General features: G+C 74.2%; 47 protein-coding genes and 1 pseudogene (1 of these 48 cut by a window edge). 14 read left to right on the forward strand and 34 right to left on the reverse strand.

Annotated features, from left to right (window positions below):
* Window positions 1-122: 122 nt before the first annotated feature.
* The 3 genes from ACGF7U_RS09455 to nrdR form a co-directional block, all read right to left on the reverse strand.
* Window positions 123-1,058, reverse strand: a complete 936-nt coding sequence (locus ACGF7U_RS09455; RefSeq protein ID WP_393104721.1) for a DUF2332 domain-containing protein — start codon at window positions 1,056-1,058, stop codon at window positions 123-125.
* Window positions 1,059-1,302: 244 nt separating this feature from the next.
* Complete coding sequence (locus ACGF7U_RS09460; protein ID WP_393104723.1) at window positions 1,303-4,182, reverse strand: vitamin B12-dependent ribonucleotide reductase; 2,880 nt, start codon at window positions 4,180-4,182, stop codon at window positions 1,303-1,305.
* A 67-nt stretch (window positions 4,183-4,249) separates the two neighbouring features.
* On the reverse strand, window positions 4,250-4,750 hold the full coding sequence (gene nrdR, locus ACGF7U_RS09465) for a transcriptional regulator NrdR (protein WP_393104725.1): 501 nt from the start codon (window positions 4,748-4,750) through the stop codon (window positions 4,250-4,252).
* Between the two features lie 588 nt (window positions 4,751-5,338).
* Between nrdR and lexA the strand changes: the two genes are divergently transcribed.
* Window positions 5,339-6,121 (forward strand): transcriptional repressor LexA, encoded by a 783-nt coding sequence (lexA, locus tag ACGF7U_RS09470; protein ID WP_393104727.1) that lies wholly within the window; start codon window positions 5,339-5,341, stop codon window positions 6,119-6,121.
* A 60-nt stretch (window positions 6,122-6,181) separates the two neighbouring features.
* Here lexA and ACGF7U_RS09475 read toward each other — a convergent pair whose 3' ends face one another.
* Window positions 6,182-7,912 (reverse strand): hypothetical protein, encoded by a 1,731-nt coding sequence (locus ACGF7U_RS09475; RefSeq protein ID WP_393104729.1) that lies wholly within the window; start codon window positions 7,910-7,912, stop codon window positions 6,182-6,184.
* 51 nt (window positions 7,913-7,963) lie between these two features.
* Entirely contained in the window at window positions 7,964-9,415 is a 1,452-nt protein-coding gene (gene hflX / locus ACGF7U_RS09480; RefSeq protein ID WP_393104731.1) for a GTPase HflX, read from the reverse strand.
* A 174-nt stretch (window positions 9,416-9,589) separates the two neighbouring features.
* On the opposite strand from hflX, the gene ACGF7U_RS09485 reads away from it, so the two are divergent.
* Entirely contained in the window at window positions 9,590-11,056 is a 1,467-nt protein-coding gene (locus ACGF7U_RS09485; protein WP_393104733.1) for an NAD-dependent malic enzyme, read from the forward strand.
* Between the two features lie 148 nt (window positions 11,057-11,204).
* Here ACGF7U_RS09485 and dapF read toward each other — a convergent pair whose 3' ends face one another.
* Genes dapF through ACGF7U_RS09505 form a run of 4 tightly spaced genes read right to left on the reverse strand, consistent with a single transcriptional unit; the run spans window position 11,205 to window position 14,205 of the window.
* Entirely contained in the window at window positions 11,205-12,056 is an 852-nt protein-coding gene (gene dapF, locus ACGF7U_RS09490; RefSeq protein WP_393104735.1) for a diaminopimelate epimerase, read from the reverse strand.
* A 7-nt stretch (window positions 12,057-12,063) separates the two neighbouring features.
* Entirely contained in the window at window positions 12,064-13,104 is a 1,041-nt protein-coding gene (miaA, locus tag ACGF7U_RS09495; protein WP_393105290.1) for a tRNA (adenosine(37)-N6)-dimethylallyltransferase MiaA, read from the reverse strand.
* Window positions 12,987-13,706 carry a class III extradiol dioxygenase subunit B-like domain-containing protein gene (locus ACGF7U_RS09500; RefSeq protein WP_393104737.1) on the reverse strand — a complete coding sequence of 240 codons (720 nt, stop codon included), beginning with the start codon at window positions 13,704-13,706 and terminating at the stop codon, window positions 12,987-12,989. Before ACGF7U_RS09500 ends, miaA begins: the two co-directional genes overlap by 118 nt.
* Before the next feature lie 49 nt (window positions 13,707-13,755).
* Window positions 13,756-14,205, reverse strand: coding sequence for a hypothetical protein (locus ACGF7U_RS09505; RefSeq protein WP_393104739.1), 450 nt, complete (start codon window positions 14,203-14,205; stop codon window positions 13,756-13,758).
* A gap of 247 nt (window positions 14,206-14,452) precedes the next feature.
* On the opposite strand from ACGF7U_RS09505, the gene ACGF7U_RS09510 reads away from it, so the two are divergent.
* Together ACGF7U_RS09510 and ACGF7U_RS09515 are read left to right on the forward strand one after the other, a co-directional pair.
* Window positions 14,453-15,661 carry a DUF349 domain-containing protein gene (locus tag ACGF7U_RS09510; protein WP_393104741.1) on the forward strand — a complete coding sequence of 403 codons (1,209 nt, stop codon included), beginning with the start codon at window positions 14,453-14,455 and terminating at the stop codon, window positions 15,659-15,661.
* 333 nt (window positions 15,662-15,994) lie between these two features.
* Window positions 15,995-17,596 carry a cellulase family glycosylhydrolase gene (locus ACGF7U_RS09515; protein WP_393104743.1) on the forward strand — a complete coding sequence of 534 codons (1,602 nt, stop codon included), beginning with the start codon at window positions 15,995-15,997 and terminating at the stop codon, window positions 17,594-17,596.
* A 46-nt stretch (window positions 17,597-17,642) separates the two neighbouring features.
* Here the strand turns inward: ACGF7U_RS09515 and miaB are convergent, their stop codons facing one another.
* On the reverse strand, window positions 17,643-19,142 hold the full coding sequence (miaB, locus tag ACGF7U_RS09520) for a tRNA (N6-isopentenyl adenosine(37)-C2)-methylthiotransferase MiaB (RefSeq protein ID WP_393104745.1): 1,500 nt from the start codon (window positions 19,140-19,142) through the stop codon (window positions 17,643-17,645).
* Between the two features lie 51 nt (window positions 19,143-19,193).
* Here miaB and ACGF7U_RS09525 point away from each other — a divergent pair, with 51 nt between their 5' ends.
* Window positions 19,194-19,424, forward strand: a complete 231-nt coding sequence (locus ACGF7U_RS09525) for a DUF2277 family protein (RefSeq protein ID WP_393104747.1) — start codon at window positions 19,194-19,196, stop codon at window positions 19,422-19,424.
* A gap of 79 nt (window positions 19,425-19,503) precedes the next feature.
* Here the strand turns inward: ACGF7U_RS09525 and ACGF7U_RS09530 are convergent, their stop codons facing one another.
* Both ACGF7U_RS09530 and selD read right to left on the reverse strand, forming a co-directional pair.
* The gene (locus ACGF7U_RS09530) at window positions 19,504-19,983 is read right to left on the reverse strand and encodes a hypothetical protein (RefSeq protein WP_393104749.1); all 480 of its coding nucleotides are present in this window, start codon (window positions 19,981-19,983) and stop codon (window positions 19,504-19,506) included.
* A 272-nt stretch (window positions 19,984-20,255) separates the two neighbouring features.
* Window positions 20,256-21,245, reverse strand: a complete 990-nt coding sequence (selD, locus tag ACGF7U_RS09535) for a selenide, water dikinase SelD (RefSeq protein ID WP_393104751.1) — start codon at window positions 21,243-21,245, stop codon at window positions 20,256-20,258.
* Between the two features lie 189 nt (window positions 21,246-21,434).
* On the opposite strand from selD, the gene ACGF7U_RS09540 reads away from it, so the two are divergent.
* From ACGF7U_RS09540 to ACGF7U_RS09555, 4 genes are all read left to right on the forward strand, one after another.
* Window positions 21,435-22,190, forward strand: a complete 756-nt coding sequence (locus ACGF7U_RS09540) for an amino acid ABC transporter ATP-binding protein (RefSeq protein ID WP_393105292.1) — start codon at window positions 21,435-21,437, stop codon at window positions 22,188-22,190.
* Between the two features lie 60 nt (window positions 22,191-22,250).
* The gene (locus tag ACGF7U_RS09545; RefSeq protein ID WP_393104753.1) at window positions 22,251-23,117 is read left to right on the forward strand and encodes a glutamate ABC transporter substrate-binding protein; all 867 of its coding nucleotides are present in this window, start codon (window positions 22,251-22,253) and stop codon (window positions 23,115-23,117) included.
* A gap of 78 nt (window positions 23,118-23,195) precedes the next feature.
* Window positions 23,196-23,870: an amino acid ABC transporter permease gene (locus tag ACGF7U_RS09550; RefSeq protein ID WP_393104755.1), complete on the forward strand. Its 675-nt coding sequence runs from the start codon at window positions 23,196-23,198 to the stop codon at window positions 23,868-23,870.
* Entirely contained in the window at window positions 23,870-24,754 is an 885-nt protein-coding gene (locus ACGF7U_RS09555; protein WP_393104757.1) for an amino acid ABC transporter permease, read from the forward strand. Before ACGF7U_RS09550 ends, ACGF7U_RS09555 begins: the two co-directional genes overlap by 1 nt.
* Window positions 24,755-24,919: 165 nt before the next feature.
* Here ACGF7U_RS09555 and rny read toward each other — a convergent pair whose 3' ends face one another.
* The 9 genes from rny to ACGF7U_RS09600 form a co-directional block, all read right to left on the reverse strand.
* On the reverse strand, window positions 24,920-26,686 hold the full coding sequence (rny, locus tag ACGF7U_RS09560; protein ID WP_393104759.1) for a ribonuclease Y: 1,767 nt from the start codon (window positions 26,684-26,686) through the stop codon (window positions 24,920-24,922).
* A gap of 607 nt (window positions 26,687-27,293) precedes the next feature.
* Window positions 27,294-28,007, reverse strand: coding sequence for a 3-keto-5-aminohexanoate cleavage protein (locus ACGF7U_RS09565; protein WP_393104761.1), 714 nt, complete (start codon window positions 28,005-28,007; stop codon window positions 27,294-27,296).
* Between the two features lie 22 nt (window positions 28,008-28,029).
* Entirely contained in the window at window positions 28,030-28,728 is a 699-nt protein-coding gene (locus tag ACGF7U_RS09570; RefSeq protein ID WP_393104763.1) for a regulatory protein RecX, read from the reverse strand.
* Window positions 28,729-28,742: 14 nt separating this feature from the next.
* Window positions 28,743-29,789, reverse strand: coding sequence for a recombinase RecA (gene recA / locus ACGF7U_RS09575; protein WP_088978017.1), 1,047 nt, complete (start codon window positions 29,787-29,789; stop codon window positions 28,743-28,745).
* A 185-nt stretch (window positions 29,790-29,974) separates the two neighbouring features.
* The gene (locus ACGF7U_RS09580; RefSeq protein WP_393104765.1) at window positions 29,975-30,175 is read right to left on the reverse strand and encodes a DUF3046 domain-containing protein; all 201 of its coding nucleotides are present in this window, start codon (window positions 30,173-30,175) and stop codon (window positions 29,975-29,977) included.
* 4 nt (window positions 30,176-30,179) lie between these two features.
* Window positions 30,180-31,529: an MFS transporter gene (locus tag ACGF7U_RS09585; protein ID WP_393104767.1), complete on the reverse strand. Its 1,350-nt coding sequence runs from the start codon at window positions 31,527-31,529 to the stop codon at window positions 30,180-30,182.
* A 79-nt stretch (window positions 31,530-31,608) separates the two neighbouring features.
* Window positions 31,609-32,751 (reverse strand): acyl-CoA dehydrogenase family protein, encoded by a 1,143-nt coding sequence (locus tag ACGF7U_RS09590; RefSeq protein ID WP_393104769.1) that lies wholly within the window; start codon window positions 32,749-32,751, stop codon window positions 31,609-31,611.
* Window positions 32,752-32,794: 43 nt separating this feature from the next.
* The gene (locus ACGF7U_RS09595) at window positions 32,795-33,499 is read right to left on the reverse strand and encodes a UdgX family uracil-DNA binding protein (protein ID WP_393104771.1); all 705 of its coding nucleotides are present in this window, start codon (window positions 33,497-33,499) and stop codon (window positions 32,795-32,797) included.
* A gap of 108 nt (window positions 33,500-33,607) precedes the next feature.
* Window positions 33,608-34,945: an aminotransferase class I/II-fold pyridoxal phosphate-dependent enzyme gene (locus ACGF7U_RS09600; protein WP_393104773.1), complete on the reverse strand. Its 1,338-nt coding sequence runs from the start codon at window positions 34,943-34,945 to the stop codon at window positions 33,608-33,610.
* A gap of 34 nt (window positions 34,946-34,979) precedes the next feature.
* On the opposite strand from ACGF7U_RS09600, the gene ACGF7U_RS09605 reads away from it, so the two are divergent.
* On the forward strand, window positions 34,980-36,224 hold the full coding sequence (locus ACGF7U_RS09605; RefSeq protein WP_393104775.1) for a bifunctional pyridoxamine 5'-phosphate oxidase family protein/GNAT family N-acetyltransferase: 1,245 nt from the start codon (window positions 34,980-34,982) through the stop codon (window positions 36,222-36,224).
* The gene (gene leuE, locus ACGF7U_RS09610; RefSeq protein ID WP_393104777.1) at window positions 36,221-36,889 is read left to right on the forward strand and encodes a leucine efflux protein LeuE; all 669 of its coding nucleotides are present in this window, start codon (window positions 36,221-36,223) and stop codon (window positions 36,887-36,889) included. The genes ACGF7U_RS09605 and leuE overlap by 4 nt, the downstream gene beginning before the upstream one ends.
* Window positions 36,890-37,003: 114 nt before the next feature.
* Here the strand turns inward: leuE and ACGF7U_RS09615 are convergent, their stop codons facing one another.
* The 11 genes and pseudogenes from ACGF7U_RS09615 to ACGF7U_RS09665 form a co-directional block, all read right to left on the reverse strand.
* Window positions 37,004-37,930 carry a sporulation protein gene (locus ACGF7U_RS09615; protein WP_393104779.1) on the reverse strand — a complete coding sequence of 309 codons (927 nt, stop codon included), beginning with the start codon at window positions 37,928-37,930 and terminating at the stop codon, window positions 37,004-37,006.
* A gap of 182 nt (window positions 37,931-38,112) precedes the next feature.
* Entirely contained in the window at window positions 38,113-39,177 is a 1,065-nt protein-coding gene (locus ACGF7U_RS09620; RefSeq protein WP_393104781.1) for a hemolysin family protein, read from the reverse strand.
* Entirely contained in the window at window positions 39,174-40,523 is a 1,350-nt protein-coding gene (locus ACGF7U_RS09625) for a hemolysin family protein (protein WP_393104783.1), read from the reverse strand. Before ACGF7U_RS09625 ends, ACGF7U_RS09620 begins: the two co-directional genes overlap by 4 nt.
* Window positions 40,524-40,715: 192 nt before the next feature.
* A complete protein-coding gene (locus ACGF7U_RS09630) occupies window positions 40,716-42,278 on the reverse strand; it encodes a M28 family metallopeptidase (protein ID WP_393104785.1) in 1,563 nt (520 codons plus the stop codon).
* A 323-nt stretch (window positions 42,279-42,601) separates the two neighbouring features.
* Entirely contained in the window at window positions 42,602-42,934 is a 333-nt protein-coding gene (gene mnhG, locus ACGF7U_RS09635; protein WP_393104787.1) for a monovalent cation/H(+) antiporter subunit G, read from the reverse strand.
* Entirely contained in the window at window positions 42,934-43,203 is a 270-nt protein-coding gene (locus ACGF7U_RS09640) for a monovalent cation/H+ antiporter complex subunit F (protein WP_393104789.1), read from the reverse strand. The genes mnhG and ACGF7U_RS09640 overlap by 1 nt, the downstream gene beginning before the upstream one ends.
* Window positions 43,200-43,784 (reverse strand): Na+/H+ antiporter subunit E, encoded by a 585-nt coding sequence (locus ACGF7U_RS09645; RefSeq protein ID WP_393104791.1) that lies wholly within the window; start codon window positions 43,782-43,784, stop codon window positions 43,200-43,202. The genes ACGF7U_RS09640 and ACGF7U_RS09645 overlap by 4 nt, the downstream gene beginning before the upstream one ends.
* Window positions 43,781-45,286, reverse strand: coding sequence for a Na+/H+ antiporter subunit D (locus tag ACGF7U_RS09650; RefSeq protein WP_393104793.1), 1,506 nt, complete (start codon window positions 45,284-45,286; stop codon window positions 43,781-43,783). The genes ACGF7U_RS09645 and ACGF7U_RS09650 overlap by 4 nt, the downstream gene beginning before the upstream one ends.
* 25 nt (window positions 45,287-45,311) lie before the next feature.
* Complete coding sequence (locus ACGF7U_RS09655) at window positions 45,312-45,794, reverse strand: Na(+)/H(+) antiporter subunit C (protein WP_393104795.1); 483 nt, start codon at window positions 45,792-45,794, stop codon at window positions 45,312-45,314.
* Entirely contained in the window at window positions 45,791-48,625 is a 2,835-nt protein-coding gene (locus ACGF7U_RS09660; RefSeq protein WP_393104796.1) for a Na+/H+ antiporter subunit A, read from the reverse strand. The genes ACGF7U_RS09655 and ACGF7U_RS09660 overlap by 4 nt, the downstream gene beginning before the upstream one ends.
* Before the next feature lie 176 nt (window positions 48,626-48,801).
* Window positions 48,802-49,213: pseudogene (locus tag ACGF7U_RS09665) on the reverse strand (hypothetical protein).
* A 170-nt stretch (window positions 49,214-49,383) separates the two neighbouring features.
* Here ACGF7U_RS09665 and ACGF7U_RS09670 point away from each other — a divergent pair.
* Window positions 49,384-54,027 (forward strand): ATP-dependent helicase, encoded by a 4,644-nt coding sequence (locus tag ACGF7U_RS09670; protein ID WP_393104798.1) that lies wholly within the window; start codon window positions 49,384-49,386, stop codon window positions 54,025-54,027.
* A 191-nt stretch (window positions 54,028-54,218) separates the two neighbouring features.
* Here the strand turns inward: ACGF7U_RS09670 and ACGF7U_RS09675 are convergent, their stop codons facing one another.
* Complete coding sequence (locus ACGF7U_RS09675) at window positions 54,219-54,803, reverse strand: hypothetical protein (protein ID WP_393104800.1); 585 nt, start codon at window positions 54,801-54,803, stop codon at window positions 54,219-54,221.
* A 156-nt stretch (window positions 54,804-54,959) separates the two neighbouring features.
* On the opposite strand from ACGF7U_RS09675, the gene ACGF7U_RS09680 reads away from it, so the two are divergent.
* Window positions 54,960-55,457, forward strand: a complete 498-nt coding sequence (locus ACGF7U_RS09680) for a GNAT family N-acetyltransferase (RefSeq protein WP_393104802.1) — start codon at window positions 54,960-54,962, stop codon at window positions 55,455-55,457.
* 10 nt (window positions 55,458-55,467) lie between these two features.
* Window positions 55,468-56,274, forward strand: coding sequence for an S-adenosyl-l-methionine hydroxide adenosyltransferase family protein (locus tag ACGF7U_RS09685; protein WP_393104804.1), 807 nt, complete (start codon window positions 55,468-55,470; stop codon window positions 56,272-56,274).
* Window positions 56,275-56,317: 43 nt separating this feature from the next.
* Here the strand turns inward: ACGF7U_RS09685 and ACGF7U_RS09690 are convergent, their stop codons facing one another.
* Window positions 56,318-57,119 carry the 3' portion of a hypothetical protein gene (locus ACGF7U_RS09690; RefSeq protein WP_393104806.1) on the reverse strand. 416 nt of this gene lie beyond the right edge of the window, so 802 of the gene's 1,218 nt are visible here — the last part of the coding sequence; its start codon lies beyond the right edge, outside the window — the gene reads right to left on this strand; its stop codon occupies window positions 56,318-56,320.

The raw sequence follows: 57,119 nt of genomic DNA on the forward strand, positions 1-57,119 counted from the left end.
GGCCGAGCCCCGGGGACGGCGTGGTGGTGCGGCCGCCCGCCGGGTTGGGGGGGCCCGGCCAGAACACGCAGCCCTGACCGGGGGGGGCGGCGGTGCCGGGCCCGGCACGGCAGCCCGTCGGGTCACCCAAACCAGGTCATCGCCTGGCCGTGCGAGCGGGTCCAGGCGAGTGGCTTCCCGTCGAACGCCAGCACGTTGTACAGCGCGTCGTCCGGCGGCTCGGGCAGCGCGTCGTGGGGCAGCACGTCGGGTGTCTCGTTCGAGATCCAGTGGCCGGGCAGTCCGCGTACCGCCTCGGCGAACGTCGCCCGGCGCGGCGCCGGCACCTGGTAGAGCACACTGGTGTGGAACACCACCAGCGTCGCGCCGACCGGCGCCTGCGCGGCCAGCGCGGGCAGGTCGTCCACCATGTCGCCACGCGCGAGCAGCGGCGGGTCGGCGGCGGCGACGGCCGCCGCGGCCCGCAGCCGGGCGCGGCGGTGCGCGTGCTCCGGCCAGACGAGGGCGTCGAGCCAGGCGACGTCCGCCGGATCGGTCACCCGCAGCGGGTTGAGGTCCAGACCGGCCCGCCACACCACCTCGGGTCGCCGGTCCGGCGGCGCGGTGCCGGTGAGTGCGCAGTCGAGGACCGGCTCACCCGTGCCGAGCAGGTGGTCGCCGTAGCGGTAGGCGTACCGGTCGGGGTAGAGGCAGAGCCCGGCGGACGCGCCGACCTCCAGCAGCGCCAGCGGCTGCGGCAGCGCGGCGAGCACCGGCAGCAGTACGGCACACCGCCCGGGCTCGTTCGTCTGGACCGCCCGGGTGCGCAGTTCCGCCTCGATCGCCGGCCAGTTCGCCAGCGTGAAATCGCGGAACGCGGTCGGGTCGTTGACGGGCCCCCCGAGCAGCCGTACGACACCGAACAGCAGATTCGGCTGCCGCTTGGCCGGCGGGAGCGTTTCGACGAGCGCGAGCAGTTCGTCGTCACGCGAGACCGCGAAGGACAGGCGCTCGTACGTCGGTGACACACCCCGCGCCTCCCGCGTGCCGAACTCGACGTAGTTCTCGGCGATCGTCATGTCCCGATGATGGCGGTCAAGACCTCACGTTGTCTCTTTCCGGGACGCGCCGGTGTGCAGCGCCCGTCGACGACTCCAGGCGAGCGCTACCGGCTGCCCGTACACCCGCGCGACGCACGCCGCGCCACGAAGCGGATGCCTCCCACCCAGGTCGGGTGGGAGGCATCCGTTCTAGCTGCTCACGCGATCCGTCGACTGCCTGCGTCTCACGGGATTGAGGGAGACGAGCGTCGACTCGTCGATGTCAGCTGCAGCCGCTGGTGGAGCCGCAGCCCTCGCAGACGTAGCAGCTACCGGCCGGGCGCATCTTCGTACCGCAGGTGAAGCAGAGCGGCGCGTCGGCGGCCTTGCCGATCACGGCCTCCAGCAGTTCGGTGCTGGAGCCCACGGACGGCGCCGGCTTGGCGGCGGCCACGTCGGCGACCTCCTGCGCCGGCTGGGCGACCGGGCCGGTCTTCGGCTCGGCCGGCGTCTCGACCGGGGCGGAGGCGGCCATCGCGGTGAGGTCCGCACCGTTCGCCTCCGCCTCCGCCTCGGCCCGGAGCTGGGCGGCCCGCTCCTTGGCGGTGAAGATGCCCAGCTCCGCGCGGCGCTCGTACGGCAGGAAGTCCAGGGCCAGGCGACGGAAGATGTAGTCCATCACCGACGCCGCCATCCGCACGTCCGGGTCGTCGGTCATGCCGGCCGGCTCGAAGCGCATGTTGGTGAACTTGCTGACGTACGTCTCCAGCGGGACGCCGTACTGGAGACCGATGGAGATGGCCACCGAGAAGGCGTCCATCACGCCGGCCAGGGTCGAGCCCTGCTTCGACATCTTGAGGAAGACCTCGCCGAGGCCGTCGTCCGGGTAGGACGACGCGGTGAGGTAGCCCTCGGCGCCGCCGACGGAGAAGCTGACCGTCTGGGACGGGCGCTTCTTCGGCAGCCGCTTGCGCACCGGGCGGTACTCGACGACCTTCTCGACCACCTTCTCCACCTCGGCCGGAGCCTCGGTGGACGCGACGGCCTTGTTCGGCTTGGCGGCCGACAGCGGCTGGCCGACCTTGCAGTTGTCGCGGTAGATCGCCAGCGCCTTCAGGCCGAGCTTCCAGCCCTCGAAGTAGATCTTCTCGACGTCCTCGACGGTCGCCTGCTCGGGCATGTTGACCGTCTTGGAGATGGCGCCGGAGATGAACGGCTGAACGGCCGCCATCATCCGCACGTGGCCCATCGGGGCGATGGACCGCTCGCCCATGGCGCAGTCGAAGACCGGGTAGTGCTCCGGCTTGAGGCCCGGGGCGTCCACCACGTGGCCGTGGTCGGCGATGTGCTCGACGATCGCCTCGACCTGCTCCTCCGGGTAGCCGAGGCTGCGCAGGGCGCGCGGCACGGTCTGGTTGACGATCTGCATGGAGCCGCCGCCGACCAGCTTCTTGAACTTGACCAGCGCCAGGTCCGGCTCGACGCCCGTGGTGTCGCAGTCCATCATCAGGCCGATGGTGCCGGTCGGGGCGAGCACGCTTGCCTGCGAGTTGCGCCAGCCGAACTTGTCACCGATCTTGTTGCCCTGGGTCCACTGCTTCGTCGCCTCGCGGACGATCGCGGTGGCCACCGTGCCGGCCGGCTTGATCTCGTCGTTGGCGGCGGCGTGCTTGCGCATGACCCGCTTGTGCGGCTCGGCGTTGCGGGCGTAGCCGTCGTACGGGCCGACGATGCCGGCCAGCTCGGCGGAGCGGCGGTAGGCGGTGCCGGTCATCAGCGAGGTGATCGCCGCGGCGACCGAGCGGCCCTGCTCCGAGTCGTACGGCAGGCCCGAGGCCATCAGCAGCGCGCCGAGGTTGGCGTAGCCGATGCCGAGCTGCCGGTAGGCGCGGGTGGTCTCGCCGATCTTCTCGGTCGGGAAGTCGGCGAAGCAGATCGAGATGTCCATCGCGGTGATGACCAGCTCGACCGACTTGACGAACTTCTCCACCTCGAAGTCCCCGTCGGCGCGGAGGAACTTCATCAGGTTCAGCGAGGCCAGGTTGCACGAGGAGTTGTCCAGGTGCAGGTACTCCGAGCACGGGTTCGACGCGGTGATCCGCCCGGTCTCGGGGCAGGTGTGCCAGTCGTTGATGGTGTCGTCGTACTGCAGGCCGGGGTCGGCGCACTCCCAGGCGGCCTGGGCGATGGTGCGGAACAGGTTCTTGGCGTCGATGGTCTCGATCACCGCGCCGTCGAGGCGGCCGCGCAGGTCGAAGCCGCCGCCGTTCTCCACGGCGGTCATGAACTCGTCGGAGACCCGGACCGAGTTGTTGGCGTTCTGGTACTGCACGCTGACGATGTCGGCGCCGCCGAGGTCCATGTCGAACCCGGCGTCGCGCAGCGCGCGGATCTTGTCCTCCTCGCGCGCCTTGGTGACCACGAACTCCTGGATGTCCGGGTGGTCCACGTCCAGGATGACCATCTTCGCCGCGCGCCGGGTGGCGCCGCCGGACTTGATGGTGCCGGCGGAGGCGTCCGCGCCGCGCATGAAGCTGACCGGGCCGGAGGCGTTGCCGCCGGAGGAGAGCAGCTCGCGGGAGGACCGGATCCGGGACAGGTTGACGCCGGAGCCGGAGCCGCCCTTGAAGATCAGCCCCTCCTCCTTGTACCAGTCCAGGATGGAGTCCATCGAGTCGTCGACGGCCAGGATGAAGCAGGCGCTGACCTGCTGCGGCGACGGCGTGCCGACGTTGAACCAGACCGGCGAGTTGAAGCTGAACACCTGGTGCAGCAGCATCCAGGTCAGCTCGTGCGCGAAGACCTCGGCGTCGGCCGGGCTGGCGAAGTAGCCGTACTCCTCACCGGCGGTGCGGTAGGTGGTGACCACCCGGTCGATCAGTTGCTTGAGCGACCACTCCCGCTCCGGGGTGCCCACCGCGCCCCGGAAGTACTTGGTGGTCACGATGTTCGCAGCGTTGACGCTCCACGACTCCGGGAACTCGACGCCCCGCTGCTCGAAGTTGACCGAGCCGTCGCGCCAGTTCGTCATCACGACGTCGCGGCGCTCCCAGGTGACCTCGTCGTAGGGGTGCACCCCCTCGGTCGTCCAGACCCGCTCGACCTTCAGCCCCGCGCCGGCCTTGCTCCGTGCCCTGCTTGTCGTCACACCATCCCCCGACATCTCATCCGCCCCCTCGTCCGCGCGGCCACCCGCCGCGCGATCCGACTGTCAAAACTGCAGAAGAACTTCAACTGGTACGGCCGGCGGCCTCGACCGCGTCGGCCCCGGCGCCCTCCCGGGCGCGTGCGGCGGCCCGCAGCGTCTCGATCTCGCGCTCGAAGTCGGCGAGCGAGTCGAACGACCGGTAGACGCTGGCGAACCGCAGGTAGGCGACCTCGTCCAGGTCCCGCAGCGGGCCCAGGATGGCCAGCCCCACCTCGTGGCTCGGGATCTCGGCGGCCCCCTTGGCCCGGACGGTCTCCTCTACCTTCTGCGCGAGCAGCGCGATCGAGTCGTCGTCGACCGGCCGGCCCTGGCACGCCTTGCGCACCCCGCCGATGATCTTCGTCCGGCTGAACGGCTCGGTGACCCCGCTGCGCTTGACGACCGCGAGGACCGCCTCCTCCACCGTGGTGAACCGCTTGCCGCACTCCGGGCAGGACCGCCGCCGGCGGATCAACTGGCCGTCGTCGGCCTCCCGCGAGTCGACGACCCGGGAGTCAGCGTGCCGGCAGTACGGACACCGCATCGCACCCGACCTCCTTCATCGATCGCGGGCACGCCGACCGCTCCCCGGGCACGCGTCAGCGCGGCGGAGCCATCTGCCGATGGTCTGCGCCGTGTCGACGGTACGGGAGTGCGGTCGGTAGTCGAACCCAACCTGTAGGCGACTTACGCCCGTGTGACTACTACATCTAGGGGTTGACCGTATGCCGCCGACGAACCGCGGTCAAGTTGGACGGCGTGTCCGGCGCGTCACCGCCATCCGGACCGCGTCACCGCCATCCGGACTCGACCGGCCACCGCCGCCCGCCGCAGAACCAACCGCCCGACGCCCCGGTCGGTTATTCCCCCGGCCGCGCGAAACCGCCGCCCGACCGGACGGTCGTCGAACATCCGTTCGATCCGACGTACCATTTATCAGAACGTGAGTACGAGCAGGACCGCTTTTCACCCCGACACGCCGAGGTGATGTCGTACAGACGTTTGAAAATGACCGATCTCACCTATACGGTCATGAACAACCGGGCGCGGATCGTTCCGTCCCCCGGTCACCGAGCACCACCGCACGCACCACGAGCCGCCAAGGCACCCAGCCCGACCAGGGAGGACGGACGTGACCGAGGACCGGGCCAGCCGGCCGAAGAGCCCGCAGCAGATCACCGAGGCGGGCCCGCCGGCCACCCGACGCCGGGGCGCCGCGCGCAGCCGGACCGGGCAGCCCGCCGTGCGCCCGGTCACCCCGGTGGTGAGCGCCTTCCCCGACCCGGCGACGGTGGACCTCACCGCCCGGCAGCGGCGGATCCTGGAGTTCATCCGCACCTGGGTGGACCGGCACGGCTATCCGCCGAGCGTGCGCGAGATCGGCGAGGCGGTCGGCCTGGTGTCGCCGTCCAGCGTCGCCTACCAGCTCAAGGAGCTGGAGAAGAAGGGCTTCCTGCGCCGCGACCCCAACCGGCCGCGCGCCGTCGACGTCCGGGCCCCCGGCGACGTCGACGACGAGCTGACCCGCTCGCAGCGCCCCACCCCGGCGTACGTGCCGATGCTGGGCCGGATCGCGGCCGGTGGCCCGATCCTGGCCGAGCAGGCCGTGGAGGACATCTTCCCCCTCCCCCGCGAGCTGGTGGGTGAGGGCGATGTCTTCATGCTCCAGGTCAAGGGCGACTCGATGCTCGACGCGGCGATCTGCGACGGCGACTGGGTCGTGGTCCGGCAGCAGCCGACCGCCGAGTCCGGCGACATCGTGGCGGCCATGCTCGACGGCGAGGCGACGGTCAAGACCTACCGCCGCCGCGACGGGCACGTCTGGCTGATGCCGCAGAACCCGGCCTTCGACCCGATCCCCGGCGACGACGCCACCATCATGGGCCGGGTCGTCGCGGTGCTGCGCCGGATCTGACCCGTGTAGTCCTGCGGTGGCCGGCGGTCCCCTGGACCCGACCGTCGGCCCGGCGGTACGTCAGTACCGGTCGCCCCGGTAGCTCCGGCCGCCACCCGGCGCGTGGCCGTAGGGGCCGCGGCCGTCGTCGTAGCCCTCGTCGCGCCGCCGGCCCGGCCGCTGACCGCGAGGGTCCGGCTCACCGCCGCGGCGGGGCGGCTCGGCCCGGCCACCGCCGGGAGCCGGCTGACCGCCGTAGACGCCACCACCGGGGCGTCCGCCGCCCTGGCGTCCACCACCACCGCCAACCGGGCCACCGGGGCCCGGCTGCCGGCCGCCGTAGACGCCACCGCCGCCGCCGGCCGGGCGACCGCCACCGTAGGTGCCACCGCCCGCCGGTCGGCCACCGCCGTAGGTGCCACCGCCGGCCGGACGGCCGCCACCGTAGACGCCACCGCCGGCCGGCGGGGCTCCGCCGCGACCACCGGCCGCCGGGGGCGCCCCGCCGCGTCCGCCGCCCGCCGGGACCGCCCCGCCACGGCCGCCCCCGTACACGCCGCCGGAGGGCGCGCCGCCGTACACGCCGGCGCGCGGCCGGTCGCCCGGCGGCGGGAGGTCGTCGTCCACCAGGCCGCGCGGGTCGTCGGCGAGGGCGTCGTCGCGGTCCGGGCCGTCGCCGACGCGCCCCGGAGCGGTCGGCCTGCGCCGGGCCCGGAGGATGCCGAAGACGCCGGCCGCCACCATCAGGGCGCCGACCACGCCGACCGCGGCGATCAGGTAGGTGATGTCGCTCAGGCTCAGGCCGTCGAGCCACGACTGCCCGGCGGCCTTCTTCGGCCCGTCGCCCTCGCCGGCGAGCGGCTTCGCGCCCTCGGTGGACGGGGTGTAGGCGAGGATGTCCACCGCCTCGCCCTCGTCGAGTTGGCCGCCGTCGGACACGGTGAGGAACGTCTTGCCGTCCGGGGTGTAGGCGATCGCCTCGCCGAACGGGTCGGCCAGCGCCGTCACCCGTGGCTTGCCGGAGGTCAGGGCCGCGACGATGTCACCGCCGGCCACGTCGTACTCGAAGGCGTCGGCGTAGGTGCGCACCACCACCCGCGACCCGTCGGGGGACCGCGCGGCTCCGGTGATCGCCACCCGGCCCGGGGCACCGAGCCGATTGTCCGTGTCCGTCCTCGGCAGGGTGATCTCGCCGACCTTCTTCATCGGCACCGGCTCGGTGTCCCCGCTCTTCATCTTCGCGGCGGGGGTGAAGATCTGCGCCTTGCCCGACATCACCTTGGTGATGATCAAGGGATTGCCGTCGTCGCCGATCAGCAGCGCCTCGGCGTCGTGCGGCTTGCGCTCGGGATAGGAGAGACGGTGCAGCACCGGCCTCTTGGACCCGCTGACCGGCATGCTCCACAACGCCACCCGGTCGCGGCGCTCCCGGCTGGTGATGTTGTCGCCCGTGTCGGCTATCCAGAGCGTCCTGCCGTCCCGGGAGAGCGCCAGGTCCTCCGTGTCGAACGGCCCCTGCCCGGAGTAGCTGACCGGTTCCTTCGTGACCTTGCACTTCGAGTCGAGGAAGAAGACCCGCTTGCGGCTCTCCACCTCGGTGCCGTCGTTGATCACCACGTAGCCGGTCCTGGTGGCCACCAGGCCGGACAACTCGCGCAGCCGTTCGTCGGCCACCGTGCACCGCTTCTTGCCCGCGGCGGCCGCCAGCTGGGAGGGAGCCGAGGCGGGGGCCGCCAGGGCGACCCCGGCGGACGCCACGGTCGCCCCCAGCAGGCTGAGGGCAACCGTGACCGACGAAACAGCGCGGCGCATGACGTCAGTGTCGCATGCCGCAGGTTTCCGCCGGGTGACGCCGGGACGGCCTCACCGGGCGGCCGCGACCGCCTGGCCCTCCGCCGTCCGGAACGGCGCCAGCTCGGCGGCGAGCGCGTCGCCCACCCGGACGTGCACCAGCGTCCCCTCCGGCAGGTGGGAGGTGCTCAGCACCTCACCCTGCCGGTGTACCCGCGCCACCAGGTCGCCCCGGTCGTACGGCAGCACCGCGCGGACCTCCACCGCCGGGCGGGGCAGCCGCTCCTCGACGGCCTCGCGCAGCCCGTCGAGCCCGCGACCCGTGTGCGCGGAGACGAAGACCGCCTCCGGCCAGAGCCGCTTGAGCCGCAGCAGCGTGTCCTCGTCGGCCGCGTCGGTCTTGTTGACCACCAGCAGCTCGGGCAGCCGGTCGGCGCCCACCTCGGCGAGCACCTCGCGGACCGCGCGGACCTGCTCCTCCGGATCCGGGTGGGTGCCGTCGACGACGTGCACGACCAGGTCGGCCTCGGCCACCTCCTCCAGGGTCGAGCGGAACGCCTCGACGATCTGGTGCGGCAGGTGTCGGACGAAGCCGACCGTGTCCGAGAGGGTGTAGAGCCGCCCGTCGGACGTGGTGGCCTTGCGGGTGGTCGGGTCGAGAGTGGCGAAGAGCGCGTTCTCGACCAGCACGCCCGCCCCGGTCAGCCGGTTGAGCAGGCTCGACTTGCCGGCGTTCGTGTAGCCGGCGATGGCGACCGCGGGCACGGCGTTGCGGGAGCGCCGGGCGCGCTTGGTCTGGCGTACCGTCTTCATGCCCTTGATCTCCCGGCGCAGCCGGGCGATGCGGTGGCGGATCCGGCGCCGGTCGGTCTCCAGCTTGGTCTCACCGGGACCGCGCAGGCCCACGCCGCCGCCGGCGCCCCCGCCGCGACCGCTACCACCGGTCTGCCGGGAGAGCGTCTCACCCCAACCGCGCAGGCGGGGCAGCAGGTATTCGAGCTGGGCCAGCTCGACCTGCGCCTTGCCCTCCTTGCTCTTGGCGTGCTGGGCGAAAATGTCGAGGATCAGCGCGGTGCGGTCGACCACCTTGACCTTCGTGCGCTGCTCCAGGTTGCGCAGCTGGGACGGCGACAGCTCGCCGTCGCAGATCACCGTGTCGGCGCCGCTGGAGAGCACGACCGAGCCGAGGTCGTCGACCTTGCCACGGCCGATGTAGGTGGCCGGGTCGGGGCGGTTGCGTCGCTGGATCAGCCCCTCGAGCACCTGGGAGCCGGCGGTCTCCGCCAGCGCGGCGAGCTCGGTGAGGGAGTTCTCCGCGTCGTTCTGGGTGCCCTCGGTCCAGACGCCGACCAGGACCACGCGCTCCAGGCGCAGCTGGCGGTATTCGACCTCGGTGATGTCGGCGAGCTCGGTGGAGAGGCCAGGGACCCGCCGCAGCGCCTGCCGCTCGGACAGCTCGAACTCCCCGGTGGTGGCGTCGAGCTCGTCGTCGGTGTGGGGGAGGTAGGTCTCCTGGTTGGTCAAGCTGATCTCCTGTCCGTTCTGTCACGTACCGAGCAATCCTGACATGTGTCAACGCCGGACGCACCTGCTATATGCCCACGCTGATAGGCCACAAAAGTGGGGGCGGCCCGTCGGGCGACCTCGGTGGGCGAGTAGAAATGCGGTGCAGCCGCTCAGCGTCGACGGAGGGATCCCGTGGCCATCACCCGACTTCCGAGTGCCGGATTCTCGATCACCATTCGGATCGCCGTGCCGGCGGACGCGTCCTCGATCGGCCGGCTCACCACCTCCGTCGGCGAGGCCGGTGCGATCGTCACCGCGCTCGACGTGGTGGACTCCGACCCGACGCACGTGCTCGTCGACCTCACCTGCGACACCGCCGACGCCAGCCACGCCGACCAGGTGGTCGACGCGCTGACCGCGCTGGACGGCGTGGACGTGCGCAAGGTCTCCGACCGCACGTTCCTGCTGCACCTCGGCGGCAAGATCGAGGTCAGCTCGAAGGTGGCGCTGCGCACCCGCGACGAGCTGTCCCGCGCGTACACGCCGGGCGTGGCGCGGGTCTGCCAGGCGATCGCCGAGAACCCGGCGGACGCCCGCCGGCTGACCATCAAGCGCAACACCGTGGCCGTGGTCAGCGACGGCTCGGCGGTGCTGGGCCTGGGCAACCTCGGGCCGGCCGCGTCGCTGCCCGTGATGGAGGGCAAGGCGGCGCTGTTCAAGCGCTTCGGCGGCGTGGACGCCTGGCCGGTGGTGCTCGACACCCAGGACACCGACGAGATCGTGCAGATCGTCAAGGCCATCGCGCCGGCGTACGGCGGGATCAACCTGGAGGACATCGCCGCGCCGCGCTGCTTCGAGATCGAGGCCCGGCTGCGCGAGGCGCTGGACATCCCGGTCTTCCACGACGACCAGCACGGCACCGCGATCTGCGTGCTGGCCGCGCTGACGAACGCGCTGCGCGTCGTGGGCAAGCGGCTCTCGGACGTCCGGGTCGTGGTCTCCGGCGCCGGCGCGGCGGGCACCGCGATCATGAAGCTGCTGCTGCGCCAGGGCGTGGGCGACATCATCGCGTACGACCGGCAGGGTGCCCTGCACCGCGGCCTGACCGGGCTCAACCCGGCCTGGCAGTGGCTGGCCGAGCACACCAACAAGGAGAACTACTCCGGCGACCTGCCCGGGGCGGTCCGCGACGCGGACGTCTTCATCGGGGTCAGCGCGCCGAACCTGCTCACCGGCGACGACATCGCCACCATGGCCAAGGACGCGATCGTGTTCGCGCTGGCCAACCCGGACCCGGAGGTCGACCCGCGCGAGGCGCGCAAGCACGCCGCCGTGGTCGCCACCGGCCGCTCGGACCAGCCGAACCAGATCAACAACGTGCTCGCCTTCCCGGGCGTGTTCCGCGGCATGCTGGACGCGCACGCCGAGGAGTTCACCGAGGAGATGGCGATCGCCGCCGCCCGGGCCATCGCGGACGTGGTCGGCGAGGACAAGATCAACCCGACGGTGATCGTGCCCAGCGTCTTCGACTCCCGGGTGGCCCCGGCGGTGGCGGCGGCGGTCCGCGCCGCCGCGCAGAACCCGGCCCCGACCCCGGCCGCGGACTCCGGCCCGGCCGACCTCCCCGAGATCGCCGCCGAAGCCAGCGCCACCCCCTGACCCAGCCCCAGCCCCAGCCCCAGCCCCAGCCCCAGCGATCTTGCACTTCCTGCCCCCACATCCCGGGACATATCCGGCAGGACAGGGGTCGAAAGTGCAAGATCGCGCGGAAGGGTGGGGCGAGGCGCGAGGGCGGGGGGCCAGGGGGTCAGGTCGGGGTGGTGAGGGCGGCGGGGTCCAGGTCGCCGGTGGCGACCAGGACGGCGGGGCCGGCCAGCCAGCAGGAGTCCTCCGTGACCGTGACCGAGAGGCGGCCGCCGGGGACGTCCACCGCCATCACCCCGGTGTCCCGGCCGGCGTCGCGCAGGGCCACGGCGGCCACGGCGCAGGCGCCCGTGCCGCAGGAGAGCGTCTCGGCCGAACCGCGCTCGTAGACCCGCATCAGCACGTGCCCGTCGGCGCCGTCGACCGGCTCGCCCGGCGCGGTGAACTCGACGTTGACGCCGGCCGGGAAGACCGCCGGGTCGACGTCGGGAGCCCGGGTGAGGTCCAGCGCGGTCAGCTCCAGCCCGCCCGGCAGCGCGCAGACCAGGTGCGGGTTGCCCACGTCCACCGCCGTGCCGGGCAGGGTCAGCCCGCCGAGGCTGGCGGTCGCCGTGTCGTACAGCCGGGGGCGGCGCATCTCCACGGCGATGGCGTCGGCCGTGACCAGCGCGCGCACGACGCCGGCCCGGGTGGCCACGGGCAGCGCCTCCCCGGCCGGCTCGGCCAACCCGGTGGCGAGCAGGTAGCGGACGAAGACCCGGGCGCCGTTGCCGCACATCTCGGCGAACGACCCGTCGGCGTTCCAGTAGTCCATGAACCACTCGGCCTCGCCGGCCAGCGCCACGCCGTCGGGATGCTTCGCCGCCCGGACCACCCGCAGCACGCCGTCGGCGCCGATGCCGCGTCGCCGGTCGCAGAGCGCCGCGACCAGACCGGGCGTCAGTGCGAGCCGGCCGTCCGGGTCGGGCAGGATGACGAAGTCGTTGCCGGTGCCGTGGCCCTTGGTGAACTGCACGCCCCCATCATCGCGCAGCGGCGGGCACCAGGCGCAGGGCGGTCGGGATCAGCTCCGGCGAGGCCGAGTCGAGCCAGTGGATCCGCGGGTCCCGGCGGAACCAGGAGCGCTGCCGCCGGACGAAGCGCCGGGTGGCGCGGACCGTCTCGTCGTGCGCCTCGGCCTCGGTCGACTGCCCGGCGAGGAAGCGCAGCACCTGCTGGTAGCCGAGCGCCCGGCTGGCCGTACGCCCGTCGGGCAGGCCGCGCCCGACCAGCTCCCGCGTCTCGGCGACCAGGCCGTCGGCCCACATCCGGTCCACCCGCTGGGCGATCCGCTCGTCCAGCAGCGCCGTGTCCAGGTCCACGCCGAGCTGCACGGACGGGTAGTACGGCGTCGGGTCGGGCAGCGAGGCGGCGAACGGTGCCCCGGTCAGCTCGACGACCTCCAGCGCCCGGACGATCCGCCGGCCGTTGGTGGGCAGGATGCTCGCCGCGGCGGCCGGATCGGCCTCGCGCAGCCGGGCGTACAGCGGGGCGGGGCCGGCCTCGGCCAACTCCCGTTCCAGCCGCTCGCGCGCCGCCGGGTCGGTGCCGGGGAACTCGAAGCGCTCCAGCACCGCCCGCACGTAGAGGCCGGAGCCGCCGACCAGCAGCGGCACCCACCCCCGGGCCAAAATGTCGTCGATCGCCGCGCGGGCCAGCCGCTGGTATTCCGCGACGCTCGCCGGCTCGGTGACGTCCCAGATGTCCAGCAGGTGGTGCGGCACCCCCTCGCGCTCGGCCGGGGTGAGCTTCGCGGTGCCGATGTCCATTCCCCGGTAGAGCTGCATCGAGTCGGCGTTGACCACCTCGCCGTCGAGGGCGTGCGCGAGGGCGATGCTCAGCGCCGACTTCCCGGCCGCGGTGGGCCCCACCACCGCGACGACCGTCCCGGCCGGCGGGCGGGCGGTCACGCCGGCGCCCAGGAGGAGACGAAGTAGGCGACGCCGTAGGGCGCCGAGTAGTGGCGCAGCTCGCCGCGCCAGTCGCCGCCCGCCGCGCGGACCGCGCCGGCCAGCACCTGCCAGGGCGCGCGGCCCGCGGCCTTCAGCTCCGTTGACAGGACCGGGTCCAGGTCGAGCAGGGCCTCGACGTCCGCGCCGGCCAGGGCGCGGGCGACACCGTCGTCGTACGCCTCGGCGCGCGGGTCGTCGTAGCCGGGCGACTTCGGGCCGCGGCAGGCCGACCCGTCCCCCGTCACCAGCAGCGCGGTACGCGGCTCCGCCGGCGCGCCGAGCGCCGCCCCCAGCTCGACGCACCGCGCCGGGGCGGCGTCGGCCGCGACGGAGCGGGCCAGCCGGGGCAGCTCGGTGCGGGAGCGCCCGACCAGCCACGCGCCGACGGTCAGGCTCAGCGGCAGCCGCTCGCTCCCGGCGCAGTTCACCTTCCACAACCGCACGCGCAGGTCGAGGCCGTACGGCCGCAGTGAGCCGTGGTCGGCCGCGTCGAAGCTGACGGTCGCCGGACCGCCGCCGACCAGGACGATCACCTCGGGCCCGGCGGCGATCAGCCCGGCGACGGCGGCGTCGCAGGCGGCGCGAAGCTCGTCCAGCTCGGGTGCGGCGGCACCGGCCAGCTCGGGGACGATCAGCGGCGGGTGGGGACAGACGGCGGCGGCGACCAGGGGCACCAGGCAACGGTATCGGCACGACCACGCCCGGCGCCCCCGCACCCACCGCTCAGCCCGCCTGACCGCCCCAGCCGCCCTGCACCATGGTCTGGAACCGCCACTGGCCGCCGGCCTTCACCAGCAGGTCGGCGTAGCGCACCTGCTGCCGCTCGCCGTCGATCGTGAACTCCGCCTCGGTGAAGACGACGACCAGGCTGGGGGTGAGGAAGTACGGGGTACGGCGGGACTCCATGGTCAGGTCGCCACCGCCGCCGAGGACGCCGCCCATCTTCTCCAGGTACGCCTGGCGGTCGAGCTGCTGGGCGGAGCCCTCCCCGTCGGCGTCGTCGGTGACCGTGTTGAGCGGGAACATCGCCAGGTCGGCGGTGCCCGCCACGTCGCCCGCCTCGGCCAACGCGTCGTAGCGGCGGAACCACTCGTCCAGCTCGTCGAGGGCGGCCGGGTCCGGCACGAAGCTCTGGTCGGCCGGGGGCGTGATCCGGCTGCGGGACTGCGTCATCTGTTCCTCCTCGGGGGCCGGCGACTCCGGTCGCCGGCTCGTACGCTGTACGGTACACCGTACGATGAATTCCGGCAACTTCCCCAGGATGCCTGTCGCGGGCGGTAGGACACCGTATGGTCACGGTCGGCGATAGGCGCTCGACGGGAACGGGGTCGCACCTGTGACAATGCCGGGGGAAACTTTGCTGCGCCGTGGCGGCGATCGTGGGAGTGCTCCCCGACGCCGGGAGAACGAGGATGGGCACATGAGCGACTGGACTGCCTTCGGACGGGTGGACGCGGACGGCACCGTGTACGTCAAGACCGCCGAGGGCGAGCGGGTGGTCGGATCCTGGCAGGCGGGAGCGCCCGAGGAGGGGCTGGCCCACTTCGCCCGCCGCTTCGACGACCTGGTGACCGAGGTCAACCTGACGGAGGCGCGGCTCAACTCGGGTGCGGCGGACGCCGGCCACTCGCTGACCACGATCCGCCGGATCCGCGCCTCGCTCGCCGAGGCGCACGTCGTCGGCGACATCGACGCGCTGGCGGCGCGGCTGGACCGGCTCGCCGCCGTCGCCGAGGAGAAGGCCGGCGAGGCCAAGGCCGCCAAGGAGGCCGCCCGGGGCGAGGCGCTGGCGCGCAAGCAGGCGCTGGTGGAGGAGGCGGAGAAGCTGGCCGCCGAGTCGACCGGCTGGAAGACCGCCGGGGACCGGCTCAAGGAGATCCTCGACGAGTGGAAGACCATCCGCGGGGTCGACAAGAAGACCGACGGTGAGCTGTGGAAGCGCTTCGCCGCGGCCCGCGACGGCTTCACCCGCCGCCGGGGCGCCCACTTCGCCTCCCTGGACGCGCAGCGCAAGCAGGCGCAGTCCGCCAAGGAGGAGTTGGTCGCCGAGGCGGAGAAGCTGAAGGACTCCAGCGACTGGGCGGCGACGGCCAACCAGCTCAAGGAGCTGATGAACCAGTGGAAGGCGGCCCCGCGCGCCTCCAAGGAGGCGGAGCAGAAGCTCTGGGAGAGGTTCCGGGCCGCGCAGGACGAGTTCTTCACCCGGCGCAGCGAGGTCTTCTCGGCGCGGGACAACGAGCAGCGGGCCAACCTGGAGCGCAAGCAGGCGCTGCTCGCCGAGGCCGAGGCGCTGGACGTCGACGGCGACCCGAAGGGCGCGCAGGCCAAGCTGCGGGAGATCCAGGCGCAGTGGCACGAGGCCGGCCGGGTGCCCCGCGAGGCGGCCGCCGGGCTGGAGCGCCGGCTGCGCGCGGTCGACGAGAAGGTCCGCGAGGTGATGGACTCGGCCTGGCGGCGGACGACCAAGGAGGACAACCCGCTGCTGGCCCAGATGCGGGCGCAGGTCGCCGAGGCCGAGGAGCGGCTGGCCCGCGCCCAGGCCGCCGGCGACGCCAAGCGGGTCCGCGAGGCCGAGCAGGCGCTGGCCTCGAAGCGGCAGTTCCTCCAGCTCGCCGAGCAGGCCGGCTGAGCTGAGCCACCCGGAAGCCCCCGGTCCGCGCGGACCGGGGGCTTCCGCGCGTCCGGGCATCGACGCCCCCGTGGTTAGCCGGGCCGCCCGGTCGGTTGACGCATCGAGGTGGGCTGATCAGAATGGGCGGCAGAGCCAGGTCCACACCGGCGCGAGGGCACCGACGGCGAACACCGCCGTCGACGGTCGCCGGTGCTCCCGCGAGCGGCCGCCGCCACGTGGCACGTTCCGTCGCGCACTTCCCGCGTACGCCCGGTGAAGCGTGACGGTGGTCCCGTCCCTGGTCTCCGCCCGCGCCGCGCCGCGGCGGCGGGCGTTCGAAGTGGAGCTCGCATGCACCGACGCAGCGCCCTCGGCGGCGCGATCACCGCGCTCGCCACCGCCGCGGCCGGCGTCCTCGTCGCCGCCGCCGTCAGCACCACCCCGGCCGCCGCCGCCCCCGCCGGCACCGGCACCGGCTACCTGCACACCAACGGCAACAAGATCGTCGACAGCACCGGCGCGACGGTACGGATCACCGGCATCAACTGGTTCGGCATGGAGACCGACAACAGGACCTTCCACGGGCTGTGGTCCACCAACCCGTGGCGGGGCCAGATCGACAAGATGGCCAGCCTCGGCTACAACACGCTGCGCATCCCGTACTCGAACGACGCGCTGAAGCCGGGCGCCACGGCCAGCGGCGTCAACGACTTCGTCAACCCGGACCTGGTCGGGCTCTCCCCGTTGCAGATCCTCGACAAGGTCATCGAGTACGCCGGCGGCAAGGGGATGCGGGTCATCCTGGACCGGCACCGCCCGACCTCGGCCGGCCAGTCGGCCCTCTGGTACACCTCGACGGTCTCCGAGGCGACCTGGATCAACGACTGGAAGATGCTCGCCCAGCGGTACGCGGGCAACCCCACCGTGATCGGCGCGGACCTGCACAACGAGCCGCACGCCGAGGGCACCAACCCGGCGGCGACCGGCGCGTGCTGGGGCTGCGGAGACCCGGCGCGGGACTGGCGGCTGGCCGCGGAGCGGGCCGGCAACGCGATCCTGTCGGTGCAGCCGAACTGGCTGATCTTCGTGGAGGGGGTGAGCTGCCCCAGCGGCGGCCTCTCCAACGTGTGGGACAACGACCCGAGCAACGACGAGGACTGCGGCTGGTGGGGCGGCAACCTGACGAGGGCCAAGGACTTCCCGGTCCGGCTGGACGTGCCGAACCGGCTGGTCTACTCGCCGCACGAGTATGCCACCTCGGTCTACGAGCAGGCCTGGTTCAAGAGCCCGGACTTCCCGAACAACCTGCCGGGTATCTGGGACAAGTACTGGGGTTACCTGCACAAGCAGAACATCGCCCCGATCATGATGGGCGAGTTCGGCAGCACCCTGGCCGACCCGCGGGACAAGGTGTGGCTGGAGCGGCTGATGGCGTACACCGGCACGGGCGTCGACGGGATGTCCTTCACCTACTGGTCGTGGAACCCGAACTCCGGTGACACCGGCGGCATCGCGCTCGACGACTGGACCAGCATCAACACCGCCAAGCAGGCCATCCTCCAGCCGTACCTGATCCCGCCGGTCGGCGGCGGGGGCGGCCCCACCGGCACGCCGACCGCGACCCCGACCTCGACGCCGTCGCCCACCGGCGGCTGCGCGGCGGCGTACAAGCAGGTCAACGCCTGGCAGGGCGGTTTCCAGGGCGAACTGACGGTGACCAACACGGGCACCGCGACGGTGAGCCCGTGGCAGGCCACCTGGGCCTGGCCGGCCGGCGTGACCCTGGCCAGCGGCTGGAACGCCACGGTGACCCAGTCCGGCGGCACGGTGACGGCGGCGGCCCCGACCTGGGCGGCCTCGCTGTCGCCGGGGGCGTCGGTGACCGTCGGCTTCACCGCCAACGGCCCGGCCGCCGCGCCGGGCACCGTCAAGCTCAACGGCGCCGCCTGCTGAGCACACCGGCCGGGGCCTCCGCGCGGAGGCCCCGGCCGGTCGCGGGTCAGTGCGCGGCGCAGCCCGTCGTCGACGCGGGCGCCGCGGCCGGCGCGCCGATCGTGGGCAGCCCGAGCAGCACCCCGGGCGTACGCGGGGAGCGTCCCGCCTCGGCCGCGTCGCCGGCCCGGGTGCGCCGGTGCGACAGCGGCTCACCGTCGGCGTTGAGGTGGTGCGGGGCGGCGTACGTGACGGTGGTGTGCACGATGTCGCCGGGACGGATCCGCCCGGCGAGGGAACCGGCGTCGAAGTGCACCAGGCGGCCGTCGCGGGCCCGGCCGGACATCCGTCCGGTGCGCTCGTCCTTGCGCCCCTCGCCGACGGCGACCAGCACCTCGACGGTCTCCCCCACGAGCTTCTTGTTCTCCGCCCAGGTGATCTCCTCGACGCAGGCGATCAGCCGCTCGTAGCGCTCCTGGACGACCTGCTTGGGCAGCTGGCCGTCCATGGTGGCGGCCGGGGTGCCGGGGCGCTTGGAGTACTGGAACGTGAACGCCGAGGAGAACCGGGCCTCGCGGACCACGTCGAGGGTGCGCTCGAAGTCGGCGTCGGTCTCGCCCGGGAAGCCGACGATGATGTCGGTGGTGATCGCCGCGTCCGGCATCGCCGCCCGCACCTTGGAGATGATGCCCAGGTAGCGCTCCGCCCGGTACGAGCGGCGCATGGCCCGCAGCACGTCGTCGGAGCCGGACTGCAGCGGCATGTGCAGCGAGTGGCAGACGTTCGGCGTCTCGGCCATCGCGGCGATCACGTCGTCGGTGAAGTCCTTCGGGTGCGGGCTGGTGAACCGGACGCGCTCCAGCCCGTCGATGTCGCCGCAGGCCCGCAGCAGCTTGCCGAAGGCGAGCCGGTCGCCGAACTCCACGCCGTAGGAGTTGACGTTCTGCCCGAGCAGGGTCACCTCCAGCACGCCCTCGTCGACCAGCGCGCGCACCTCGGAGAGGATGTCGCCGGGGCGGCGGTCCTTCTCCTTGCCGCGCAGGGAGGGCACGATGCAGAACGTGCAGGTGTTGTTGCAGCCGACGGAGATCGACACCCAGCCGGCGTACGTGGACTCGCGCCGGGTGGGCAGCGTCGAGGGGAAGACGTCGAGGGATTCGAGGATCTCCACCTCGGCGGCGGCGTTGTGCCGGGCCCGCTCCAGCAGCACCGGCAGCGACCCGATGTTGTGCGTGCCGAAGACCACGTCCACCCAGGGCGCCCTGCGGACGATCTCGCCGCGGTCCTTCTGGGCCAGGCAGCCGCCGACGGCGATCTGCATCCCCGGGTGCCTGTCCTTGACGGGGCGCAGGTGACCGAGGTTGCCGTAGAGCCGGTTGTCGGCGTTCTCCCGGACCGCGCAGGTGTTGAACACCACCACGTCCGGGTTGTCGTCGGCCTCGGCGGCGCGCACGTAGCCCGCCTGCTCCAGCAGCCCGGAGATGCGCTCGGAGTCGTGCACGTTCATCTGGCAGCCGTACGTGCGCACCTGGTAGGTGCGCGGGCTGCTCGCCGCTGCGGTAGTCATGACCCGCACAGCGTATCCGGGCCGAGAAGACCGAACGAACGAGGAGGAGCCGTGTGCCGGAGCATCAAGACCCTTCGTGAGCCGTACGTCCCCGAGGTGACCCCGGCGGACGTCGAGGCCGCGGCCTTGCAGTACGTCCGGAAGATCTCGGGCTTCCGCAAGCCCGCCGCGCACAACGCCGCGGCCTTCGACGCGGCGGTCGCCGCGGTCGCCGCGGCCACCGCGACCCTGCTGGAGCAGTTGGAGGTACGCGGCGGCCGCTCCGCCGGCCCGGCCCGCTGACCTCCGGCGCCCGGCGCGACCTCGCCCGATCCTGCGCGACAGCGGGCTCGGGCACGAGGTCGCGCCGGGGCCGGCCGGGTCAGGCGGCGGCGAGCGCGGGCAGCACCGAGTCCGGGGCCCAGCGGGAGCGGTGGCACTGCGACCAGCCGCGGCAGCGGGGATCGGCGTCGGTGCAGAGCCGCTGGTTGCCGAGCACCTCGCCGTCGTCGGTCTCCCGGACGTCGAAGTGCACCGGCCGGATCGTCCCGTCGGGGGCGACCAACAGGTGCCGGCCGGCGTCGAGGGTGTCGTCGCGCAGCAGGCAGTTGCGGTCCAGCAGCCGCGCCAGGGCGGCGATGCTGGCGTGCTCGGGCAGCCCGTCGGGCACCCCGTAGCAGTCCACGATCGTGGCGAACTCCCCCGGCGCCTGCCAGACGTCGCAGATCACCGCGTACGCCGGCAGCCGGGCCGGGTCCGCCGCCGCCAGGGGCATCACCACCCGACCGAGCGCCTCGGCCAGTGCCGGGTAGACCTCCACCAGCCGCACCTGGTCGATTCTCCAGTTCCACAGCTCGGTCATGCCGCCTCCTCGCTGTGCTCGTCCCACCGGCCTCCGGATCGGGCCTTACTGACGATGGTGGGGTGCATATGACCTCAGCCGGGGGCAAGTTACCGGTCTGTGACCATTCCGGGCAAAATTTCCTCGGGCGCCATTGCTCCGAGTAGCGGAAAGGTGACAGTTTATCGGGTACGGTGGCCCGCTTCGCGCTCCCCCGCCGGGCCGCGCCGCCGGTTTCCCGGGCCGACCGGCGCCGGCCGCTCCGGGCGCGCCGGCTCCCCGGCCCGCGCCGGTCAGCGCACGACCAGCCGGTGTTCGCCGGGAGGCAGCAGCTCACCCACCACGGTGGCGCCGGGCAGCTCGCCGGCGACCAGCAGACCGCCCGAGGTCTGCGCGTCGGCCAGCAGCAGCCGCTCGTGCTCGGCGACCCGGCCGAAGTCGGTCCACGGCGTGACCCAGTCCAGGTTGCGGCGGCTGCCGCCGCTGACGTGCCCGTCGCGCACCGCCTCCCGCGCGCCGTCCAGGTAGGGCACCCGGGCGGCGTCGATCGCCACCGTCAGCCGGCTCGCCCGGGCCAGTTTGGCGGCGTGCCCGAGCAGGCCGAAGCCGGTCACGTCGGTGCCGCAGCGGACGCCCGCCGCCACCGCCGCCCGCGCGGCGTCCCGGTTGAGGGTGGTCATCGCGGCGACCGCCTCGGGGAAGCTCTCCCCGGTGGTCTTGTGCCGGGTGTTGAGCACCCCGACGCCGAGGGGCTTGGTCAGCGACAGCGGCAGCCCCGGCCGGCCCGCGTCCAGGGTGATCAGCTCCTCGGGGCGGACCACCCCGGTGACGGCGAGCCCGTACTTGGGGCCCTCGTCGTCGACGCTGTGCCCGCCGGCGAGGTGGCAACCGGCGTCCCGGGCCACGTCCTGCCCGCCGCGCAGCACCTCCCGGGCCAGTTCCAGCGGCAGCACGTCGCGCGGCCAGCAGAGCAGGTTGAGCGCGACGAGCGGGGTGCCGCCCATCGCGTAGACGTCGGAGAGGGCATTGGTGGCGGCGATCCGCCCCCAGTCGTACGCGTCGTCGACGACCGGGGTGAAGAAGTCGGCGGTGGTGACCAGGCCGGTGCGCTCGTCGAGCCGGACCACCGCCGCGTCATCGCCGTGGTCCAGCCCGACGAGCAGGTCCGCGGTGCCCGTGGCCGGGCCGAGGCCGGCGACCATCGCCTCCAGCTCACCCGGGGGGATCTTGCAGGCGCATCCGCCGCCGCGGGCGTACCGGGTCAGCCGCACCGGTTCCGTCATCCCCACATGATCTCCACACCGCCCCGGCCGCGCCACCCCGGCGGACCGGTTTCGTGGTCAAAATCCGACTCCCGACCTCGGCTGGAAACGGTGTTACCGCTCCGTGACCAACGGAGTTGCGTTCCGCCACATCCCCCCGCCTACAGTTGCCCACCGGGGGTCATCCGACCCCACGTGACGACAGGGACGGTGGACGACGTGACGACGGGCGAACCGCTCATCGTGCTGAACTCGGTCAACAAGTGGTTCGGGCCGCTGCACGTGCTGGACGACGTCTCACTGTCGGTCGGGCGCGGCGAGGTGGTTGTGGTCATCGGCCCGTCCGGCTCCGGCAAGTCGACGCTCTGCCGCACCATCAACCGGCTGGAGCCGATCACCTCCGGCACCATCACCTTCGACGGGCAGCCGCTGCCAGCCGAGGGCAAGGCGCTGGCGAAGCTGCGCAGCGAGGTCGGCATGGTCTTCCAGTCGTTCAACCTCTTCGCGCACAAGACGATCCTGGAGAACGTCACCCTCGGACCGATCAAGGTCCGCAAGGAGAAGCCGGCGGCGGCGCGCGAGCGCGGCCTGGCCCTGCTGGACCGGGTCGGCATCGCCAACCAGGCCGACAAGTTCCCGGCCCAGCTCTCCGGCGGCCAGCAGCAGCGCGTCGCGATCGCGCGGGCGCTGGCCATGCAGCCCAAGGCGATGCTCTTCGACGAGCCGACCAGCGCGCTCGACCCGGAGATGGTCGGCGAGGTGCTGGACGTGATGACGTCACTGGCCCGCGAGGGCATGACGATGGTCGTGGTGACCCACGAGATGGGCTTCGCCCGGCACGCGGCGAACCGGGTCATCTTCATGGCCGACGGCAAGCTCGTCGAGGACGCCCCGCCGGCCGAGTTCTTTGGCAACCCGCGCAGCGAGCGGGCCAAGGACTTCCTCTCCAAGATCCTCACGCACTAGGCGTCCGTACCCCCGGAGCGCGCCGTCCCCCGGCGGGTTCCGTCGAAGAAGGAGATGAGTATGCGTATCAAGCGCGTGGCGGCGGTCGCCGCGGTCGCCGCCCTCTCGCTCGCCATGACCGCCTGCGGCGGCGACAGCGACAGCGGTTCCGGCGGTTCGTCCGCCAAGGGCATCGTCGGCAAGGCCCAGAGCCAGAAGAAGCTGGTCATCGGCGTCAAGGCCGACCAGCCGGGCCTGGGCCTGCAGACCGGTAGCCAGTACGAGGGCTTCGACATCGAGATCGGCAAGATCATCGCCAAGGGTCTCGGCGTGGACGCGAACAACATCGAGTGGAAGACCACCGTCTCCAACAACCGCGAGCCCTTCATCCAGCAGGGCACCGTCGACCTCGTCGTCGCGACCTACACGATCAACGACGAGCGCAAGAAGAAGGTCAACTTCGCCGGGCCGTACTTCATCGCCGGGCAGGACCTCCTGGTGAAGGCCGACTCGGCGCTGGCCGGGCCGGAGGGCCTCGACGGCAAGACGGTCTGCTCCGTGTCCGGGTCGACCCCGGCCAAGCGGATCCAGACCGACTACCCGAAGGCCAAGCTCCAGCAGTTCGACTCGTACTCGAAGTGCCTGCCGCTGCTGGAGAAGGGCCAGGTCGACGCCGTCACCACCGACGACATCATCCTCGCCGGCTACGCCGCCCAGGACCAGTACGCCGGCAAGTTCAAGGTGGTCGGCAAGACCTTCTCCACCGAGCCCTACGGCATCGGCCTGAAGAAGGACGACAAGGACGGCTGCGAGAAGGTCAACGAGATCCTCAAGGCCGCCGCGGCGGACGGCAGCTACAAGGCCGCCTGGGACGCCACCCTGGGCAAGAGCGGCAAGGCCGCGCCCGAGCTGGACACCACCAAGCTGACCAACTGCGGCAGCGTCTGACAGTTCCGGGGCCGGCATCCGGAAGGATGCCGGCCTCGCCCTGTCCGGACGCCGACGACCTGCCCCGGGAGCCGACGCATGCACGTATTCGCTGACCCGACGAACTTCGACGCCTATCTGTCGGGCTTCCTCTGGATCCTCAAGCTGACCGGTGCCTCGGCAGTGTTCGCGCTGGTGCTCGGCGTGCTGCTGGCCGCGATGCGGGTCTCCCCGGTGCCCGTCCTGCGCGGCTTCGGGGCGGCCTGGGTCAACATCTTCCGCAACACCCCGCTGACCCTGGTCATCTTCTTCTGCTACTTCGGTCTCTTCTCCACGCTGGGGCTGAGCCTGGCGGACGACCTGGACCTGAACAACTACTGGCTCGGGGTCGTGGGCCTGTCGGTCTACACCGCCGCGTTCGTCTGCGAGGCGATCCGCTCGGGCATCAACACGGTGCCCGCCGGCCAGGCCGAGGCCGCCCGCGCAATCGGGCTGACCTTCGCCCAGACCCTGCGGATCGTCGTGCTGCCGCAGGCCGCCCGCTCGGTGGTCGCCCCGCTGGGCAGCATCCTGATCGCGCTCTGCAAGAACGCCACGATCGTCGGCACCATCGGGCTGATGGAGTCCTCCAACGTGATGAAGGACCTCATCAACAGCAACGGTGACGCGGTCATCCCGATCTTCCTGGTCTTCGCCGGCACGTTCGCCGCGCTCCTGATCCCGACCGGCTACTTCTTCGGCTGGCTGGCCAACCGACTGGCGGTGAAGCGCTGATGAGCACCAGCTCCATCCTCTACGACCACCCGGGGCCCCGGGCCAAGGTCCGCAACGCGGTGCTGACCGTCGTCTTCGGCGTCGCCCTGGTCGGCCTGCTCTGGTGGGTGTACGCCAAGTTCGACGAGGCCGGCCAGTGGGAGGGCTACCTCTGGCAGCCCTTCACGCAGACGGCCACCTGGACCCAGTTCATCGGCCCGGGCCTGCGGGCCACCCTCTGGGCGGCGGCCGTCGGCATGGTGCTCTCGCTCGCCTTCGGCATCATCTTCGCGGTCGGCCGGCTCTCCGACCACCGCTGGATCAGCATCCCGGCCGGTGCCGTGGTCGAGTTCTTCCGCGCCGTCCCGCTGCTGCTGATGATCTTCTTCATCTTCTACGGCGTGCCGTTCCTCATCCAGGGGCCGGTGCCGGCGTTCTGGGCCGTGGTGATCGGCCTGACGCTCTACAACGGCTCGGTGCTCGCCGAGGCGTTCCGGGCGGGCATCCGGTCGCTGCCCGGCGGCCAGGCCGAGGCGGCCTACGCGATCGGCATGCGCAAGAGCCAGGTCATGCAGCTCATCCTGATCCCGCAGGCGGCCCGCGCGATGCTGCCGGTGATCGTGAGCCAGCTCGTGGTGCTCCTCAAGGACACCGCGCTCGGCTACATCGTCGCCTACCCCGAGCTGCTCCAGCGCGGCGTCAACGACCTCTCCGCCAACAAGGGGAACGTGGTCGCCGCCGCGATCGTGGTGGCCGCCATCTACATCGTGATCAACTCGCTGCTCACCGCGCTCGCCACCTGGCTCGACCGGCGCAGCAGCCGGCGGGCGTACCGGATCGCGAAGCAGACCGTCCCGGACTCGACGCCGGCCGGCGGGGGCGCGGTGGCCGAGCCCCAGGGCTGAGCCGCACCGCCGCGGCAGGGTCATCCGACCGACGCCGTGCCCGGCCGCGAGGAGCGGCGGGGCACGGCGTCGGCGTTCCAGGGGTGGCTCGACAGCATCGTGGGGTAGCCCGGCCGGAGGCATCGCGGACCTCGCCGCCACCCCGCCGCGCGGTCGAGACGGTCGTCAGCGGGCGATCTCGGTGACCCGCGACTCGCGGACCACGGTGACCCGGATCTGACCCGGGTAGGTCAGCTCCTCCTCGATCTGCTTCGCCACGTCCCGGGCCAGCACGGCGGCGCCGATGTCGTCCACGTCGTCCGGCTTGACCATCACCCGGATCTCCCGGCCCGCCTGCATGGCGAAGACCTTCTCCACGCCGAGCTTGCCCGCCGCGATCTCCTCGATCCGCTCCAGCCGCTTGACGTACGCCTCCAGGCTCTCCCGCCGTGCCCCGGGCCGTCCGCCGGAGCAGGCGTCGGACGCCTGGGTGAGCACGGCCTCGATGGTCTGCGGCGGCACCTCGTTGTGGTGCGCCTCGATGGCGTGGACGACGTCCTCGCTCTCGCCGTACTTGCGGGCCAGGTCGGCGCCGATGATGGCGTGGCTGCCCTCCACCTCGTGGGTGAGCGCCTTGCCGATGTCGTGCAGGAACGCCGAGCGCTTGATGGTCGGCACGTCGAGCCGCAGCTCGGCGGCCATGATGCCGGCGATGTGCGCGGTCTCCACCAGGTGCTTGAGCACGTTCTGCCCGTACGACGTCCGGTAGCGCAGCCGGCCGAGCAGGGTGACCAGCTCCGGGTGGATCTCGGTGATGCCGACCTCGACCAGGGCGTCCTCGGCGGCCCGCTGGCAGAGTTCCTCCACCTCGTGCCGGGCCAGGTCGTAGACCTCCTCGATCCGGTGCGGGTGGATTCGCCCGTCCAGGACCAGCTTCTCCAGGGTCAGCCGGCCGACCTCCCGGCGCACCGGGTCGAAGCAGGAGAGCAGCACCGCCTCGGGGGTGTCGTCGATGATCAGGTTGACGCCGGTGACCGACTCGAAGGCGCGGATGTTGCGGCCCTCCCGGCCGATGATCCGTCCCTTCATCTCGTCGCCGGGCAGGTGCAGGACGCTGACCACGCTCTCCGCGGTCTGCTCGCTGGCGACCCGCTGGATGGCGTCGACGACGATGTGCCGGGCGCGCTGCTCGGCGGTGTTGCGGGCGTCGGATTCGATGTCCCGGACCAGCAGCGCGGCCTCCCGCTTGGCCTGCACCTCGATCGCCTCGATCAGCTCCGCCCGGGCCGTGTCGGCGGTGAGGCCGGCGACCCGCTCCAGCTCCCGGCGCCGCCGCTCCTCCGCCTCGGCCAGCTCCGCCTCCCGCTGGTCGAGCGCGGCCTCGCGGGCGGCCAGGGCCGCGCTGGCGGCGCTGAGCTGCCGCTCCCGCTCGGCGAGGCGCTCCACCTCCTCGGTGTGCAGCCGCTCGCGCTCGTCCATCCGGGCCGCCCGCCGCTCCACCTCGGCGGCCTGCTCCCGGGTGGTGGCGGCGAGCACCGCGACCTCCCGTTCGCCGCTGCGCCGGGCCGTGGCCCGCAGTTGCTCCGCGTCCGCCTCGGCCTGCTTGTGGGCCCGTTCCAGGATGGTGTCGGCCTCGGCCCGGGCGTCGTCGAGCACCCGGCGCGCCTCGGCCCGGGCGGCCTTCGCCTCGGCCTTCGCGGCGGCGGCCTCGGCCCGGGCCGCCGCGGCGGCGGACTTCGCCACGTCGATCGTGCTGTTGGCCTCGTCGGCGGCGCTGCGGAGCGCGGCCAGGGACTGTTCCTGCCGGTCCTTCTCGGCGATGAAGGCGGGATCCTCCGGTGCCGGCGCCGCGCCGAGCCGGCGCACCGTCCGTACGCCGAGCAGCACCGCCCCGAGCACGACCACGGTCAGGACCAGCACCACCACGAGGATCAGCACGTCGAAACCGCTCATGCCGGCGCCCCGCTCCGCCCGATGACCACGGGGCCGGGCCCGACGTTCGGCCCGCTCATGTCGGCACCCCGGTGAACCTGCGCCGCCTCGCCATGGCCGCCTCCCCTGAACGTCGGGACCGCAGCGACGGTGCCGGTGGACACGCACCCTGCGGCTGTGGACGCCCGACCGGAGCGACTGGCCGTGGGTAGGTTTCCGTCGACGGTGCCCACGCGGGGCATCGCCGGCGGCCGGGTGCAGTTGTCGCGTCAGCCTCGGAACGGCCTGTCCGAAGCTGCCGCCAGTGGCCGACGTGTCGACCAAAGTGATGCTGTTCTGTTACGCGATCTATGTTGTGCGCTTAGCCTGCGCTGGTCGGGCAATGTGAGCCTGTATGGCGAGGCTAGGTCTCTCGGGGCGGTCTGGTCAAGAACTCATGATCAAACCCCCCGAACGGAGAGAAGTTGTCACGTCACGGTGCGCTGACTGCACGACGGACACCAGCGGACAAGCCGGGCGGGCTGGGGACCGTCGCGGCACGTCAGCCCTGCTCAGGCCGGGCCGCGCGCCCGGAACGGGGGACGCCGGAGCCCTCGGTCATGTGACGGAACCGTCGGCCGTCGGCGGGTCAGCGGGCGCCGGCGGCCACCGCCGCCGCCACGAGGTCGGCGTTGCCGGGCGCGAACGCCCCGTCGGGCAGCCACAGCGTGTCCTCCAGGCCGATGCGGCTGTGCAGGCCCCGGCGGACCGCCTCGGCGAGGATCGGCCAGGTCGCCGGGCCCTCGGCGTGCAGCAGCACCGGCGGGGCTCCGGCGGCCGGGGACGGCAGCGCGGCGAGCATGTCGGCCGCGTCCGCGAGGGCGGCCTCCGCGTCCTCGGCCATGCACTCGATGAGGATCCGCCCCACCGGCACCTGCCAGCCCTTGTACGCCTCGACCGCGTCGCGCGTCCAGAGCCCCGCCTCCACGAGGACGCCCCGCTCGCGCAGCGCCGCGGCGACCGCCTCCGCGCCGGGCTCGTGCGCGTTGACCGAGGCGAAATCCGGCAACACCGTCCAGGCCCGGACGGCGGCCACCCGGGCGGCCGGGTCCGGCTCGATCCAGGCCCCGGTGCTCACGCCGACCGGCAGACCCGGGCTGGCGGCCCGGATCGCGTCCAGCGCGGCGGCGATCACCGACGGGTGCAGGGACTCGCGGCCGGCGAGGTCCCGCGGGTGCACGTGCACCGCCCCGGCGCCGAGCCCGGCGCAGCGGGCCGCGTCGGCGGCCAGGTCGGCCGGGGTGACCGGCACCGCCGGATGCTCGTCGCGCCCACGACCGCCGTTGAGGCACGCCTTCAGCACGGAACTCTCCCTCCAGTCACGCTCACCCGAGGGAGCGGCTGTCCCGATCCGGGTCGCCCTCGGCGTCGGCGAGTGCGTCGGCGTCGATCTGCTCGGCGAACTCGGCCGCCTCGGCGCTCTGCGCGGCCAGTGCGTCCTTCACCGCCCGGATCGCCACGCCGGGCGGATAGCCCTTACGGGCCAGCATGGCCACCAGGCGCCGGAAGACCGCGTCCGGCTCGCCGCGGGCGGACCGCAGCTTCCGCTCGACCAGGGCGCGGGCGGTCTCGGCCTCGGTCTCCTCGTCCAGCTCGCCGAGCGCCTCGCTGGCGACCTCGCCGTCGACGCCGCGCTGGCGCAGCTCGTTGGCGAGCGCCCGGCGGGCCAGGCCCCGGCCGGCGTGCCGGCTGGACACCCAGGCCCGCGCGAAGGCGGCGTCGTCGATGATGCCGACCTCGTCGTAGCGGTCGAGCACCTCCGCCGAGACCTCCTCGGAGATTCCCCGCTTCGCCAGCGCCCCGGCCAGCTCGGCCCGGGTGCGCGGCCGGACGGCGAGTTGGCGCAGGCAGATCTCCCGCGCCAGCTCCGCCTCGTCGCGGGGCGTGCCGGTGGGCGCCTCGGGGTCGGTCTCCTCGGCGTGACCGCGGCGGTGCCGGCGAGCCCGGGGGGTCGTGGTGCCGTCGCCCGTGCGGGGCGGACTGGCATCCCAGCCCCGCCCCGTGCGGGCGCGTCGTCCTGCCACGGGTCAGCGACCGGTCAGAAGTCGACCGGCGGCAGCTCCGGGCCACCGGCGGCGTCGCCCGCGCCGACCCCGACGCCGAGCTTCTCCAGGATCTTCTTCTCGATCTCGGCGGCCACGTCCGGGTTCTCCTTGAGGAACTCCCGGGCCTTCTCCTTGCCCTGGCCGAGCTGGTCGCCGTCGTAGGTGTACCAGGCGCCGGACTTGCGGATGATCGCCTGCTCGACGCCCACGTCGATCAGCGAGCCCTCGCGGGAGATGCCCTTGCCGTACATGATGTCGAACTCGGCCTGCTTGAACGGCGCGGCGACCTTGTTCTTCACGACCTTGACCCGGGTGCGGTTACCGACCACGTCGGTGCCGTCCTTGAGGCTCTCGATGCGGCGCACGTCGAGCCGGACCGAGGCGTAGAACTTCAGCGCCCGACCACCCGTGGTGGTCTCGGGGCTGCCGAACATCACGCCGATCTTCTCGCGGAGCTGGTTGATGAAGATCGCGGTGGTGCCGGTGTTGTTGAGCACACCGGTGATCTTCCGCAGCGCCTGGCTCATCAGCCGGGCCTGGAGACCCACGTGGCTGTCGCCCATCTCGCCCTCGATCTCGGCGCGCGGCACCAGGGCCGCCACCGAGTCGATCACGATGATGTCGATCGCGCCGGAGCGGACCAGCATGTCGGCGATCTCCAGCGCCTGCTCGCCGGTGTCCGGCTGGGAGACCAGCAGGGCGTCGGTGTCGACGCCGAGGGCCTTCGCGTATTCCGGGTCGAGCGCGTGCTCGGCGTCGACGAAGGCGGCGATGCCGCCGGCCCGCTGGGCGTTGGCCACCGCGTGCAGGGCGACCGTGGTCTTACCGCTGGACTCCGGACCGTAGATCTCGACGACCCGGCCGCGGGGCAGGCCGCCCACGCCGAGCGCCACGTCGAGCGCGATCGAGCCGGTGGGGATCACCGAGGTCTGGATGACGGGCCGCTCCCCCAGCCGCATCACCGAACCCTTGCCGAACTGCTTGTCGATCTGAGCGAGAGCAAGGTCGAGTGCCTTCTCCCGGTCGGGCCCTGCGGCCATGTTTGCCACCCCTGCCTTCGCCGGCGTCTTTCCTGAGCTTCGCGTCACGCGGGACACGCTAGGCGCTGGGTCCGACAGAAAACCAGCCGACCGGCCGTGAGCTGTGGACGAGCACCCCGCTGTGGACAATAGCCGAACAGGTGTACGAGTCGGCAAGCGACACGCGGAAGCGGCGAAATGGCTGCTCAGCGTAGCCGTGCGGGCACCCGGTCGGGATAGGCGGCGCAGACCGCGCGCCACACCACGTGCGCCTGCTCACCCGAGGCGAGCGCCTGCTCGATGGTCCGACCGTCGAGCTGGGAGAGCACCTGGTCGCGGGCGATGCTGGCCGCGTAGGCGGAGCCGAACGCCTCCTCCAGCCGGGACCAGAAGTCGGTCAGCCGCACGTGATCAGTCCTCCTCGTCCGGTGCGCCCGCCGGCACCGGCCGCAACGCTAGCGCCACCAGGGGCACCACCGCGACCGCCGCGAGCAGGGCGAGCACCGGATAACCCGCCACCTCCATGACAAACCCGCTGAGCGCCCCGGCGGCGGCGCCGGCCAGCCCCATGGTCAGGTCGGAGAGCCCCTGGACGCTCGGCCGGATCCCGACCGGCACCGACTCCGACAGCAGGGTGGAGCCGGCCACCATGGTCCCCGACCAGCCCAGGCCGAGCAGGAACAGCCCGATCGAGAGCCGGGTCGTGTGGTGCCCGGCGGTGCCGGCGACCGCGCACGCCACCAGCAGCACCCCGACGCCGCCGAGGATCACCGCCCGGCGGCCGACCCGGTCCGTGAGCCAGCCGGCCACCGGGGCGAGGGCGTACATGCCGGCGATGTGCAGGCTCAGCACGAGGCCGACCACCCGCAGCACGTCGGCGTCGTCGTGCCACTCGTGCAGGCGCACCGGGGTCATCACCATCACCGCGACCATGACCAGGTGCCCGACCGCCACCGCCGCGATGCCGAGCCGGGCGGCCGGGCGCGTGCGTACCACGGACCAGGCGGCCCGCATGCCGGCGGTGCGCCGGCCGGTCGGCGCCGGTGTGGCGACGGCGTCCGGCGGCGGGGTGACGGCGGGCGCGGCGCCGGGCGGGGTGACCGCCGGGGCGGCGGCCGCCGCCAGCCGGCGCGCGGTGAGCAGCGGGTCGGGTCGCAACAGCGCCAGGATCACCCCGGCGGCCAGCGCCAGCGCGACGGCGCTGAACGCGAACGGACCGGCCAGCGTCGGCAGGCCCCAGCCGCTGGTGGTGCGGTCCGCGAGCGCGGCGAAGTTCGGCGCGGCGACCGCGCCGATGGTGGTGGCCCAGACGATCAGCGAGAGCTGGCGGCCCCGGCGCGCCGGCTCGGCGAGGTCCACCGCGGCGTAGCGGGCCTGGAGGTTGGCCGCGCTGCCGCCGCCGAAGAGGAGCATGCCGAGGAAGAGCAGCGGGATCCAGCGGGTGACGGCGGCGAGGACCACCAACCCGCCCCCGGCCGCGCCGGCGAGATAGGCCAGGACCAGGCCGGGCCGCCGACCGTGGCCGGTCATGATCCGGGTGACCGGCACCGCGAGCAGGGCCCCGCCCACCACGGCGGCGCTGCTCACCAGGCCGGCCACGGCGGTACCGGCGATGTCGGCGGCGAGCAGCGCCCCGACCGCGACGCCGACCGTCACCCCGATCCCGCCGACGATCTGGGTGACGAAGAGCAGCCGGAGGGTACGCCGCTGGATCGGCGCGACGTCGGGCGCGGTCAGCGGCGCGACGAGGTCGGTGGCCATCGGCGGCTCCTTCGACGGTAAGGGGCGGGGTGCCGCTCCATCCTTGCGCACCGGCTCCGCCGCCCCGCAGCCGGTTTCGCTACAGGCCGAGACCGCGGCCGATGATCTCCTTCATGATCTCGGTGGTGCCGCCGTAGATCGTCTGCACCCGCCCGTCCAGCCAGGCCTTCGCCACCGGGTACTCCAGCATGTAGCCGTAGCCGCCGTGCAGCTGCACGCAGCGGTCGGCGACCCTGTTCTGCAGCTCGGTGGTCCACCACTTCGCCTTGGCGGCGTCGGTGACCGAGAGCCGGCCGGCGCCGTACTCGGCGACGCAGTGGTTGACGAAGGTGCGCGCGATGGTGACCTCGGTGTCCAGCTCGGCCAGGAGGAAGCGGTTGTGCTGGAACGACCCGATCGGCCGGCCGAACGCCTCCCTGGTGCGGGCGTGGTCGAGGGTGAGCGCGAGCAGCCGCTCGCAGGCGGCCACCGCGGCGACCGCGATGCTGAGCCGCTCCCGGGGCAGGTTGGCCATCAGGTGGTAGAAGCCGTGGTTCTCGGTGCCGACGAGGTTCTCCGCCGGCACCCGGCAGTCGGAGAAGAACAGCTCGGCGGTGTCGTTGGCCCTCAGGCCGACCTTGGCCAGCCGCCGGCCCCGTGCGAAGCCGGGAGTGCCCGCCTCCACCGCGACCAGGCTCACCCCGTGCGCGCCCTGGTCCGGCGCGGTGCGGACGACCACGACCACCAGGTCGGCCAGCTCCCCGTTGGTGATGAAGGTCTTCTGGCCGTTGAGCACCCAGCTGTCGCCGTCGCGGACCGCGCTGGTGCGGATCCCGGCGAGGTCGGAGCCGGCGCCGGGCTCGCTCATCGCGATCGCCGTGACCAGGTCGCCGGAGCAGAAGCCGGGCAGCCAGCGCTTGCGCTGCTCCGCCGTGGTCAGCTCGGTCAGGTACGGCGCCACCACGTCGTTGTGCAGACCGAAGCCGAGCCCGGTGCAGCCGGCGGCGACGATCTCCTCGTCCAGCACCGCGTTGAACCGGAAGTCGCGCTGCCCGCCGCCGCCGTACTCCGGGTCGACGTCCATGCCCAGCAGGCCGGCCGCCCCGGCCCGGCGCCACACCTCGCGGTCGACGATCCCGTCGGCCTCCCAGCGCTCGTGGTGGGGTACGGCCTCCCGGCTCAGGAACTCACGGCACAGCGCGCGGAAGTCCTCGTGGTCGCGCTCGTAGAGATGCTGCTCCATGGCGGCCAGTGTGGCACCGCCCGCCTGCCCAGGGGCCGACAGCTCAGCCGGCGAGGGCGCGGGCGGCCACGGTGAGGTCGGCGACCAGCCCGTCGTACGCCTTGTCCTGGTCGTCGGCGCGGAGCACGGCGGACGGGTGGATGGTGGCCAGCAGCCGGGCCGGCGGCGCGTCGGCGACGGTGCCCTTCGCGTCCACGGGCACCCGCTGGAAGTCCTCCGGGTGCTGGGCCGACGCCGGCCAGGGCAGCAGCTCGCCGCGCTGCCGGGTGACCCGGAACGTCGGGCCGAGCAGCGCCTTGGCCGCGGTCGCGCCGAGCACCACGACGATCTCCGGGCGCAGCTGGGCGAACTCGGCCACCAGCCAGGGCCGGCAGGCGGTGACGTGCACCCGGTCCGGGGTCTGGTGGATGCGCCGTTTGCCGCGCAGCTCGAACCTGAAGTGCTTCACGGCGTTCGTGAGGTAGATGTGCCCCGGGTCGAGCCCGGCGTCGTCGACCGCCCTGCGCAGCAGCCGGCCGGCCGGGCCGACGAACGGCAGCCCCTTCTGGTCCTCCATGTCGCCGGGCTGCTCGCCGACGAAGACCACCCGGGCGCCGGCGTCGCCGCGGCCGAACACGGTCTGCGACGCGTCCCGGTACAGCTCGCAGCCCCGGCAGCCGGCGGCGGCGGCGCGCAGGTCGTCGAGGGTGTCGGCCTGCGGCGGGATGAACTGCTGCGCGCCCGGCGCGGTTGCGGTCTGCTCGGCCATGGCGACTGTTCTACCCCGCCCGCCGCCGGTCACGCGCGGGGACCCGCCGTAACGCGCGCCGGCGGGCGGGCCGCACGCAGCGGAGCCGCCGCGACGGCCCCGGCGGCCTCATGCGGTGAAGCCGCCGGAGGGCGCGGGACGGACCGCCCGGGCCACCGCCCCGGCCAGCGCCGGGATCTCCGCCTCGTCGAGCGGGCTGACGGTGATCCGCAACCCCGGCGGGCCGGCGATCCGGTAGAGCGCGCCGGGCGCGACCGCCCAGCCGGCGTCGCGCAGGGCGGTCAGCGCGCCGGTCTCGTCGGTCACCGGCAGCCAGACGTTGATGCCGCTGCGGCCGTGGGCGGCGAGCCCGTGGCCGGCGAGCGCGTCGACCAGGGCCGCGCGCCGCCGCTCGTAGCTGGCGGCCGCGTCGTCCACCAGCCGGGCCGTCGCGGGGTCGCGCCACAGCGACAGGACCAGCCGTTGCAGCACGGTGGAGACCCAGCCGGCGCCGATCCGGGCCCGGCCGGCCACCCGGGCCACCGTGGTCTCGTCCCCGACCAGCACGGCCAGCCGCAGGTCGGGCCCGAAGGGCTTGCTCACCGAGCGGACGAAGGCCCACGTCGGGGTCGCCCCGGCGAGCGGGTGCAGCGGCACGCGGGCCAGCTCGGCGGCGTGGTCGTCCTCGATCAGCAGCAGGTCGGACCGGCCGGCGAGCAGGGCACGCAGCTCCTCGGCCCGCCCGGCGGAGACGGCCGCGCCGGTGGGATTCTGCGCCCGGCTGGTCACGATCAGCGCCCGCGCGCCGGCGGCGAGGGCGGCCCGGACGCCGCCGACGAGCGGACCGTCGTCGTCGACCGGCACCCCGATCGGCCGCAGCCCGAGCGCGGCGACCAGGTCGAGCAGGTTGGCCCAGCCCGGGTCCTCGACCGCGACCGCGTCGCCGGGGCGCAGGTGCGCGCCGAGCAGCCGTTCGATGCCGTCCAGCGCGCCGCCGGTGAGGGTCAGCTCCGCCGCCGGCACGCCGTCGGCGGCCAACCGCTCGCGGGCGACCACGGCCAGCTCGGGCAGCACCCCGGCGGTGGCGTAGCCGACGGGCGGCCCGGCGTCGGCGGCGAGGCCGGCCAGGTGCGCGCCCAGCGGCGGCAGCAGCCGCGCGTCCGGCTCGCCCAGGGACAGGTCGCGCAGGCCGGGGGCGGGCGGGCGCAGCGCGGAGCGGCGGGCCGCCACCGGCGGGCGGGGCCGGACCCGGGTGCCGTGTCGGCCGGCGGTCACCACCAGCCCCCGCTGGCGCAGCTCCCGGTAGGCCCGGGCCACGGTGGCCGGGCTGACGGCGAGCTGGGCGGCGAGCGCCCGCACCGCCGGCAGGGGGGCGCCGGGAGCGAGGGCGGCGGCGCGGATGCCCGACTCGATGCTGGCCGAAATCTCGACGGCCGTCGTACCGACGACCTGATAGCGTGCTGACACAAATCGGAGATTGTACTAGAACAAAGGCGGGAGCATGTACGCACGCACCGATCGGACCACCGCCAGCCGCTCCCGGGACCGGATGAGCTACGACGCCGCCGCCGCGCACGCGGTCCTGGACGAGGCGTACCACTGCGCGCTCGCGTTCACCGTCGACGGCGAGCCGCGGGTGCTGCCCACCCTGCACGTACGCATCGGCGACACCCTCTACCTGCACGGCTCGACCGGCAGCCGGCCGCTGCTCGCGGCCCGGGGCGAGGGGCTGCCGGTCAGCGTCGCGGTGACCCTGCTCGACGGCCTCGTCTACGCCCGCTCCCAGTTCCACCACAGCGCCAACTACCGGTCGGTGGTCGCGCACGGCACGGCGCACCTGGTGACCGACGAGCGGGAGAAGGCGCGGATGCTCACCGCACTGGTGGAGAAGGTCGGCGCCGGGCGCAGCGGCGACAGCCGCCCGCCGAGCCGGAGGGAACTGGCCGAGACGGCCGTGCTGGCCCTGCCGCTGCGCGAGGTCTCCGTCCGCGCCCGCACCGGCGGCGTACGCGAGGACGAGGCGGACCGGGCGCTGCCGCACTGGGCCGGGGTGGTGCCCCTGCGGCTCACCGCCGGGCTGCCCGAGCCGGACGCCGGAGTGGGCGCGCCGGTGCCGGCGTACCTGCGGTCGGCCCGCTCGCCGTGGCTCGACCCGGCGGTGCTGCGCGGGGAACACGTGGTGCTGGAGCCGCTCGACCTCACGCACGCCGACGAGCTGTACGCCGCCACCACCGACCCGGAGGTCTGGCGGCACCTGGGCAACGCCCAGCCGGCCGACGCCGCCGCGACGGCCGAGGTGGTCGCCGCCGCGCTCGCCGGGCACCACCGGGGCGAGCGGGTGCCGTGGGTGCAGCGCTGCGCCGTCACCGGCGCGGTCGTCGGCACCACCTCCTACTACGAGGTGGACCCGGAACGCCGGTCGGTGGCGATCGGGTACACCTTCCTCGGCCGGCCGTGGTGGCGTACCGGGATCAACACCGAGGCGAAGCTGCTGCTGCTCACCCGCGCCTTCGACGAGCTGGGCGCGGTGCGGGTGGTCTGGCACACCGACATCCGCAACGAGCGCTCGCAGCGGGCGATCGAGCGCCTCGGCGCGTCCCGCGAGGGGGTGCTGCGGATGCACAAGCAGCGCCCGGACGGCTCGTGGCGGGACACCGTGCAGTATTCGATGACCGTCGACGAGTGGCCGAACGCACAGGTCGCGCTGCGGGAAAGGCTTCGCCGGACGGCACCGTCGGCCCGATGATGACGGGCGTGCTGGGCATCACCGACATCTGGACGTACGTGCTGGGCACCGTGGCGATCATCCTGCTGCCCGGTCCCAACTCCCTCTTCGTGCTCTCCACCGCCGCGCAGCGGGGCGTGGCCGCCGGCTACCGGGCCGCCGGCGGGGTCTTCGTCGGCGACGGGGTGCTGATGTTCCTCTCCGCCGCCGGGGTGGCGTCGCTGCTCAAGGCGTACCCGCCGCTCTTCCTGGTGATCAAGTACGCCGGCGCCGCGTACCTCGGCTATGTGGGGTTGACGATGCTGCGCGGCGCCTGGCGGCGCTGGCGCGACCGCAACGACCCGACCGCGCCGCGGCTCATCGACGCCGCGGAGCCGGCGGCGATGCGCAGCCCGTTCCGCAAGGCGCTGGTGATCAGCCTGCTCAACCCGAAGGCGATCCTGTTCTTCGTCTCGTTCTTCATCCAGTTCGTGGATCCGGGCTACGCGTGGCCGGCGCTGTCGTTCCTGCTGCTCGGGTTGATCGCCCAGGTCACCAGCGCGCTCTACCTGACCGCGCTGATCTTCGCCGGAACGTTCCTGGCGGCCCAGTTCCGCCGGCGCCGCCGCCTCGCCGCGGGCGCCACCACGGGCGTCGCCGCCCTCTTCCTCGGCTTCAGCCTCAAACTGGCCACCGCCACGGTCTGACCCCGCCTCCCCGCGCGCCCCGCGATCCTGCACTCTCCGTCCCCGTCACGGGCGCGGTCGCCCGGTATGCCGGGGCAGGAAGTGCAAGGTCGACGCGGCGGGGGGCGGGGCGGGTCAGGTGCCGTCGCCGCCGCCGGAGCCGCCGATGCCGGCCCCGCCGGCGGTGCCACCGAGCCCGAAGCCGGGGTGCAGGGGCTCGTCCGGCGGGCGGCTGACGTGCGCGGACTCGGAGATGGTGGCGGACCAGTCGGCGTGGGCGGCGGCCGCGGCGTGCCGGTTGATGGCCTCGCGCAGCCAGCCGTCCACCGTCGCGACCCAGTCCCGCCGGTCCGCGCGCACGTGCCAGATCCGGAAGCGGCTGATGCTCTGGTGGGTGATCCCGGCCAGGGCCAGCCGGCGGTCCATCCAGAGGATGACCTCCAGCCCGGCCGGGTTGGCGATGAAGATCAGCTCCAACTCGGTGATCGGCCCGGCGTAGAGCGGGGCCACCCAGAATCCCAGCCGCTGGTGCAGCGGCAGGGTCTGCTCCACCCCCGGCAGCCGGGCGTCGACCAGACCGGCCTGGCGCATGCTGAAGCCCAGCGTGTCCAGGGCCGCCAGGATGTGCGCCTGGGTGGGCAGCGGGTGCACGAAGACCGGCACCATCGCGCCCTGGTCGAGCCGCGGCTCGATCGCCACCTCGGTGCGCAGTCCCATCCGCAGGCTGAGCAGGGGCACCCCGCCGAAGACGGTCACCGGGGTCTCCCACGGCAGCGGGAACTCGAACGGGATCGAGCGGCCCCGCCCGGCCCGCAGCACGAAGCCGTCGGCCACGGTCGCCTGGTGGAACTGCACCAGGCGGCGCGGCGCCTCCGGGTCGTCCGGCTCCGCCGTGGTGACCAGGCCGAGCCGCACGTGCAGCACCGGCACGTCGGCCGAGCCGGCGATGACCGTGACCCGCCCGGGCAGCCGCAGGCCGGGGCGGGTGCTCGGGTTGGCCAGGGCGGTGCGGACGGACAGCCCGGTCCACCCGGACTCCGGCGACACCCCGGTCAACCGCACCCGCACTCCCCCGTCGCATCCGGCCCTCGCGGGCCCGCCCGGAGCGGCGCCACCCGACCAGCCTCGCGGCCCGCCCCAGGGCGGACTCCACGCGCGACCAGCCTCGCGCCCCCGGATCAGCCTCGCGGACCGGGCGGGCGTCCGGGCGGTCTTCGGTGAAGACCGCCCGGACGCCGGCGGCGTCACCTCATGCGTCGGCCGCGCGGCACTGGGTCGGTCTCGTCGTCGAACTCGCCGATGACCTCCTCCAGCAGGTCCTCCAGCGCGACGAAGCCGATCGGCCGGGTCGGCCCGCCGCCGTTGCGCACCAGCGCGAGCTGGGACTGCCGGGCCCGCATCGCCGCCACCGCCTCGGTCACCGTGGCCGAGGCGGGCAGGGTGAAGGCGTTGGTCATCAGGTCACCGGCGGTGGTCGTACGACCCGTGGTGGTGGCCCGCACCGCCTCCCGGACGTGGACGAGGCCGCAGACGTCGCCGTTCGCGTCCAGCACGGCCAGCCGCGACCGGCCGCTGTCCCGGCTGACCTGCTCGATCCGGGTGGCGTCCTCGTCGCGGCGGACCGTCACCATCTGGTGGAACGGCTCCATCACCTGGGCCACCGTGGTGCCCTGCAACTCCAGCATGCTGGTCAGCATCTGGTGCTGCTCGGCGCCGAGCAGCCCGTGCTCGCGGGACTGCTCCAGCAGGATGCGCAGCTCGTCGGGGCCGTGCACCTGGGCGAGCTGGTCCTGCGGGTTGACCTTGACCAGCCGCAGCATCGCGTTGGCCAGGGCGTTCATCAGCGACAGCACCGGCCGGGCGACCCGCGCGAAGGCGCGGAACGGCAGCGCCAGCAGCATCGCCGAGCGCTCCGCGTCGGTGATCGCCCAGGACTTCGGCGCCATCTCGCCGACCACCAGGTGCAGGAAGGTGACCACGCTGAGCGCGAGGATCAGCGCGACGGCGTGGCTGGCGGCGTCCGGCAGCCCGACCGCGTGCAGCAGCGGACTGAGCAGGTGCTCGATCGCCGGCTCCGCGAGCGCGCCGAGCCCCAGGGTGCACAGCGTGATGCCGAGCTGCGCGCCGGCGAGCATCAGCGACAGCTCCCGCACCCCGTCCAGCGCGGCCCGGGCGGCCCGACCGCCGCCGGCGGCCGCCTGCTCCAGCCGGTAGCGCTTGCTGGCCACCAGGGCGAACTCGGCGGCCACGAAGAACCCGTTCAACGCCAGCAGGATCACCGACGTGAACAGCGCGATGCCGGGGCTCACGCCGACACCTCCCCCGGCTCGGCGACCCGCAGCCGGACCGAGTCGGCCACGTGCCGGTCGACGGCCAGCACCTCGACCAGGGCGCGCGGCTCGACCGCGCCGTCGTCGCCGTCGGCGGTCAGGTTGATCTCCAGCCGGTCGCCGACCTCGGGCACCCGGCCCAGCTCCCGCATGACCAGGCCGGAGAGGGTGTCGTACTCTGGGGCCTCGGGCAGGGCGATGCCGGTGCTGTCGGCGACCTCGTCGATGCGCCAGCGGGCCGGCACCACCCAGGAGCCGTCGTCCTGCCGGGCCGGGGCCCGCTCGGGCGGGTCGTCCTCGTCGCGGATCGGGCCGACCAGCTCCTCGGCGATGTCCTCGAGGGTGATCACGCCGGCGAAGCCGCCGTACTCGTCGACCACGCAGGCGAGCTGCCGGTGCCCGGACCGGAGCCGGTCCAGCACCGTCGGCAGCGGCAGCGTCTCCGGCACCAGCAGCGGCGGGCCGGCCACCGCGCTGACCGGGGTGGCCGCGCGGCGCTCCGGGGGCACGCCGAGCACGTCGGCGATGCCGATGACGCCGACCAGGTCGTCGACGCCCTCCGCGCCGCGGACGGGGAAGCGGGACTTCCCGGTGTCCAGCAGCTCGACCACCCGGCTGACCGGCTCGTGCGCGCGAACGGTGTGCACGTCGACGCGGGGCACCATGGCCTCGCCGGCGGTCAGCTCGCGGAAGTCGAGCCCCCGGTCGAGCAGCGTGGACATCTCGGCCGTCAGGTGCCCCTCCTGGCGGGACTCCGCGATGATCTGCTCCAGGTCCTCCGGGGTGGCGCCGCTGGGCAGCTCCTCGATCGGCTCGATGCCGACGCGGCGGAGCAGCCGCACGGCGGCGCGGTCGAAGAGCTTGATCAACGGGCCGGCCACCTTGAGGTACATCAGGGTGGAGCGGCTCAGGGCCCTGGCCAAGGGCTCGGCCCGGGCGATGGCGAGGTTCTTCGGGGCCAGCTCGCCCAGGACCATCTGCACCACCGTCGCGATGAGCAGGGCCAGGGCGACCGAGAGCGGGAGGCTGACCGCCGTGGAGACGCCGGCCACCCCGAGCAGCTCGGCCAGCCCGGCGCCGAGGAACGGCTCGGCGACGTAACCGACCAGCAGGGCGGTGACGGTGATGCCGAGCTGGGCGCCGGAGAGCATGAACGACAGCCGTCCGGTCACCTCGAGGGCCCGGGCGGCGGCCTTGTCGCCGTCGTCGGCGAGCTGCTTGAGCCTGCCCCGGTCGACGGCGACGTAACCGAACTCCTGGGCCACGAAGTAACCGGTGGCGGCGGTGAGAACGATGATGAAGAGAAGACCGAGGACGATCAACACGGGTCGCTCAGGGCTCCCGTGGCCGTCGGGGTCGGGAATCGCCGGGCAGGACCCGGCTCGCTACTGCTGCCCTCCTGGGCAGACGAGTCGATCATGCAGCCATTTTATCCGTGCCGGCTGTACGCCCGCTGAAGGTGCGCCGAAGGCCCCCTGTCGTCCGGTTCACGGCCTGACAGGGGGCCCCGCGCCGGCTCAGCTCTGGGTGATCCGCACGTCGTCCACGGCCGCCTCGACGAGGCTGGCGCCGCTCGCGTCCGCCGCGTCGACGACGATCCGTACGGTCTGTCCGCGCAGGGCCGAGACGTCCACACCGGCGCTCTGCCAGGCCGCCGCCCGGTTGCTCGCGGCCCCGGCCGCGTCCAGCGCCGTGACGGTGCTGCTCCCGACCACCCGCACGCGCAGGTAGTCGGCGCTGCTGGCGTTGTTCAGGTGGGCCAGGTACCAGGAGAATGAGAGGTTGAGCGTGCCGGTCGACGGCAGCGTGATCGCCGGCGACTGGATGGTGCTCACCCCGCCGTCGAGGTCGTACGCCCCCGCGCTGCTGCCGGCGAGCGGCCCGGTGACCAGGGCGTAGCTGCCGCTGACCGTCGTGCCGAGTTGGGTGGTCACACCCGAGCTGCTGGTGGCCGCGGGGTCGCCGCGCTCCCACCCGCCGAGGGTGGCGGTGTCGGTGCCGGCCGGGTTGGCGGTCCACCCGGTCGCGGTCTCGAAGGTGTCGCTCCACACCGTGCTGCCCGGCGGGGTCCCGGCCCCGGCCAACGCCCAGACCGTGTGCGCGATCGCGTCGGCGTTGCGGTCCAGCGCGGTGTCGTTGATGTTGGTGCTGGTGTCGCAGGAGCGGTGGTAGCACGGGTCGAACGCCTGACCGGCCGTGCCGCCCCAGAGCGAGGCGTGGGTGCTGGACTTGATGCCCTCGGCGCCGGTGAAGGTGCCGCCGGCCGGGATGCCGACGCTGATGAACGGCCCGTAGTCGCTGCGGCCGTCGAAGTCGGTGCCCCGGGTCGGCACGCCGATGGAGGTGAAGTACGCCTGGATGGTCTGCTCGATCTGCGCCGAGCCGGCCGGGCCGGGGCCGGAGCCCACGCCGTCGGAGTTGTCGCCGTCGTAGACGAAGTAGCCGGCGTTGGGCGAGCCCACCATGTCGAAGTTCAGGTACTGCTTGATCTTGGTGCGCTCGGTCGACGGCAGGTTGTTCACGTAGTACTGCGAGCCGCGCAACCCCAGCTCCTCGGCCCCCCACCAGCCGAAACGCAGGTGCTTGGTGGGGGTCAGGCCGCTGCGGGCCACCGCGAGCGCGGTCTCCAGGATCGCCGCCGAGCCGGAGCCGTTGTCGTTGATGCCGGGGCCGGCGGAGACGCTGTCCAGGTGCGCCCCCGTCATCACCACCTGGTTCGGGTCGCCGCCGGGCCAGTCGGCGATCAGGTTGTAGCCGGTGGCGCCGTTGTAGGTGAACGACTGCACCACGGTGGTGAACCCGGCCGCGTCGAGCTGTCCCTTGACGTAGTTGACGGAGGCGAGGTAGCCGGGACGGCCGTGTGCCCGGTTGCCGCCGTTGGCGGTGGCGATGGACTGGAACTGGGACAGGTGCGCCTTCACGTTGGCCAGCGGGATGTCCGGCGCCGCGGCGAGCGCCGCCGGCCCGGCGGCCCGGACGGCGGCGGTGGGCGCGGCGGTCGCCGCGGATGCGGTCACGACGGTCGCCGCCGCCACGGCCAGCGCGGCCAGCCAGGCGGAGCGGGGGGTGGGGGGTCTCATGGGTCCTCCGGGGTGGGAGCGGGGTCGGCTCCGCCGGGTGGGCGGTCGCCGATGGACGACTATTGATCGACAGCCATCACTGCGAAAGAGTGCAGCGGGACCGGCCCTCCGGCAATACGCAAGACTCAGAATCGCCGCATTCCCCGAATTGGGACGCCCGCGGGGCCAGCAGCGCACCACCCCGCTCGGGGTGCGCGCGACCGGCGCGCCGCGCCGGCACCCGGCCGGCGGTCGGCGGTCGGCGGTCGGCGGTCGGCGAACTCGTCAGCGGTCGGCGGTCGGCGAACTCGTCGGCGGTCAGCGGTCGGCGAACTCGTCGGCGGTCAGCGGTCGGCGAACTCGTCGGCGTCGAGGAGGCCGGGGTCCACCCGGCCGGTGCGGTAGGCGGCCCGGCCGATCATCTGCGCCGCCACCGGAGCGGTGGCCAGCTGGAAGAGCCCGACCAGCGCCACCATGCCCAGGTCGGCCGGGGTACGCAGCCGCAGCGCCACGCCGAGCAGCAGGAGCAGCACCCCGAGCACCTGCGGCTTGGTGGCCGCGTGCATCCGGTCCAGCGCGTCCGGGAAGCGCAGCACCCCGATCCCGGCGGCGAGGCTCAGCAGCGCGCCGACGACCAGGCAGCCGGCGCCGGCCCAGTCGGCGACCGTACCGAGCATCACGCCTCCTCCCCGTCGCGGACGGCGAAGCGGACCAACGACACCGAGCCGACGAAACCGAGCAGGGAGAGCACCACCAGCACCGGCAGGGTCGTGGCGTGGCGGTTGACCGCCGCCTCGGCGCCGACCGCGCCGACCATGGTGGCGAGCAGCATGTCGGCCGCGACCACGCGGTCGATCAGGGACGGCCCCCGGTAGAGCCGGATCAGCGCGAGCAGCGCGGTCACCGAGAACAGGCCGGTGAGGACGACGGCGAGGAAGGCGGTCACGGTAGGGCTCCCCTGTCGACGGGATCGGTGTCCACCTGGCGCACCTCCGCGGCGGAGCCGACCGCCCGGACGAGCCGCCGCTCGACGGCGAGGATCCGCTCCCGGCTGGCGGTCAGGTCCTGCGGGCCGCGGACGTCGAGCACGTGCACGTAGAGGACGCCGGCGTCCCGGTCCACCTCGATGATCAACGTGCCCGGCACCAACGAGACCGCCTCGGCGGTGAGGGCCAGGTTCAGGTCGGTGCGCACCCGCAGGCGGACCGCGATGATCGCGCCCCGCGGCCGGCAGCCCGGCTGCACGGCGATGCGGGCGACGTGCGCGCTGGCGCTGACCAGCTCGCCGACGAAGCGCACCAGGAAGACCAGCAGCGCCCGGGGCCGCAGCCGGCCGCCGAAGCTGACCGGCGGCAGCGGGAAGAACAGCAGCACCGCCCCGGCCACCAGCATCCCGCCCACCAGGTTGCCCCAGGAGAAGTCGCCCCAGAGCAGGTTCCAGACCAGCACCAGCCAGCCGAGCGCGATCAACTGGTCGCGCCACCGCCCCGCCCGGCCCCGGTGCGGTCCGACCGGTTCGCGGTTCACGAGGCGCCGCCGGGCAGCACGGAGCGGATGTACGGGGTACGCGCGCGCAGGTCGCCGGCCGCGTCGGCGGTGACGTCGAAGAGCGGCCCGGCGACGACGGTCAGCGCCAGCCCGAGCGCCACCAGCGCGACCGTCGCGCCGACCATCAGCCCCGGCAGCCGGACCACCGGCTCGGCGGTGGCCAGCCGGGGGGCGCGCCAGAAGGCGATGTTCCACACCCGCGAGGCCACGTAGAGGGTGAGCAGGCTGGTCAGCGTCCCCGCCGCGACCAGCGCGCCGGGCAGCGGCCCGCCGGCCGCCACCCCGGCCTGGAGCAGGCCGAGCTTGCCGAGGAACCCGGAAAACGGCGGCACTCCGGCGAGGTTCATGGCCGGCACGAAGAAGAGCACCGCGAGCAGCGGCGCCACCCGGGCCAGCCCGCCGAGCCTGCGCAGGTCGGTGCTGCCGGCCCGCTCCTCGACCAGCCCGGCGACCAGGAACAGCGTGGTCTGGATGGTGATGTGGTGCACCACGTAGAAGATCGCGCCGGACAGCCCGGCCACGGTGCTCAGCGCCACCCCGAAGATCATGTAGCCGATGTGGCTGACCAGCGTGAACGAGAAGAGCCGCTTCATGTCGGACTGGGCCACCGCGCCGAGGACGCCGACCACCATGGTCAGGCCGGCCACCACCATCAGCAGCCCGGCGACCTGGCCGTCGGGGAAGAGCAGCGTCTCGGTCCGGATGATCGCGTAGACGCCGACCTTGGTGAGCAGGCCGGCGAAGACCGCCGTGACCGGAGCCGGCGCGGTCGGGTAGCTGTCCGGCAGCCAGGCCGAGAGCGGGAAGACCGCCGCCTTGACCCCGAAGGCGAGCAGCAGCATCAGCTCCAGACTCAGCCGTACGCCGTCCGGCAGCGCGTCGAGCCGGTGGGCGAGCTGGGCCATGTTCAGCGTGCCGGTGGCCGCGTACACCAGGCCCACCGCGGTGAGGAACAGCATCGAGGAGAGGAGGCTGACCACCACGTACGTCGAGCCCGTGCGGATCCGCGCCTCGGTGCCGCCGAGGGTGATCAGCACGAAGCTCGCGGCCAGCAGGATCTCGAAGCCGACGAAGAGGTTGAACAGGTCGCCCGCGAGGAACGCGTTCGTCACGCCGGCGGTCAGCACCAGATAGGTGGGGTGGTAGATGGTCACCGGGACGGTCTCGCCGAAGTCCGCCTGGCCCTGGCCGACCGAGTAGAGCAGCACGCAGAGGGTCACCGCCGAGGAGACCACCAGCATCAGCGCGGCCAACTGGTCGGCGACCAGCACGATGCCCACCGGCGCCGGCCACCCGCCGACCTGCGCCACCACCGGCCCGTGCCGGTACGCCTGCACGAGCAGCAGCGCCGCCACCACCAGCGTGGCGGCGAGGCAGGTCACGCTGACGGCCCGTTGCAGGTGGGGCCACCGGGCCAGCAGCAGGGTCAACGCCGCCCCCAGCAGCGGCACCACCACCGGCAGCGGCACGAGCGCGCTCACCGGGCGGCCCGTTCCGCGTACCCGGTCATCCGGGACCGTCCCCGGGCCGGAGCCGGCGCGGCAGCTCGGGGTCGACCTGCTCGGGGTCGGCGTCGGGGCCCTCGCCGCCGAGGTCGGCCGCGACGGCCGCCTCGTTGCGCTCTGCCGCCCGCCTGATCTGCCGGTCCTCGATGTCGTCGGGCACCTCGTCGTCGCCGGTCAGATACCAGCTTCGGTAGCTCACGGCCAGCAGGAACGCGGTCAGCCCGAAGGTGATCACGATGGCGGTGAGGATCATGGCCTGGGGCAGCGCGTCGCTCAGCCGGCCGGCGGGCGCGACGCCGACCACCGGCGCGGCGCCCGCCCGCCCGCCCGTCAGGATGAGCGCGTTGACCCCGTTGCCGAGCAGGATGACCCCGAGCAGGATTCGGGTCAGGCTGCGTTCCAGCAGCAGCGTGACCCCGCAGCCGACCAGCACCCCGACGGCGATGACCAGCACCAGGGTCGGCCCCTCCACGCCCGGCCTCACGGCCGCTCCCCTCCCCGGTCGACGCGCAGCCCGCCGGCGGAGCTGCCGGCCGCCTCGATGTGCCGGTCCACCTCGGCGCCGAGGCTGCGCAGGATGTCCAGCACCAGCCCGATCACCACGAGGTAGACCCCGACGTCGAAGAAGAGGGAGGTGACCAGGTAGAAGTCGCCGATCAGCGGCAGCCACAGGTCGACCCGGGCGCTCTCGAGCACCGACCCGCCCGCGAGCAGCGGGATCACCCCGGTGCCGATCGAGACGAGGAGGCCGGCACCGAGCACCGTGCCGGCGCCCACCGGGGCCGCCTCGGCCAGTTCGTCACGGCCGCCGGCGAGGTAGCGCACGACGAGCGCCAGGCTCGCCACCAGGCCGCCGGCGAAGCCGCCGCCCGGCGCGTTGTGGCCGGAGAAGAGCAGGAACAGGGAGAAGACCACCACGGTGTGGAAGATCAGCCGGGTGACCACCTCCAGCACGATGGAGCGGTGCCGCTCGTGCAGGGTCACGCCGCCGCGCAGCCAGACCGGGCGGCCCGGCCGGCGCGCCCGGCCCGACGGCTCCGGCCGGCGCGGCCGCGGCCCGGTCCGGGACCGCTGGAAGACCAGGCTGGCCACGCCGGTCGCGGCCACCACCAGGACCGCCAGCTCTCCCATCGTGTCCCAGGCCCGGATGTCGACCAGGGTCACGTTGACCACGTTGCGGCCGTACCCCTGGGTGACGGCCAGGTCGGGGAACGCCTCGGAGATGGTCGGCGCCCGGCGGGCCGCCGCGGCGGTCAGCGCCAACCCGGCCGCCACCACACCGGCGGCCAGGCCGATCGCCCGGCGCAGCCAGCGGCGCCGGCGCGGGCGGGCCGAGAACCGCTGGGGCAGCCGGCGCAGCACCAGCACGAACACCGCGATGGTGGCGGTCTCGACGAGGAACTGGGTCAGGGCCAGGTCCGGCGCGCCGTAGAGCACGAAGAGCATCGCACTGCCGTAGCCGGTCACCCCGACCAGCAGCATCGCCGTCAGCCGCCGGCGGGCACCCACCGCGAGCAGCGCCGCCACGGCGACCACGGCCACCACGACGACCTGCAGCGGGGTGTCCCACAGGTCGATCCGGTCCTGCCACGGGCGGGTGGCCAGCACCGCCCCGCCGGGCAGCACGACGAGCGCGAGCAGGATGGCCCCGAGGTACTGCGGGAGCGAGCCCCGCTGGGTGACGCCGGTGACCTCGATGGCCAGCCGGTCGAACCGGCCGATGACCCACTCGTACCCCTGGTTGCCGCCGATCGGGACGTGCAGCCGGGCCAGCGCCGGGGCGAGCGGGCCGCGCAGCGCGTGCAGCGCCGCGCCGCCGGCCACGGCGAGGGCGGAGAGGCCCAGCGCGGGGCTGGGGCCGTGCCACAGCGCCAGGTGCCCGCCGACCGCGCCGAACAGCTCGGCGTACGGGCTGAGCAGGGCGTCGAGGATCCCGGCGGCGGGGCCGGCGACCAGCCCGAGGACGGCCAGGAGGGCCGGCGGGGCGAGCAGCGGCGCGGCGATGCGGCCCACGCCGGTCGGTGCCACGCCGGGCCGGGTGGCGAACGCGCCCCAGACGAACCGGGCGCTGTAGGCGACGGTGAGCGCGGTGCCGGCCACCAGCACGGCGAGCACGGCGGGCCGGTCGGTGAAGGCGGCCAGCACGGCGTCCTTGGCGACGAAGCCGACCAGCGGCGGCAGGCCGGCCATCGACGCGGCGGCGAGCACCGCGACGGTGGCCAGCAGCGGCGCCCGCCGGCCCAGGCCGGACAGTTCCCGCAGGTCGCGGGTGCCGGCGCCGTGGTCGACGATGCCGACGACGAGGAACAGCGCCGCCTTGAACAGGGCGTGGGCCAGCAGCATGGCCGCGCCGGCCAGCGCGGCGTCCGGGGTGCCCGCCCCGACGACCACCGCGAGCAGGCCGAGCTGGCTGACCGTGCCGTACGCCAGCAGCAGCTTCAGGTCGGTCTGCCGCAGCGCCGCCCAGCCGCCGGTGAGCATGGTCGCGAGGCCGGCGACGAGCACCACCGGGCGCCACGGGCCGACGGCCGCCAGCACCGGGGCGAGCAGCCCGATCAGGTAGACGCCGGCCTTCACCATCGCGGCGGCGTGCAGGTACGCGCTCACCGGCGTGGGCGCCGCCATCGCCACCGGCAGCCAGGAGTTGAACGGCAGCACCGCCGACTTGGACAGCGCCCCGGTCAGGATCAGCAGCACCGCCGTGACCAGGTACGCCCCGCCGGGCAGCGGACCGGCGGCGATCTCCGACCACCGGTAGCTGCCGGCGTGCTCGCCGAGCATGATGAACCCGACCAGCATGGCCAGCCCGCCGAGCGTGGTCACGATCAGCGCCTGGGCGGCCGCCCACCGGCTCGCGCGCCGCTCCGTGCTGTGCCCGATCAGCAGGTACGAGAAGATCGTCGTCAGCTCCCAGCAGACGTAGAGCAGCAGCAGGTCGTCGGCGAGGACCAGGCCGAGCATCGCCCCGGCGAAGGCCACCAGCACCGCGGCGAACCGGGCCAGCCCGACCGACCCGGGGCCGAAGTAGCGGGCGCTGTAGACGAGGACGAGCGCGCCGACGCCGCCGACCAGCAGGGTCATCAGCCAGGACAGGGTGGTCAGCCGCAGCGCCAGGTCGAGCCCGAGCTGCCGGATCCACGGGTACGTCTCGACCACCGCCCCGCCGTCGCGGACGGCGGGCGTGCGGGCCAGCGCCCAGCCGAAGGCGGCGGCCGGCGCCAGCGCGAGCGGGTAACAGGCGCGCGGACCCCACCACCGCACCAGCAGCGGCGCCACGAGGGCCGCCACGAGGTGGAGGATCAGCAGTACGAGCACCCGCACTCCCGGTCGAGGTGGCAGCGGCGCGCGCCGGAGGTGGGCCGGCACCTAGGTGCGATCAGACGCCAGATGACTGCCCGCCGGGCCGTTTTGCCGGAATTCGTCCGATCCGTGCGCCGACCGCCTCTCGCCGGAGCCGGGTGCCGCGGTCGGCCCCACCACGGCCGCCCCGGTCATCGCGCCCGCGGTGCGGCGCGGTCAGCCGACGGCGACGTCGCCGGCGGGGACGGCGGTCTCCCGGGCCGGGCGCTCCCGGCGGACCTCCACCAGCAGGTCGGGGCGGCCGAGCTGGAGCACGACCTTGTTGACCACCCGCTGGGCGGCGGCGAGCGACCGCACCGACAGCAGCCGGCCCCGGCTCTCCCGGCGCAGCACGAAGTAGTGCACCGCGGCGCGGACCTGGCCCCGGTCGGCGGCGCTGGCCTGGGCGGTGGAGACGACCAGCTCCCGCAGCGCCGCGGCGAGCCGCTCGGCCAGCTCCAGCTCCGGGCCGGCCAGTCCGGCGCGGAGGGCGGCGAGGTGACTGTCGACCTTGCGGATGAGCACGTCGGTGCCGGGCTCGAAGCTCCGCTGCTCGACGGTCATCCGATCCCCTCCACCCCGGCCGACTCCGAGTGAAGTTACTTTATGTTGCGTGCCGCAAGCAAGCAGTTAAGTAAGACTTAACGCAATCAACGGCACAACCATCGCGTATGAACCAGGACCGGACACAGTAAGCGTCCGCCGGCGGCCGGATGTCACACCGCCGGGGCAGGATGGACGGCGTGACGGATGCGATGGCGGGTTTCGGCGCGGCCACCCGGGAATGGTTCTCCGCCGCCTTCGCCGCGCCCACCGCCGCCCAGGTCGGCGCCTGGGGCTCGGTCGCCGCCGGCCGAAACGCGCTGGTGGTGGCGCCGACCGGCTCCGGCAAGACCCTCGCGGCCTTCCTCTGGTCGCTCGACCGGCTGGCCCGCGAGCCGGCCCCGGCCGACCGGCGGCACCGGTGCCGGGTGCTCTACGTCAGCCCGCTCAAGGCGCTCGCGGTCGACGTCGAGCGCAACCTGCGCGCCCCCCTCGCCGGGATCCGGCAGGCCGCCACCCGGCTCGGCATCGCCCCGCCGGAGATCACCGTGGGGATGCGCACCGGCGACACCCCGGCCGACGAGCGGCGCGCGTTCGCCCGCACCCCGCCGGACATCCTCATCACCACGCCCGAGTCGCTGTTCCTGCTGCTCACCTCCGCCGCCCGTGACTCCCTGCGCGGCGTCGAGACGGTGATCGTCGACGAGGTGCACGCGGTGGCCGGCACCAAGCGCGGGGCACACCTCGCGCTCTCCCTGGAGCGCCTCGACGAGTTGCTGCCCGCTCCGGCGCAGCGGATCGGGCTGTCCGCCACGGTCCGCCCGGTCGACGCGTGTGCCCGCTTCCTCGGCGGCGCCCGGCCCGTCGACGTCGTCGCGCCGCCCACGGCCAAGACGATCGAGGTCAGCGTCCAGGTGCCGGTGCAGGACATGACCCGCCTCGACGAGCAGGAGCCGCCGGAGGACGACCTCGGCGGGCCCGGCCGGCGCCGGGCGTCGATCTGGCCGGCGGTGGAGGAGCGCGTCTTCTCGCTGATCCGGGCCCACCGCTCGACCATCGTCTTCACCAACTCGCGGCGCTCCGCCGAGCGGCTCTGCGCACGGTTGAACGAGCTGGCCGCCGAGGAACCGGCCGGCCCCGACGTCGGCGGGGACGACCGGGCCGCGCCGGCCCAGGGCGCCGGCACGTGGGGCGACGGCGCCGCCGGTCCGGGCACGGGCGCGCGGGGCGGTCCCGCCGGTCCGGGCCGCCGCACGCCGGCGGAGATGATGGCCCAGGCCGGCAGGGTGGCCGGCGCGCCGCCGGTGATCGCCCGCGCCCACCACGGCAGCGTCTCCCGCGAGGAGCGCAAGCACATCGAGGAGGCGCTCAAGTCCGGCCAGTTGCCCGCCGTGGTGGCCACCTCCAGCCTGGAGCTGGGCATCGACATGGGCGCGGTCGACCTGGTGGTGCAGATCGAGGCCCCGCCCAGCGTGGCCGCCGGGCTGCAGCGGGTGGGCCGGGCCGGGCACCAGGTCGGCGCGGTCTCCCGGGGCGTGGTCTTCCCCAAGCACCGGGGCGACCTGCTCTCCTGCACGGTGGTGGCCGAGCGGATGGGCGACGGCGCCATCGAGGAGCTGCACTACCCGCGCAACCCGCTCGACGTGCTGGCCCAGCAGGTCGTCGCCATGGTCGCGCTGGAGCCGTGGCACGTCGGCGACCTGGCCGTCGTGGTCCGCCGGGCGGCGCCCTTCGCCGAGCTGCCCGACTCGGCGCTGCACGCCGTGCTCGACATGCTTTCCGGCCGCTACCCGTCCACCGCGTTCGCCGAGCTGCGGCCCCGGCTCGTCTGGGACCGCGCCACGGACACGCTCACCGGCCGGCCCGGCGCGCAGCGCCTCGCGGTGACCAGCGGCGGCACCATCCCCGACCGGGGGCTCTTCGGCGTCTTCCTGGCCGGCGCCGAACGGGCCGCCCGGGTCGGCGAGCTGGACGAGGAGATGGTCTACGAGTCGCGCGTCGGCGACGTGTTCCTGCTCGGCTCCTCGTCCTGGCGCATCGAGGAGATCACCCCCGACCGGGTGCTGGTCTCCCCGGCCCCCGGGCAGGCGGCGAAGATGCCGTTCTGGAAGGGCGACCAGCTCGGCCGCCCCGTCGAGCTGGGCCGGGCCATCGGGGCCCGGGTGCGCGCCCTGCTGCGGCAGGACGACGAGGCCGCCCTCGCCGCGCTGCGGGCCGGCGGGCTCGACGACTGGGCCGCCGGCAACCTGATGGCCTACCTGCGCGAGCAACGGGCCGCCACCCGGTCCCTGCCCGACGACCGCACCGTGGTGGTCGAGCGGTTCCGCGACGAGCTGGGCGACTGGCGGCTGGCCGTACACAGCGTGCTGGGCGCCCGGGTCAACGGGCCCTGGGCGCTGGCGATCGGCCGCCGCCTCGCCGAGCGCTACGGGGTGGACGCCCAGGTGATGCCGTCCGACGACGGCATCGTCGTCCGCCTGCCGGACACCGCCGACGAGCCGCCGGGCGCCGACGTGGTGGTCTTCGAGCCGGAGGAGATCGCCCAGCTGGTCGAGGAGTCGGTCGGCACGTCCGCGCTGTTCGCGTCCCGGTTCCGGGAGTGCGCGGCCCGGTCGCTGCTGCTGCCCCGCCGTGACCCGCGCCGCCGCCAGCCGCTGTGGCAGCAGCGCCAGAGGGCCGCCCAACTTCTCGACGTCGCCCGCGAGTACGCCGACTTCCCGGTCACCCTGGAGGCCGCCCGGGAGTGCCTCCAGGACGTCTTCGACCAGCCCGCGCTGGCCGAGCTGATGCGCGACCTCGCCGCCCGCAAGGTGCGCCTGGTCGAGGTGGAGACGGCCCAGCCGTCGCCGTTCGCCCGGTCGCTGCTGTTCGGCTACGTCGGGGCCTTCCTCTACGAGGGCGACGCCCCGCTGGCCGAGCGCCGGGCCGCCGCGCTGGCGCTGGACTCGGCCCTGCTCGGCGAGCTGCTCGGCCGCGTCGACCTGCGCGAGCTGCTCGACCCCGCGGTGCTGGCCGAGACCGAGCGGCAGCTGCGCTGGCTGACCGAGCAGCGCCGCCCGCACGACGCGGAGGACGTGGTCGAGCTGCTCCGCGTCGTCGGCGACCTGTCCGAGGCGGAGCTGGCCGAGCGGGGCGCGCCCGCGGAGTGGCTGACCGAGCTGGCGGCCGCCCGCCGGGTGCTGCGGGTGCGCGTCGCCGGCGAGGAGCGCTGGGTGGGTGTCGAGGACGCGGCCCGGCTGCGCGACGCCCTCGGCGTGGCCCTGCCGGTCGGGGTCGCAGAGGCGTACCTCGCCCCGGTCGCCGACCCGCTGGCGGACCTGGTCGCCCGCTACGCGCGTACGCACGGCCCGTTCGCGGCCAGCACCTGCGCCGCCCGGTTCGGGCTCGGGGTGGCCGTGGTGGAGCAGGCGCTGCGCCGGCTCGGCGCCACGGGGCGGGTCGTCTCCGGCGAGTTCACGCCCGACACGGCAGGCACCCAGTGGTGCGACGCGGAGGTGCTGCGCCTGCTGCGCCGCCGCTCGCTCGCCGCGCTGCGCCGGGAAATCGAGCCGGTGCCGCCCCGCGCGCTGGCCGCGTTCCTGCCCCGCTGGCAGCAGGTCGGCTCGTCGGCGCGCGGCGTGGAGGCGCTGGCCGCCGCGATCGAGCAGTTGCAGGGGGCGGCGGTGCCGGCGTCGGCGCTGGAGCGCCTCGTGCTGCCCGGCCGGGTCGCCGACTATTCCCCCGCCCAGCTCGACGAGCTGTGCGCCAGCGGCGAGGTGCTGTGGGCGGGCTCCGGAGCGATCTCCGGCGGGGACGGCTGGGTCACCCTCGCGTACGCGGACGCCGCGCCGCTGCTGCTGCCCCCACCCGACGAGGCACTGACCCGCACCCCGCTGCACGACGCGGTGCTGGACGCCCTCGGCGACGGGCAGGCGCTGTTCTTCCGGTCGCTGTCCGACAGGGTGGGCTCGACCGACGACGCCGCGTTGACCGCCGCCCTCTGGGACCTGGTCTGGGCCGGCCACCTCACCAACGACACCCTGGCTCCGCTGCGGGCGGTGCTCGGCGGCGGCGGGGCGCACCGGTCCCGCCCGGCCGCGCCGCGCACCCGCTACCGCCGCCCGGGGCGGGTGGCCCTGCCGACCCGCGGCGGCCCGCCGACCGTCGCCGGCCGCTGGTCACGCCTGCCGGAGCGCGACACCGACCCGACACGCCGGGCCGCGGCCCTGGCCGACGTGCTGCTCGAACGGCACGGCGTGGTGACCCGCGGGGCGGTCGTGGCCGAGCAGGTGGCCGGCGGCTTCGCCGCGGTCTATCCGGTGCTCTCCGCGCTGGAGGAGCGCGGCGCCGCCCGCCGGGGCTACTTCGTCGAGGGCCTGGGCGCGGCGCAGTTCGCGGTGCCGGGCGCGGTGGACCGGATCCGGGCGCTGGCGGAGCCGGCCGACGGCGGGCGGGGGCGCGGCGGGCCGGCCCTGGTGCTCGCCGCGACGGACCCGGCCAACCCGTACGGCGCGGCGCTGCCGTGGCCGGAACGGGTGGTCGACTCGGGCGACGGGGCCGCCCCGGCGACCGGGCACCGGGCGGGGCGCAAGGCCGGAGCCTTGGTGGTGCTGGTCGCCGGCGACCTGGTGCTCTATGTCGAGCGCGGCGGGCGGACCATCCTCTCCTTCACCGACGACGCGGACACGCTGGCGGCGGCCGGCAAGGCGCTCGCCGACGCGGTGCACTCCGGGGCGCTGGGGGCGATGTCGGTGGAGCGGGCCGACGGCGAGGCGGTGCGGTCCTCGCCGCTGCGCGACGCGCTCACCGCCGCCGGCTTCCGGGCCACCCCGCGCGGCCTGCGCCTGCGCGGCTGAACCGCTCGCGCCCAGCACGCCCGGGCCGCTGCCGGACGTGGTACGCCTGCCGGCTGAACCGCTCGCGCCCAGCACGCCCGGGCCGCTGCCGGACGTGGCGCCGGCGCAGAACGCGCCTCGGTGGGGCTCCCCGGTGGAGTGGTCTCCGCGTCCGACGCCGGATGGGCCGGCGGGGTTGCCGGGCCCGCGCGTCAGCGCAGTCCGGTGAGGACCTTCTCGTACCTGGCGCGCTCGGCCACGGGCGTCCTCGCCTCCAGGTAGTTGAGCACCACGGCGCCGCGCCGGAAGGACTGACCGCCCCAGGTCTCCGCGACGTCGCTGGCGCTCGACTCGTCGGGGAAGACGTAGACGGTGACGGCGTCGGTGGCGATCAGCTCGGAGCAGCCCAGGCCGAGCCCGTCGGGCCCGCAGTCGACCGACCGGTCCCGCGGGTTCGGCACCCTCAGCCCGGCGGCCTTGAACGCGTCGACGACCTGCCGCGCGCCGGGCGTCCCGGTCGGCCGGACGGGCAACTCCACCGGGGGCGTGGTGGCGGGGCGGCGTTCGGTGCCGCCGGGGCTCGGCCTGGCCGGGCCCGCCCCGGTCGGCGGGGCGGCGGGCGTGGTGGCCGTCCCGGGCACCCCGGTGGGGCCCGACGGGGCGCCGGCGGCCGGGGCCGACGCCGAGGCGGCCGGGGACGCGGCGCGCGGGGCGTCCTCCGCGTCGTCCCCGCAGGCGGCGGTGAGGGCGGCGGCGATCACGAGCACCGCGACGGCGGGCAGGCTCCGGTTGGTCACCCCTGGCAGTCTGCCCAACCCGGTCCCACCCCGGCCAGTGGCCGGTCGGCCAGTGCCCTGTCCCATATCCGCCAGCGCCCGGTCGACCCGGAATCCCGGTGCCCGCCCGCAGCGGCGGCGGTACGATCCCGACCCGGTCGACGAGAGGAGCCGACGATGACCGGGGTGGCCGTCCGCCCGGCCCGGACCAGCGACCGCGCCGCGATCGACGCGCTGCACGAACGCGAGTGGGGCGGCCCGTACGTCGTCGCCCACGACACCCGCTACGACCTGCGTACGCTGCCCACGCTGGTGGCGGTCGACGGCGCCGGCGCGGTGGTCGGGGCGCTGGCCCACCACGGCGACGGCGACGGGCTGGAGGTCGTCAGCGTCGTCGCGGCGACGCCCGGCGGGGGCGCCGGCACGGCGCTGCTGGCGGCCGCCGCGGACGTGGCCCGGGTTGAGGGCCACGCCCGGATGTGGCTCGTCACCACCAACGACAACCTGCGGGCACTGCGGTTCTACCAGCGGCGCGGGCTGCGGCTGGTGGGTGTGGACCGGGGCGCGGTGGACCGGGCCCGCAGGCTGAAGCCGGCCATCCCCGTCGTCGGCGAGGACGGCATCCCGTTGCACGACGAGCTGATCCTGGAGCTGCGGCTCGCCGCCGACGGCTAACCTGCCGGGCATGGACCGCACCCCCTGGATCTCGCTGACCACCGACTACGGTCTCGCCGACGGCTTCGTGGCCGCCTGCCACGGGGTGATCGCCCGACTGGCGCCGGCCGCCCGGGTGATCGACGTGACCCACCTGGTCCCGCCGGCCGACGTGCGCCGGGGCGCGGCGGTGCTGGCGCAGGCCGTGCCCCACCTGCCCGAGGGCGTGCACGTGGCGGTGGTAGACCCCGGCGTCGGCACCACCCGCCGGGGCGTCGCGCTGGCCGCGCCGCGCGGGCTGCTGGTGGGACCGGACAACGGCCTGCTCCTCGACGCCGCCGAGGCGCTGGGCGGGGTGACCGCGGCCGTCGAGCTGAGCGCGCCGGACTGGCTCGCGCCCGAGGTCTCCAGCACGTTCCACGGCCGGGACGTCTTCGCGCCGGTGGCCGCGCGGCTGGCGCTCGGGGCGCCGCTGGCCGGGGCCGGCCCGGCCGTCGACCCGGAAACGCTCGTCCGGCTGCCGGCGCCGGTGGTCCGGTCGGAGGCGGCCGGGTTCACCGCCGAGGTGCTGACCGTGGACCACTTCGGCAACGTGCAACTGGCCGCGCCGGCCGACCTGCTGGCGCCACTGCCGGCCCGGGTGCGGGTGCGGCCGGACTTCGAGCCGGGAGCCGGGCGCGCGGCCGTGCACGGCCGCACCTTCGGCGACGCCCCGGCGGGCGGGCTGGTGGTGCACGCCGACTCGGCCGGCCTGGTCGCGGTGGCGGTCAACGGCGGCCGGGCGGTCGATCTGCTCACGGTGGCGCCGGGCGACCTGCTGCGGGTCGCCGCCGGCTGACCGTCGGGCCGGAGCCGGCCCCGGCCCGACGGGAAGGCGCGGGTCAGCAGGGCGGAACCGTGCCGCCGTAGACCGCCGAGACGTACGCGTGGCTGACGTACTGCCCGGCGGCGAGGCGGTTCCACCGGCTGGTGGTGCGGTACGGGCCGGCGACGGTCTGCCCGGTCACGTAGCACTGGATGGGCACGTTGGCGTACCGGGCGGCCAGCCCGCGCGCCGCGTACGCCGTGCCCGCGCCGGCGCGGATGTTGAGCGGGCCGTCGCCGACCACGCCGCGCGGGCCCGCCCCGGTCCACAGGTACGCCACGTCGACCCAGGCGTTGGTGCTCAGCTGCAGCCCGTCCCAGAAGGTGCCGTCGGCCAGGTCGATGCCGGCCGGGTTCAACACCACCCGGCCGAACTGGTCCCGCCCGCCGTGGTAGCCGTACTGGTAGGCGGCCTGCGCCTGCGGCCGGCCCCGCGGGAGGTCCTTCCAGTTCTCCCGCACCGCGCTCAGGTTCCAGTAGTCGTCCCGCGTGTTCCAGGGGCCGACGTCCCAGACCGGGGCGTACTCGCAGCGGCTCCCGCTCGTGGTGCACACCCGGACGGTGTAGTCGCCGGTGTTCGGCGGGGCCAGGCCGCGCCGGGAGGGCAGCGCCACGAAGTGGTCGCGGGGGACGATGGTGTGCCCGTTGGCGGTCAGCTCGCCGACCAGGCCGACCCGGGTCGCGTACACCCGGTAGGTGAGGCCGGGGGTGGCGGCGGTGACGGCGGCGGCGGTGTCGGCGGTGTCGGCGGTGAGGCGCAGGGCGCGCACCTCGACGGTGGCGCCGGACCGGCGCGTCCCGAGCACCAGCCGGGCCTGC

It is taken from the genome of Micromonospora sp. NPDC047670 (assembly GCF_043204915.1).
Taxonomy (GTDB): domain Bacteria; phylum Actinomycetota; class Actinomycetes; order Mycobacteriales; family Micromonosporaceae; genus Micromonospora.

What these genes read in the sequence shown, in the direction of transcription:
- ACGF7U_RS09510 (WP_393104741.1), top strand. Translation starts at nt 14,453, where the DNA reads ATGAGCGACTGGACTGCCTTCGGACGGGTGGACGCGGACGGCACCGTG.
- leuE (WP_393104777.1), top strand. Translation starts at nt 36,221, where the DNA reads ATGATGACGGGCGTGCTGGGCATCACCGACATCTGGACGTACGTGCTG.
- ACGF7U_RS09505 (WP_393104739.1), bottom strand. Translation starts at nt 14,205, where the DNA reads ATGACGCAGTCCCGCAGCCGGATCACGCCCCCGGCCGACCAGAGCTTC.
- mnhG (WP_393104787.1), bottom strand. Translation starts at nt 42,934, where the DNA reads ATGCTCGGTACGGTCGCCGACTGGGCCGGCGCCGGCTGCCTGGTCGTC.
- ACGF7U_RS09590 (WP_393104769.1), bottom strand. Translation starts at nt 32,751, where the DNA reads ATGGAGCAGCATCTCTACGAGCGCGACCACGAGGACTTCCGCGCGCTG.
- ACGF7U_RS09545 (WP_393104753.1), top strand. Translation starts at nt 22,251, where the DNA reads ATGCGTATCAAGCGCGTGGCGGCGGTCGCCGCGGTCGCCGCCCTCTCG.
- ACGF7U_RS09605 (WP_393104775.1), top strand. Translation starts at nt 34,980, where the DNA reads ATGTACGCACGCACCGATCGGACCACCGCCAGCCGCTCCCGGGACCGG.
- ACGF7U_RS09475 (WP_393104729.1), bottom strand. Translation starts at nt 7,912, where the DNA reads ATGCGCCGCGCTGTTTCGTCGGTCACGGTTGCCCTCAGCCTGCTGGGG.
- ACGF7U_RS09455 (WP_393104721.1), bottom strand. Translation starts at nt 1,058, where the DNA reads ATGACGATCGCCGAGAACTACGTCGAGTTCGGCACGCGGGAGGCGCGG.
- rny (WP_393104759.1), bottom strand. Translation starts at nt 26,686, where the DNA reads ATGAGCGGTTTCGACGTGCTGATCCTCGTGGTGGTGCTGGTCCTGACC.
- ACGF7U_RS09460 (WP_393104723.1), bottom strand. Translation starts at nt 4,182, where the DNA reads ATGTCGGGGGATGGTGTGACGACAAGCAGGGCACGGAGCAAGGCCGGC.
- ACGF7U_RS09595 (WP_393104771.1), bottom strand. Translation starts at nt 33,499, where the DNA reads ATGGCCGAGCAGACCGCAACCGCGCCGGGCGCGCAGCAGTTCATCCCG.
- ACGF7U_RS09685 (WP_393104804.1), top strand. Translation starts at nt 55,468, where the DNA reads ATGGACCGCACCCCCTGGATCTCGCTGACCACCGACTACGGTCTCGCC.
- ACGF7U_RS09550 (WP_393104755.1), top strand. Translation starts at nt 23,196, where the DNA reads ATGCACGTATTCGCTGACCCGACGAACTTCGACGCCTATCTGTCGGGC.
- ACGF7U_RS09530 (WP_393104749.1), bottom strand. Translation starts at nt 19,983, where the DNA reads ATGACCGAGCTGTGGAACTGGAGAATCGACCAGGTGCGGCTGGTGGAG.
- ACGF7U_RS09670 (WP_393104798.1), top strand. Translation starts at nt 49,384, where the DNA reads ATGGACGGCGTGACGGATGCGATGGCGGGTTTCGGCGCGGCCACCCGG.
- ACGF7U_RS09585 (WP_393104767.1), bottom strand. Translation starts at nt 31,529, where the DNA reads ATGGCCACCGACCTCGTCGCGCCGCTGACCGCGCCCGACGTCGCGCCG.
- ACGF7U_RS09515 (WP_393104743.1), top strand. Translation starts at nt 15,995, where the DNA reads ATGCACCGACGCAGCGCCCTCGGCGGCGCGATCACCGCGCTCGCCACC.
- ACGF7U_RS09555 (WP_393104757.1), top strand. Translation starts at nt 23,870, where the DNA reads ATGAGCACCAGCTCCATCCTCTACGACCACCCGGGGCCCCGGGCCAAG.
- miaB (WP_393104745.1), bottom strand. Translation starts at nt 19,142, where the DNA reads ATGACTACCGCAGCGGCGAGCAGCCCGCGCACCTACCAGGTGCGCACG.
- nrdR (WP_393104725.1), bottom strand. Translation starts at nt 4,750, where the DNA reads ATGCGGTGTCCGTACTGCCGGCACGCTGACTCCCGGGTCGTCGACTCG.
- recA (WP_088978017.1), bottom strand. Translation starts at nt 29,789, where the DNA reads ATGGCCGCAGGGCCCGACCGGGAGAAGGCACTCGACCTTGCTCTCGCT.
- selD (WP_393104751.1), bottom strand. Translation starts at nt 21,245, where the DNA reads ATGACGGAACCGGTGCGGCTGACCCGGTACGCCCGCGGCGGCGGATGC.
- ACGF7U_RS09630 (WP_393104785.1), bottom strand. Translation starts at nt 42,278, where the DNA reads ATGAGACCCCCCACCCCCCGCTCCGCCTGGCTGGCCGCGCTGGCCGTG.
- ACGF7U_RS09680 (WP_393104802.1), top strand. Translation starts at nt 54,960, where the DNA reads ATGACCGGGGTGGCCGTCCGCCCGGCCCGGACCAGCGACCGCGCCGCG.